Consider the following 57,174-nt stretch of genomic DNA (forward strand, 5'->3'; position numbering starts at 1 on the left):
AATGTTTGACTTGCTCATTTGCTTTTTTGATAGTGTGTGCTCACTTAAAATTTAACGTTGGCGCTTTGTTTTGTTCAGTTTTCAAAGAGCAATATCTTTCGAAACAGCTTATTTATAATAACATTTTCATTACTGTAAGTCAACAACTTTTTAAAACTTTTTTAAAGTTTGTAATCCGTTTGCAACTCGTTCGTAACGACAGATATAAATATAACACCATTACGTTAACTGCGCAATACCTTTTTTAAAGTTTTTTTGAGATAATGTTGTTTTTCTTTCAAACCCTAGAAGCCCTTCTATTAAAAGACATGAAATTATAATAAAAAAACAAAAACCGAATGGACATACCAGGATCATGAGCTTAAGCCCAATGATCCCGGCCATCCTAATTCGGCCTGCAAGCAGCATTCATTTTGCCTTATTAACGATGTCTCATCAACGGGAATAACAGGACGTCACGTATAGACGGTGAATTGGTCAATAGCATAACCAAGCGGTCAACACCAATTCCAAGTCCGCCAGTTGGCGGCATTCCATATTCCAACGCCTCCAAGAAATCTTCATCCATTTCATGGGCTTCATCATTGCCTTGCTCCCGTTCTTTCAATTGGGCTTCAAAGCGTTGACGTTGATCAATAGGATCATTTAGCTCAGTGAAGGCATTTGCATGCTCCCTACCCACAATGAATAACTCAAAACGATCCGTGAAACGGGAATCTTCCGGGTTTTTCTTTGCTAAAGGAGAGATTTCCACTGGATGGCCATAGATGAATGTAGGTTGAATCAACTTATCTTCTACCTTCTGTTCAAAGAATTCATTTACGATATGGCCAAACTCCATGGACTCCTTAACTTCAATCCCATTTTCTTTAGCAAGCTGCTGGGCTTCTTCTTTACTCATTTGAGTCCAGAAGTCCACACCAGTATATTCTTTTACAGCATCAACCATGTGAAGTCGTTTCCATTCCGGCTTTAACTCAATCTCATACTCCCCATACTGGATGGTAGTAGTCCCCAGAACTTCTTGAGCGATATGGGCAATCAGGTTTTCCGTTAAACTCATGATATCTTGGTAATCCGCATATGCCTCATATAATTCGATCAATGTGAATTCGGGATTGTGCCTTGTGGATACTCCTTCATTTCTGAAAACCCGGCCAATTTCATAAACTTTCTCCAATCCGCCGACGATCAAGCGTTTTAGATGAAGTTCGATGGCAATCCTTAAATTCAAAGGCATATCCAAGGCATTATGGTGAGTAAGGAAAGGGCGTGCTGCAGCTCCACCAGCAACAGAGTGCAGTAGAGGCGTTTCCACTTCAAGGTATCCATGATCGTCCAAATAGCGTCTCATGGCTTGTACAATACGACTGCGCATGATCAATGTATTTTTGCTTTCCTCATTGGTAATTAAATCGACATAACGCTTCCGGTAACGCTCTTCAACATCCTTCAGGCCATGAAATTTATCAGGCAACGGGCGAAGCGCTTTAGCAAGGAACACATATTCTTTAGCTTTAATGGAAAGTTCCCCGACTTTCGTTTTGAAAATAACGCCAGTTACCCCTACGATATCGCCAAGATCCGTTTGGTTGAAGATTTGGTATGAATCTTCTCCTATGTTATCTAAACGGACGTAGATTTGGATTTGGCCGCTAATATCCTGGATATGGGCAAATCCCGCTTTCCCTTTTCCACGCTTCGTCATGACACGGCCAGCGATCGTAACTTCAATTTCTTTTTCTTCAAGATCTTCTTTTTCTAATTCGCCATAAGCACTGATTATCTCCTCAGTGTTATGTGAGCGCTCGAATCTGCTCCCGAAAGGGTCTTGTCCATTATCCATCATGGCCTGCATTTTATCGCGCCTTACCTGCAGTTGGTCATTCAATTCTTCATGACTCACGAAAATCATCTCCATCTTTATTAATAAATGCAATTATATAATTAATCAGATATTCTTTTGCATACATATTTATTCTTACATAAAGTAAAGGAATTCAACAGCTTTTTATCTTAAAAACATGGTTTATGTACATATATAAAAACTGCCAGGATTACTGGCAGTTTAAGATAAGCGTATTATAGGAAAATAGGAAGGTAATGTCAAACATCAGACCATTTGGATATTTTGTTGCTTCGCTTCAATATCATCAACAAGTTCATATAGAAGACTGACGACATCTTCCCTTGTTTCACAATCATTAATCCCTTTTCGAGCCTTAGCATTCCCTTTAACACCTTTTAAATACCAAGAAGCATGCTTGCGCATTTCACGAACAGCGACATTTTCATTTTTCAACGCGATTAGACGATCCATATGAAGCACGCAAACGTCCATCTTTTCACGAACAGAAGGTTCATCCATCAGTTGGCCGGTTTCTAGATATTTTACAGTCCGGTAAATCATCCATGGGTTACCTAGAGCTGCACGGCCGATCATGACACCATCAACACCCGTTTCCTTCAGCATTCTTTCCGCATCCTGTGGAGTTTCGACATCACCGTTACCGATAAGGGGAATATTAATCGATTTCTTCACTTCACGGATGATGTCCCAGTTAGCTTTTCCTTCATACATTTGAACTCGTGTTCTGCCATGCATGGAAACAGCTTTACCACCTGCGCGTTCAACAGCCTGGGCATTTTGAATCGCAAAAACGTGCTCATCATCCCAGCCTATGCGCATTTTCACCGTTACCGGCTTTTCAACAGCATCAACCACAGCTGAAACCATCTCATAAATTTTGTTTGGATCGAGAAGCCACTTTGCACCCGCATCACATTTAGTGATTTTAGGGACAGGGCAGCCCATGTTGATATCAATGATGTCGGCATTTGTATTTTTATCTACAAATTGTGCAGCTTCGACCAAAGATTTCTTTTCTCCGCCAAAGATTTGCAAACTTAACGGCTTTTCTCTTTCATCTATATAAAGCATATTCATCGTTCTAGCATTTTGTAAAACGATTCCCTTGTCACTGACCATCTCCGCACAAACAAGGCCAGCACCAAATTCCTTGACGGTCAAGCGGAATGCCGAGTTACAGACTCCCGCCATCGGTGCTAGCACTACCGGATTCTTCATTTCTATATTGCCTATTTTTAACACGGTGTGCCTCCTATAACATTCTTTCATTTATCCTCAGGTGGCTGAAGCTCCTCAATGGAAACATGTAGAACTTCCGCCACTTCAAGTAAAAATGCTTCTGAAGGGATGCGGTTCCCTCGTTCGACTTCTCCCAACAAGGAAACGGAAACGCCTATTTCTCTCGCAAACCCTTCCTGGGTATAACCCTTTAACTTTCGAAAAGCGCGAATACGCCTTCCCCATTTTTCACCTTCCATAATCGAACTCCTTCTTTATCCGAAATCTGTTCAAGCAGGTCGCTCAAAGGTGCATGCATTTGTGGAAGGGATAGATCAGGGTCCACTTCCATTAAAGGCACGATAACAAAAGCCCTCTCGTGCATACGAGGGTGCGGGACTGATAGAATCTCTGTCTCAATATTTTCATGATTATATAACAAAATGTCAAGGTCTAACGTACGGGGACCCCACCTAATTTCCCTTTTTCTACCTAATTCTTGTTCAATTTCCATACAAGCGTGAAGTAATTTTTCGGGTTCCAAATCAGTTTTCACTTTAAGGACAGCATTTAAAAAACAGTCCTGATCTTCATATCCAATTGGGTCTGTTTCATATAAAGAAGAGCAAGCAACCAACTTGATATGCGGATTTTCAGACAATAATTGGAAAGCACTTTGGAATGTTTCAAGGCGATCACCTAAGTTCGACCCTATCGAAAGGTAAGCAATATTTACCACAATCAGCGACCCCTTACAATCTCTATAGCAACCGAATCATAGTGGCCTGCTATTGGAGGATCTGGTTTATAAACCTTCACGGTGCATGTCTCAATGGAAGAATATTTATTAAGTAGTTCAGAGGCAATTTTTTCAGCAACAGCTTCCACTAACTTAAAAGGTTCTCCCTCGACTACACTTTTACACACTTCATATAACTCACCATAGTTGATAGAGTCTTCAAGGCTGTCACTCTTCCCAGCCTTGGCTAGATCAGTCTGGACGATCAAATCCACTTTAAACCGCTGACCAAGCTTCGTTTCTTCCGGAAAAACTCCATGATACCCGTAAAACTCCATTTTATTCACATATATCTTATCCATTTCATTCACCTTTTCCTAATAGAGCATCCATCATCTTTGCAGTCCGTGCCATTTCCTTCACATCGTGTACACGAACCATTTGACAGCCTTGTTGAATGCCATGGCAGATCGTGGCAGCTGTTCCTTCCATCCGTTCATCAGGCGGCAGGTCCAGAACATGCCCAATCATCGACTTTCTTGATGTGGCTAGCAGTACGGGATAACCTAATGATACCAGCTTATCAAGATTCCTCATCATTTCCAAATTAAACTTTAAATCTTTCGCAAAGCCAATTCCCGGATCGAGAATGATGTTTTCATCCTTGACTCCCGCATCCTTTACCAACATGATGCTTTCGAATAAATCTTGAAGTACATCCCGAACAAAATGTCCATAACTCATATTATCCCTGTTATGCATCAAGATAATCGGCACCTTATATTCCGCAGCAACCTTTGACATCAAGGAATCGGCCTTACCTCCCCAAATGTCATTTAATATATGCGCTCCTGCTTTTACAGCCGCTTCGGCTACTCTAGATTTATATGTATCGACCGATATTGGTACCTCGATGTTACGGGATATGGCTTCAATAACCGGGGCGACTCTCTCTATTTCCTCTTCATCCGTTATCCTCTCATAGTTAGGACGGGTGGACTCTCCACCTACATCCAATATATCCGCTCCGTCGTTGACCATCCGTTCGGCATGCTTTAAAGCGGCATCTATCCGATTATATTTCCCGCCATCCGAAAAGGAGTCTGGCGTAACATTCAAAATACCCATAATTAAGGTTTTATTGCTGTAATCCAAATCAAATGAACCGCATTTTATTTTTGACGCTCCAGCTAATGACATCCAACGTTCTCCTTCACCTAAAGAAATCTATATATACGAGTTTACCCATTTACATAGGCATAGTGCAAGTTCCATGAAGATTTGGGACGCTTCTGCAGACTTTACTACAAAAAGAAAAGCAAAGCCCCTAAGGAAGGAACTTCGCTTCTAATTTTTAAAGACTCGTCTTACTCAAAGTTATATAATGGCGTACTTAAGTAGCGTTCACCATTACTTGGTATGATAGCAAGCACCTTTTTGCCTTTTCCAAGTTTGTCAGCCACTTTAATGGCAGCTGCAATTGCGCCACCAGAAGAAATTCCACCAAGGATTCCTTCCTCTTTTGCTGCACGGCGGGCATAATCAAACGATTCCTCTGTATTGACTTGAATGATTTCGTCATAGAGATTTGTATTCAGGATACTTGGGACGAAGCCTGCACCGATCCCTTGGATTTTATGAGGGCCTGGAGTCCCCCCCGATAATACCGGAGAGTCCGCTGGCTCCACTGCATAAATCTTAATGTCAGGGTATTTTTCTCGCAGGACTTCACCAGCACCTGTTATGGTTCCGCCAGTACCGATTCCGGCAACGAATGCATCCAGACCTTCGTCACCAAAGGCTTCAACGATTTCAGGTCCTGTAGTGTTCCGATGAACTTCAGGGTTGGCTACATTCTCGAATTGCTGTGGAATGAAGTAACCTTTTTCTTTAGAAAGCTCCGTCGCTTTTGCGATTGCACCCTTCATTCCTTCAGGTCCGGGAGTAAGGACTAATTCCGCGCCATAAGCACGAAGCAAGTTACGGCGTTCCAAGCTCATCGTTTCCGGCATAACCAGAATTGATTTATAGCCCTTAGCCGCAGCTACCATCGCAAGTCCTATTCCAGTATTTCCGCTTGTAGGTTCAATGATCGTATCACCTGGCTTAAGGGTACCATCTTTTTCTGCCGCTTCGATCATCGCAAGGGCGATACGGTCTTTTACACTACTGCCTGGGTTAAAATACTCAAGTTTCAGATAGATATCTGCACTGTTTTCATTTTGAAGCTTGTTTAACTTCACAATAGGTGTCTGTCCAATTAAATCGATTACAGAATTAGCTATACGTGCCATTTTCTCCACTCCTTATCTTTTCAAATACCGAGTATGTTTATTGGTTTTATAAATTTAAAGTTACCAGTTTTTATAGTTCATTGTCAATGATTATATACTATATTCTAAATTTTCTCACACAACCATCGACCTACTTTTGTTCTTTCGATCCATAAAACCATTCTACATCAAATTCGTCCCAGAAAATTTCCCCTGAGACCGGTGCCTGAATCTGTTCAAGAGCTATTTGGCGGTGAATCTTGTCCTTAACTTCTTCATATTCATACTGCTTGCCCTCTATTCTTTCATGCAGATAGATAACGGCCCAGCCATCTTCCGTTTGAATCGGTTCACTCCACTTTTTTACCTTCAATTTCTCGGCGGCGGTAATGTATTCCTTGGAGACTTGCTCGTTATCCTGCGATATGTAACCCATGTCTCCTCCTTGATTGGCAGTGAATTCATCAAGGGATTTTTCCATCGCTAAGACATCAAAGGAGACGCCTTTCTCCAGTTCATGAACGATTTGGTCCGCTTGCTTTTTTGTAGACGAGGTAATATGGGAAATATGGAAAGCAGTAGGGATTCTGTAGATATCCTTATTATTATCATAATGATTCCGCATTGCCCCTTCGGAGACCGAAACGTCCTTGGTGAGGAGCTTCTCGAGGAGGAGACTCGACTGAATTTCCTGCCTCAGTTGATCGTTACTTTTATTAAGGTTCTGACCGGCAGTCCCATACATCGTTTTCATCATTTTAAGTTCCCGATCAAGCTCTTCATTCGAAATTTTCACTTTGTATTTTTCAGCTGCCTGTTTCACGACCTCTTTATCGACCATTTCCTCAAGTACATCTTCCCCATATCTTTTTTCGAGCTCATTAATCCATGCGTCCCGGGAAATATCCTTAGATCCAACCTTTGCGGCCGTTTCTTCCCCGATGACGGATTTTGAAATGATTAGTGGTTTTATGACAAAGATAATGATAGTCAATAGGTTCAACAAGGCAAGGGCAGCAATAATCGCCCTAAGCTTTTGTTTTGGCAAACCCTTATCCCCCGTATATTATTTTTTGGTTTCCGCTTCTAGTTCCTCTAGTTCTTCCCTCGTGAATTGGTAGGTCTGATTACAAAAATGACAATGCGCCTCCGCTTGTCCCTCTGTCTCAATGATATCCCGAATCTCAGCTTGTCCTAGGCTGATCAATGCATTTGCAATTCTTTCCCTAGAACATTGACAGGAGAATTGGACATCCATTTTTTCTAGTATATTCACATTGCCCTCACCTAAAATTTCGGTTAGGATTTCCTCAGGAGTCATGCCGCTTTGAATCATCTTAGAAACAGGAGTTATTGTGCTTAGTCGATTTTCGATTTTTGAAATCGTATCTTCGGATGTACCCGGCATCAACTGGATGATGAAGCCACCCGCTGCAAGGATTGAATTATCCGGATTCACCAGGACCCCAACCCCTACAGATGAAGGCACCTGTTCGGAAGTTACAAAGTAGTAAGTGAAATCTTCACCTAATTCTCCCGATACAAGCGGTACCTGACCTGAAAAGTAATCACGAAGGCCGATATCTTTGACAACAGTCAACAATCCATCGGTACCCACCGCTTTCCTAACATCAAGCTTCCCTTGCTCATTCAAATCAAAGTGGGTTTGCGGGTGGGTGACATAGCCGCGGACTTCTCCCTTTGCATTGCTGTCGACCAAGATGGAACCAATCGGGCCACCGCCCTCGATTTTAATCGTCAGTTTTTCTTCACCTTTTAACATTCCGCCCATCATGACACCTGCCGTCATCGCCCGTCCAAGGGCAGCTGAGGCAGTAGGCCAAGTATAATGGCGCCGCTGAGCTTCTCCTACCGTGTCTGTCGTTGAAACAGCATATGCCCGAACCTGTCCTTCATAACCTAACGCCTTTATTAGATAATCCTTCATTTATTTTGCCCCTTTCATTCTTTCTGTTACTTCTTCACTTGCTCACGATTACGTTTATAAATCAACTGTAGCCCCTTCAAGGTCAAAAATGGCTCGACTACGTCAATCACAGTAGACTCATTTGCAATTAAGCCAGCCAATCCACCCGTCGCTATTACCGTCGGTTCTAGATTACTTTGCGCCTTAATTCGATTAACGATTCCTTCTACTTGTCCAACATACCCATACAAAATACCAGCCTGCATGGCGGACACCGTATTTTTTCCAATGATCCCTTCCGGCCGGCTGATTTCTATTCTCGGAAGTTTGGCTGCCTTTGAATAAAGTGCTTCAGTTGAAATATTTATACCCGGGGCAATGGCTCCGCCCATGTATTGTTTATCTTCATTTATATAGCAATATGTCGTTGCCGTGCCAAAGTCCACGATAATGAGAGGGCTTCCATATTCATGAATGCCTGCAACGGCATTAACGATTCTGTCCGCTCCCACCTCACGGGGGTTTTCGTATTTAATATTCAATCCGGTTTTTATTCCAGGTCCAACTATAAGCGGTTTAATTCCAAAGTATTTTTGGCACATGCGTTCAAGTGCAAACATAATTGGCGGAACTACCGAAGAAATGATGATTCCATCAAATTGATCAAACGAAAGACCTTCATGTTGCAGCAAAGACTTTATGACCATTCCATACTCATCTTCTGTCTTGTGACGGCTAGTCTCAATTCGCCAATGATATTTTAAAATATCTTCATCGTATACGCCTAATACGGTATTCGTATTCCCAACATCCAATACAAAAATCATCGTTTCATCACTCCGGTAAATTATTCTCCAACATCATACCACACTGTTATTTTACCACGCTATTAGTCGCACTTTTCGCAAGATTTCCCAGAAACTTCATCATTATTAATTCAAGAGTGAAGAAAAGGGTATTTCCGAGGCGGAAATACCCTTTTGAATTCAGTCAACTTAAGACTTTTTATTGTCATCTTCGTTCGGGAAGGAAAGCGGCTGATCTTGAGGCGCACCTTCTTTGATTGGAGGAGTATTCAATCCTTCCTCCGTTATTTCAAGGTCCTCAGGTCCTCTCTTATCCAATGGATCTAATAGGGCCTCTTTTTCTTCCTTCTTCGTATTGATGTTCACCTTGACGTTCTCATCAGTAGTTAAATTCCCATTAAGGGCTGTATAATCCCGTTCTGGCAATTTCCCATTATGGAATAAACCTTTGATTTGTTCGGCATCAAGCGTTTCCACTTCAAGCAAGGTTTTTGCAACCAAATCAAGTTTGTCACGATTTTCAGTAAGAATCGCCTTACATCTTTCGTAAGCTTCCTTGATGATACGTTGAATTTCAAGATCAATTTCATATGCTATTGCATCCGAATAGTTTTGATCATTGTTGAAATCGCGGCCTAGGAAGACCTGACCTTGTGAATTACCGAATTGAAGAGGTCCGAGTTTACTCATGCCATATTCCATAACCATGCTCCGAGCTATGCCCGTTGCGCGTTGGAAGTCGTTATGAGCACCGGTACTCACTTCCCCGAATGTAACCTCTTCGGCTACACGGCCACCCAATAGCCCTACGATTTTATCTTTAAGCTCAGGTTCCGTCATGAAGAAACGATCTTCTTTCGGCAGCATAACTGCATAACCGCCAGCTTGACCGCGAGGGACAATCGTAACTTTATGAACGACTTCGGCATCATCCAGAACCAATCCAATAATGGTATGGCCCGCTTCATGCCACGCTACGATATTTCTTTCCTTTTTGGAAATGACACGGGTTTTCTTGGCAGGTCCAGCGATAACGCGATCTGAAGCTTCATCCAGATCGGACATGTCGATCTTCTTCTTATCTTGACGGGCAGCTACAAGCGCCGCTTCATTCAGTAAGTTTTCAAGATCTGCACCAGAAAATCCTGGTGTACGCTGAGCGATCGCCTTCAAATCGACCGTTTCTGCTAATGGTTTATTACGTGCATGCACTTTCAGAACTTCTTCACGGCCTTTAACATCAGGGCGGCCAACGGTTATTTGACGGTCAAAACGTCCTGGACGCAATAATGCCGGATCCAATACATCAGCACGGTTAGTCGCGGCGATGATTATGATTCCTTCATTGCCACCGAAACCATCCATTTCAACCAATAGCTGGTTCAATGTCTGTTCACGTTCATCGTGACCGCCGCCAAGACCTGCGCCACGTTGACGTCCGACTGCATCAATTTCATCGATAAAGATGATGCATGGAGCATTCTTCTTAGCATTTTCAAACAAATCACGAACACGGGATGCACCGACACCCACAAACATTTCAACAAAATCAGAACCACTGATTGAGAAGAAAGGAGTTCCGGCTTCACCAGCTACTGCTCGTGCAAGTAAAGTTTTACCTGTACCAGGAGGTCCGACTAAAAGTACCCCTTTAGGAATACGGGCTCCAAGCTCGGCAAATTTGCGAGGATCTTTCAAGAATTCAACAACCTCAACAAGTTCCTGCTTTTCTTCGTCCGCTCCGGCAACATCATTGAAGCGTACTTTTTTCTTATCATCATTATACAATTTCGCCTTACTTTTCCCGAAGTTCATGACACGGCCACCACCGCCGCCCTGAGCTTGGTTAAGTAAAAAGAAGAAGAGGATAAAAATGATTACAAATGGAATGATGGAAGTGAAAAATGTCACCCAGCCACTTGTTTTTTCTGGAGGTTCAACAGTGATGATGTCCTTATCCAACTTGGTTACGGCATCATTGATTCTACTTTGAGAATATTCACTGAAAGGCACGTACGTCACAAAGAATTTGTTTTCCTCATAACCTTTGAGCTTTCCTGTGATTTCAAATACACTGCTTTCGGGCTGCATCGTGAGTGCAGTAACATCCCCATTCTCCAAATGCTTATAGAATTCATCTTGGGTCATTTTCTCCGTTGGTTCATTGTTATTATTAAAAATGCTTACAATCCCAATGATGACCAAAAAGATCAGTAAATAAAATATGGTATTACGGAAGATCCGATTCATCCCTTACCTCCTCCCACGGGTAAACAAACTATAGTAAATACTATCATACAAAATTAATGAATTACAATAATTTAACACCGCTGTTTTTATCTGGTCTTTTCTTTCAAACAGGTACGATTAATTCGAGTAAATTTCAGGCTTCAATATGCCAATATACGGGAGATTACGATACTTTTCCGCAAAATCAAGACCATATCCGACAACAAATGCATCCGGAACGATGAACCCGGCATAATCCGGAGTGATATCCGCTTTCCTGCCTGTTGGTTTATCCAATAAGGTAACGATTTTAATTGATTTTGCTTTCCGATAACGGAAAAGTTCCGCAAGATAGCTAAGAGTCAAACCGCTGTCGATAATATCTTCGATGATTAAAATATCCCGGCCTTCAACCGATGTATCAAGATCTTTGATGATTTTCACTTCACCGGAAGATACAGTGGAGTTACCATAGCTTGAAACATCCATAAAGTCCATTTCAAGATGTGTATCCACACGTTTCAGTAGATCTGACATAAATGGCATGGCGCCTTTCAGCACTCCGATGGCCAACGGGAACTTGCCTTGGTAATCAGCTTCAAGCTGCGCACCCAATTCCCTGATTTTTTTTTGAAGTTCTTCCTCTGTAATTAAAACCTTTTCAATGTCGTTTTGCATGGTCATTGTAATTAATTGCCCCCCAAGAAGAATTAAGCTTTTTTATATTCTAAGTAGATTAAAGATTTTTCATCAGAAATTATATCCGGTTCAATATTCGATTTCTTTAAACCAGGCAGCCAAATGGCCATTCCCGTTTGATCGATGATGACCGGCCACACATTTCTTTCTAGCATCGGGATTTTTTCATTAATAAAAATATCCTTTAACTTTTTAGTTCCACCCAATCCCTTGACGGCCATCCGTTCTCCTTCATTCCTGGTTCGGACTGTAAGAGGAAACTGAACAGCTGATTCGGGAAGAATAAAAGAATGATTTCCTCTGAGTACCGGAATTTCTTCTTTTATATAGTGCGCTTTAATCTTATATCCATTCGGAAGAATAGTCTCACCGGGAATTTGTAATTTAAGGGAATATTCAAGGCTTTTTTTTCGAAAAAATCTAAAAGTGCAAGTTTGATATGATTTTTCCGCAATAAGGCCCTCCGGAAGATGCAATTCTGCAGATGGTTGAGGATTCAAAAACAAAACTAAAAGCTGGTCAATATGTAATGCCGAAAGCGATGAAGGTCTCTCCAAATAAAGATAGTTTAATATTAGTTGAATCGCCCTTCTTTGTAAAGGTTTAGGCATCGCGAGAACCTTATCAATCTGAATAACCGCTTGATCTTTATCCTGTTGGATCCAAACCTCGGACATTTTGCTTGAAACCATGCTCAGGAAAAACTCTTCGTCTTCATAAAGCTCTTCACTGAATCGTTGAAAATGCTCATGAACCTTTCTATTTTCTTTCTTTAAAAATGGAAGGACTTCATGTCTAAAACGATTTCTTGCATAGACACCCGTTTCATTGCTCGGATCAAACCTTGGTTCAATAGCATGAAGGCCCGCATATTCGATTATTTGGCTTTTCGTGATTTCAAGAAAAGGCCTGATCAGATTCCCGGTATGGAACCGCCTCTTTATAGGAATACCCGCTCTTGCCTTACCTGTAGCCCCTCTTGTTAAACGCATGAGCATCGTTTCTATTTGATCATCGCCATGATGCCCCAGGACAAGCGTGGAGGCTTGATGCTTATCCATCATTTCTTCGTAGAAAGCAAAACGCGACTTTCTTGACGTGATTTGTGAACTTTCCCCCGTCTGCTCCATCCGGGCAGGGACATCGATCCTTTTCCCCTCGAATGCAATGCCCCAGCGTTCACATATATGCTCGACATATTTGTAATCCTCATAGGATTCTTCACCACGAAACATATGGTCAACACTGGCAACGATCATCTCGTAATGAAAAAGAGGCTGAATTTCCTTAAGGATATGGAGAAGCACCAATGAGTCCGGTCCTCCGGAAACACCTATTAGCAACTTCGAGTGTTCCTTAATCAATTCGTTTCTATAAATGGTGCTCAGAACTTTTTCCTTTAACATACAATCTTCCTTCTTTATGGACAGGCATTAGTTTTATACGATTCAATCATGAAATGGTTTCAAACATTTCATGGCATTCACCTAATAACTATATCATAACAACTGTTCATATATGTATAGAACATAGAGCATCGATATGATGGCAACCAGCAAAAAAGTTTCAAAAAAACCGCCACTTTTCTTTTTTGAATGGTTTTGGGACCTTCTTGCCTGTCTCGTTGCAGGTTGCATTGTATGCGGCTGGCCCATCGCTGCCTGGGTCGGGCCCTTTTTCTTTGAATGATTTTGCTTACTTAGAACCATGACCAAATCCTCCCGCATCTGGAGGGCTGAATCATACTGCCCATTAAGTGCTTTATCCAGCATCTTCTTATATGGATGCAATTCCTTTTTTTGCTTGATCAGGTCGTTAAGCTGTCTATACCCCTCCCCTTTCTTGTGGAAACGTCCAGGATAAGCAGAATTGATTATAATCATCGCCACAGCGAACAAGTCATATTGCGGATCGGCCTTTCTTGATCCAAGACCCCAGTACCCCCTGTCAAAGAACTCAGTGAATTCTTTAACAGATCGCCCGATTAAGGTGGTTCCGCCAACATCCACGCACCGTACCTTATAGGCCGGTGAAGTCACGATCAAATTCTCGGGTTTTAAATCCCCGAACACCCAGCCATTGGTATGCAAGGCAGATAAGCTTGTTAAAAGCTGAAGGATCAAGACTCCAATCCATGATGACCCTTTTTTATCGATGAAACGCAAAAAATCGTGTCCGTGGATATATTCCATGACATAAAAAGGGAGCTGCTTTCCTGTTTTCATGAAATCATCCGCTTCCAAAAAGGAAGGTCCAAGGGTAGACCCCTGGACCTTTGAAAAGGATTTTAGGATATTCATCTCCGAAATAATGGACGTTCCATTATCACTGAGCTTTAAAGCATAATGACGATTTCCGCTTTCAACCAAATAGACGATCCCGTTCGCACCACACCCCAATTCCTTAATGATTTTGTACTGATTTTTATTCCATTTTCCAGTGACCAAACTGCCAGGCAGGAGTTTACATTGATTCCTCAAAGTATTGTTCATCATCATGTGATAACAATCCCCTCAATGAACGTTTTTTATTGAAATATGTCAAAGCTTCACGAATGGCAGGACCTGTCGGAGTGAGTCCCCCTGTACTAAGCTTAGGAAAAGTTGCCGTCAAGGCTTCAAGGTTCGGGGTCCAATCCAGCAACTTTTCAACATCATTTCTTTTCCCAGGAAATACGAATACGGAAAAACGGCTGTCACCCATTCTTGCATTCATACTAAGGGAAAGATCTAATAAGGAATCTTTTACTGTTGGCAGTTTATGTTTCATGCTTGCACTTGTATCAACAAGAATCAGTACTTCGAGTTTGCTTGTTTCCCCAAGCTCATCGACCACCTCCATCACTTCTCCTCGTTTATCAGGCGGAAGATCCTCCATCGTTTTTGATTCTCCAAGTATTTGTTGAAGTTCACGATTGATAACTCCCTGTATAGTTTGAGTCATTGCTTTTTGGGTCACCATTTGGACGGTTTGGGACAACTGCTGAGCATAGACTATTTGACTTACGCCACCTCCAGAACCAGCAATTTTCTCGATTTCCTTAAGCCCCTTTTCATCTATCACATCATTTTCCATGACACCTATGACATTGATGGTTATGCCTTGCTCCCTTGCTAATTCAGCCATGGCAGACGGTTCCTCACCGTGATTCGAACATCCGTCGGTTATAAGCAAAATCTGTCTTAATGTTCCTGCTTTCATGTTTTGCTCTCCCTTCCTATCAATTTGTTACCATAATTGACTAAAAGAGGGGAAATTATACGCAAGATACATTGCAACAAGTCACATCATGGAGGGAAGTGATTGAAAAGAGATCAACCCTTTACCTTTTATCCGTCTTCCATTTCTCCACCTCATTTTGGTTTTAACTATTTTATTTATATAAACGGCCCCTACTGGGCCTTTTTACGTTTTGGGGAAACGGGAATGGATGCCCATTTCGGTGTATTATGCTTAATTTTCGATGTAACCACTGTCATGTCATCATCTATGATCCCTTTAGTTCGGATAACCTCTTCCAATATTAAATCTGAGATTTCCTGCGGATCGTCTGTTTCCATTTCCTTGATTTTTCGTTTAAGCCAGAACTCGATATTTTCGACATGTGAGGGGCCATCGAACACCCCATCGCTCATCATGATTAATATGTCCCCTGCCTTCAACTCTTCTGATACAACATCAACATCGAAATCCTGGATGATTCCCATAGGAAGGTTACTTGATTCAATTTTTATGATCCTATCCCCCCTTTTAATGAAACTCGGTATTGAACAGATTTTTAAAAACTTAGCCCTTGCGTCCTGAAGATCAATCATTGCCAAATCAAGAGTCGAAAATATTTCATCGGTCGTGCGTAGAGATAATACGGAGTTTACGGATTTAATGGCTATTTTTTCTTCTATTCCCGATTGTAAAAATTTTTGTAGCAGCTTTAATGTTTCTGTACTTTCAAAATGGGCCCTTTCCCCATTTCCCATTCCATCACTGATGGCTATCGCAAATTTGCCGCAGCCAATTTCCATGGTCGTATAACTATCTCCTGATACAAGCCCTCCCCCCTTGGCAGCATGAGCCACACCCGTTTCGACCGTGAATTTTTTTGCTGACCTAAATATCACCTCACATTGCCCGTTTGGATACGTTGCACACTCTTCTGAATGAACGACTATCGTTTCCCCTAAAATGTCAGAAAGCATGGGTGCAATCAACTTTTCACATTCCCCTCTGCCCTGGCAGTATGGGACACTCATCTCTATATCAACATTCCCTTGTTCTAGACTGTATATTTCAACATGCCCTATGTGCAGGCCAAAATCCTGGATGGCTTCCAAAATGGATTCTTCATGTACATGATGATTCTTCCTTTCCCTTTGAATTTCTTTCGCAAAATCATCCATTACCGCCGAAACGCCCCTCAGTTGATCCGCCACTAGTTTCCGACTTTCCTTCACCTGCCTTTTTAATTTTTGGTTAGCTTCGAAATAAGTAAGTTCCTGTGCTATCGCCCCAATGACCTGAGGCCCCCGGCTACAATATTTCCCCCATTCTTTTGAGGTTTTTTGGGGGAGCTGACCATTATTTTCACTTAATTGAAGCATAATTTCCTGCATGCCGTCATAGGTTGTATTAAAGTTCTTGGACCAGCATTGTTCCTTCTTAAAACAAAGCTGGCACGTCTTTTCCGTTACATTACTTAAGAAGTAGTCGAATTCCTTCTCATCTTCCTCCAATCTCCCCCTTTCATCCACTTGGGAAAAGCTATTTGAGAGCGCCTCAAATACATGTGAGAATTGCTCCACCCTTTGAGCGGTGACATCCCTCACTTTTCGGGCATACTGTTGCTGTTCATCAGAATTCTCGACTGTTCCCGGTATATGTTTCGCAATTTTGTTGATTATGGATGACGGTGTCAATATAAATAGGGCCACAGCTATAAGTGATTCATAAAGGGTCACCATGATATTATTGGTGCCTTCACCATATAAACCTATCAGTAATGTGGCAATCAAGAGGCCGCTAGCAACCCCTATCTTCCTTCCCTCCTTCAACAAACCTCCCAGGAGCCCTGAAAATGCGAGAAGGCTCATTTGATAAAGACTTGCAATACTTGCCAAGCTGAATATCAATCCAGTAACTACGCCTACAGTGGAGCCTATGGCGGCCCCTCCTGCCAGCCCGAAGAGGAGGACCAGGTATCGCGAGAATATATGGTCGAGTGACAAATCGTATATCATCCAGCCGATGGTTCCGGTCATCACCGAAGCAAGCAGGATGATGATGCTGACGATTTCCTCCGTCTTTAGTGATTGGGACTTGGTCCGAATGGTCAGCATCGGGATGGATTGTATGAAGATCAAGGTTAAAATCATTGCGAGTCCCGCTTCCACCCCTATCATCATCAAGTCGTACAGCTGAATCGTTCGAAATACCAGATATTGCTCGGCCAGGTTGACCAGGAATAGTGAAGCAAAGACGTACATCGACATTGTCTTGAATTGTCCTTCCACGGCGGGCTTCTTGATCTTATGAAATAACAGGAGCAGGAACGCCGATGCAAAGATGACTAAACTGTTGGAATAGTGAACGGTCAGCCCACCTGCTATCAATCCGAATAAAGCCAATGGAGCCCTATCACGTCTCATTAGAAAAACAGCTGCGAAAAACGGAAGTCCAAATGGTGCAAGCTGTGAAAGAATCAAAGCCCTTCCTAATAAAAAACCGATAATTGCTAAAGAGATGCCTTTTTTTATGAATATGTCTTCCGACTTCATTTGCAGTTGTTGGATCCAATTGATGGCCCCTTCCTTCGCTTCTTTTAATTGAACATCCCCAAGAGGTTCCATCATAGGTCTTTCTACTTTTTCCATTTCAACACCCCATTCGTATTAGTGGTTTTTATTATATAGAGGGCTTGTCTATTTTTTTGTCAGAATTTTATAAGCCGATAAGAAAAACGTTCGACGAAATTCTTCTTGAACAATCATTTGTATACAGGTTTTTGTACCATTTTTTCCAATACAGAAACGGGTGTTCTTTTTTTCTTTGAAGAAAAGCAAAGTTTTTAGGTTATTTTTGCGGAAAATAACACGAATAAATAATCAGGAAATGGAAACCGACAAACTTTATTTTTTTTGTTGACATTTTTTCTTCACGACTGTAAGATATAACTTGTGCTTCAGTAGCACTTACCATTATGGCGGCGTAGCTCAGCTGGCTAGAGCGTACGGTTCATACCCGTGAGGTCGGGGGTTCGATCCCCTCTGCCGCTATCTTTTTCTATGAAAATAACGGCCCGTTGGTCAAGCGGTTAAGACACCGCCCTTTCACGGCGGTAACACGGGTTCGAATCCCGTACGGGTCATCATATATCAAAAGAGCCTCTGCACACTTATTTCGGTAAGTGTACAGAGGCTCTTTTTGTATGTCATTGATAATTAAAAGAAGACAAGCCAGCAAGCTTGCCTTTATCTACACTATGAATAATTTCACAGGAAAAGTTGCTAAACTATTATTTTCAGCAGCAGTTTTATCCGCGTCTTCCTCCTCGACCTCCCCGTTTCGTTTCGGTGCTACGTTTAAGGGTCGTTAAGCGGTCTTCGCTATCTTTTAAGAATTTAGCCATTTTTTGCTCAAAGTTTTCTTTAGGTTGGAAACCATTACCTTTAGAGCGGAAGTCTTTGGAACGGCTGTCATTCCCTCTTCCTTGGCGCGGACGTGGTGTGTATGCAGGTTTTTGCTCAGCTTCAGGACGGTCTATCGCTTTTTTTATGGACAAGCCAATCTTGCCATCTTTGACGTTGATGACTTTCACCTCGACTGTATCGCCCACTTTTAAATGATCATTGATATCCTTGACATAGTTATCAGCCACTTCACTGATATGGACAAGACCGGTTGAACCTTGAGGTAGCTCTACAAATGCACCAAAATTAGTTATGCCTGTTACTTTACCTTGTAACTTGCTGCCTACTTCGATTGACATAAAAAAAATGTTCCTCCTTAGAAATGTTAAAAAAATCTCTTCACATTATATTATAACGAAAGTAAAAAAACAGTGTCAATATTAGTCACTATCTTCCTTCCCTTTTGGAAGGGTAAAAATGATCTCACCTTTTTCAGATAAGAAATAATCCCGTCTGGCTATTTTCGCTATATAGTCGTCGTCATTAAGCTTTACGATTTCTTCTTTAAGAAGGGTCTCGTCTTTTTTCAGTTCAGCTAACTTCCCCTTCAATTCTTGCTTTTGTTTAACTTTCTCATCCAATGCAACATTTTGCGTTATGAGGGTGGAAATGGCAAAAATCAAAAAGACAGCGGCGAAAATTGAGTAAAGGGTTAATCTACGCATTAGACCACGTTTCTTTTTTGCTACGGTTTGTACTTTTTTCTCTTGTTGAGCGACGTAGGGATTTTCCATTTTTGCCACTTTCCTTTTACGCAGGCTACTCATTTTTTATCGCTCCTCATTTCTTTTTATTTCTCCATCCATTTAGCGTTCTATATATAGAATTCTTTATTTTCAATAAAATCCCTTTTCCCTTATTATAAAACTTCCCGACGTTTTTCGTAACAAAAACCGGCAATAAATTCCACATATAAGTCAAAATCCATTTTAATGGTCTCCAGAATATATTCAAAATAAAGAGAAGTATTTTCCCCGTCCATTTTAATAATGCCAAAATGAACTTACCTATCCCGATGATGATGGCCAATACAGATATTAATACCCATTTTATCGGAAGAAATATCAGCATGTGAACCGAATTCGCTATAAATCTCGCCAATTTTATCACAAGTATTATCAAAAACTCTAATAAACGTTGATAGAAACCTTTGAAAAGTGCTTGATAAGCTGAAAAACCGCATAATAAGGCCAAAAATAAATAGAGGCGAAACTCTCCCTCGTTTACTAAAAACAAAACATAAAAAATAAGGAGACCCTGAATGATCCAGAAAAGGAAGTCATGGATGAATACAACCCACCTTTTCCTTTCTGAACGATTCAGGAACCGGCTATACGTATCCAGGGCAGCTCCAAAGCCACTGCCCATGCCTATCATCGCAAGCAACGTATAAAATTGGATCGTTAAGGTCATTTGAACAATTTGCCAAAGAAGCCTTTAGCTTTCTCCCCGGATTGCTCATCTAAATAAACAAGGTCGAAAATCTTTCCCTTAATGGAAACGATGCCTTTATCAACGTCTAAATTCTTCATTTGCAGGTTTTGGCCCCGTATGGATAAGAAACCCATTGACGTTTCGAGCAGGAATTCTTCATTATCGAAACTCTCAACTTGTTTGACACCGGTAATATCAAGTAAACGGCGGCCTTTCATCGTTACATCATGCTCTTGGGTCGTTCCCTTTGTGTATCCAGCATTCGGATCAATATATTGGCTCATTTTTTCATCCCTCACAGTACCACTGATTTTGTACAAGTGTATGTCCGTAAGAGTGGAATTAGAACCAAGCCTGTCCTTACTCCTCCGCTAGCTTTTCTTCCTTTACGATGGTATACATATCTGCAGCCGCTTCTTTTTTCGTCGTTTCTTGAATTTTATCGACACGTACCGTAACAAGCTTTTGACCGAACCTTACAGTCAACTCATCGCCATCTTTCACATTCGAGCTTGCTTTGGCCTGTTGTCCGTTAATCGTGATTCTCCCTTTATCCGCAACCTCCTTCGCAAGTGTGCGTCGCTTGATCAACCTTGAAACTTTTAGGAATTTATCCAATCTCATCGACATTCAAATCTCTCCTTTATTAAAGTCCTTTATCTTTTGCTTCATCCCAATATGAATCCAGTTCTTCCAATGTATAATCCTCAAATTTTTTGCCTGCCCTTTGAATGCACTCTTCTATATATGTAAAACGCTGGTGGAATTTCTGGTTTGCTTTGTAAACGGCTTCTTCCGCTTGTATGTCATGATAACGTGAAATGTTGACAAGCGCAAAAAAGAGGTCGCCCAGCTCTGATATTATTCTTTCGACATCCTTGTTCGGGCTAAATATTTCCTCTTCCAATTCCTGCACTTCTTCCTTGACCTTTTTCCAGGCTTCGGCTACCTCATCCCAGTCAAATCCAACCTTGGCAGCCCTTTTTTGATATTCTTCGGCCCGAAGTAAGTTTGGCAGCGATTTCTCAATACCATCCAGTATGGATTGCGGAGATTTTGTTTCGCTCCCTTTTTCACCTTCTTTGATTTTCTGCCAGTTCACTAATACATCTTCCTCGCCGTTCACTTCAACATCTCCGAATACATGAGGGTGGCGCCGAATCATTTTTGCCGTAATGCCTTCAATCACATCATCTATCGTGAACATGCCCTCATCTTCACCGATTTGTGCATGAAGCATCACCTGAAGCAGGACATCCCCAAGTTCACCAATCATGCCCTCATCGTCCTCTTCATCGATGGAATCAATCAGCTCATATGCCTCTTCTATTAGATATTTCTTCAAGCTTTCATGAGTTTGTTTCTTATCCCAAGGACATCCCCCAGGACCTCTAAGTTCTGCAATGACCTGCCGCAGCTTAGAAAACTCCCTATATCGTAAAGCTTCTTCGCTAACAGGAGGGACATAAACACTTGTCAAGTTACTTAACTCCATCTGACGGTCGAGTTCAAAGAGAGCGCATTTTGTCACTTTTTCCTGACTGCTTCCTGCCGCTGTAACGATATATACCTCGTAATCATCCGGCAGCTTTTCCATTAAGGTCAGCTTCACATTGGATGCACTGAATGCGTCATACACCTGTCCGATTATCATATGCTGGGAAATGTGCAAATCGTCTGGTGATAGAGCTGTTCCATCCAATAGCTGAAACCCTTCAATCGGATCGATTCCAACAGCCTGAAACAAGGGATCAAGGAAACTTTGCCCGCCTTCCAGCTTAATGGCTATTCCAAGAGACGGACCCTTTTCGAGCAAAAGCTGAACCGTTTTTTCCGCAACCATGGGATGCCCCGGAACTGCGTATAGTATGGAACGGTTTGAAGCCTCTTGTAATAATGTTCCGGCAATCTCTTCATATACGGCTTCAAATTGGTCGTGCTTTTCATATATCCCATCAAACGCCGTGAAATTGATTCCTTCCTTTTTCAAATCACCGATCACCGGATGATCGATCGTTCTGACGAAACATTGTTCGGTTTGTATCAATTTTTTATAAATCCCTAGTGGAAGCTGATCTAGATCCCCTGCACCTAGGCCTATTATCGTAATCTCATTCATGATTTCGCATACTCCTATTCGTTTTTATAAATCGTTTTAGCTTCGAACCGGCAGGTATAAGTGAAAGTTCTTCTTCGCCGAATAAGCCTGCACGAATGGCCGTCATCACAAAAATGGATGCACCGATCCCTACACCTATCAAAGCTTGGATCGTAGCTAACAACCGGCTCTCGCCCGAAAACGTCAATTCGAATAAACTATTGAATAAAACAACCGCCGTACCCATGTAAACCGTACTCTTCAAGATTATTAACACGTGCTTCTTTTCAATTAATGTCTTTCTAATATGTACTCTCAATACCACATAAAATAATACAGTCATGATCATAAACGCAATCACTGTTGCCGAGGCTGCCCCAGCGATCTTGTAATGGGGCACTAGAACAAGGTTCAAAGCCCACTTGCTGCCAACCCCCACAATCGTGATGATCACCGGCATGAACGAATGGCCTAGACTTTGAATCACTGCCGCTTCTGCCATTATGAGGGATGTGAATAAAATCGATAAAGAGAAAATCGCTAAAGTAATCGTCCCTTTGGAGTCCGTGAACAGCATATGGTTGACAGGCTTCATCGTCACCACCAGCCCAATCGCGGCAGCAAGTCCTATCGCCGCACTTACACGAAGCGCCAATTTGATCTTATTCAATAGTTCATGTTCACTTTTCCTCTGAACGAATCCGGATATTACAGGTACAAGCGCCAATGCAAAAGAATTAGCCACGACTGTACCCAGCTGAAGCAACGGTTGTCCTCGATCATATACCCCTTTCCATTCCTTGGCTTCCCTTTCCCCCATTCCCGTTTCCCTCAATAGGGAATACAGGTGCAGCGAATCGACAAACTGAAACAAGATAAGGATCAACCCTGTTATGCAAAAGGCCAACCCTTGGAAAATCAGGGCTTTGGAAATTTTGATGAAATTTACCGGTTTGATGCTCATTCGTAAAAAAAGCTTCCATTCTTCTCTTACACTGACGAAGGCAATAAGCAGGACCAGGCCAGTTATGCCGCCGGTTATCGAACCGAGGACCGCCCCCTTGCCGACCACATAATGAGAATAGCCTTGATATACGAATATTGTGGATAGAGCCAATATCGTCAACACACGGATGCATTGTTCAGCGACCTGCGAACTTGCCGTCGGCAGCATGTCGTTTATTCCTTGAAAATAGCCTCTTAACACAGATGAAATCGGCATTAATAAATAGGAATAGGCAACGATTCTCAGCAGATCGGCTAAATGCGGATCCTTCATCCATCCCGCAATCCAATCAGCTCCAAGGTAGAGTGCAGCAAACATCATGACCCCTATCGAACTTAAGACGATGAAAGAAGTCACTAAAATGTCCTTGACTGCAAAGTTATTTTTGGAAGACTCCCGTTCTGCAATAAGTTTGGATATGACTACCGGAAAGCCGAGTGTTGATAATGTAAAAGCAACGCCGTAGAAGGGATAAACCTGTTGATAGATATAAAACCCGATGTCACCCGCAATGTTCTGATATGGTATGCGATAGGCCGCGCTCAATACTTTTACGATAATCGCTGCAGCGCTCAAAATCAGCGCGCCCCGAAAAAGTTCATTTGATGTTTTATTAGGCTTTTCAGCCATCCTTTTTCCCCTTTTCACTCATATGTGGTAGTTATTATAGCATAATTCGACTGGTTATTTTTCAATTCCAGCCCATACTGTTAATTAGTTTCCATATTCACTTCGAAGTATATATTCTCCTCTCTATGTCTGCCCCATCTGGTCAGCCTTTTAGAAAGAACAAAAAGGACAGCGCGATTGCTGCCCTTTTCACCTTAAAAATTATAATGGCATGTCCAAGGTTATTGTTCCATTTGTCTAGCTAGGAAACTTGCTGCCGTTTCAACCGATTTCTGTTCCACTTCACCAATGGTGCTGTCTTTAGAGAAAATCAAGACGGCACCGATCGGGTCGCCACTCGCAATGATCGGAGCTGCAGTATAAGATTGGACCTCTTCATCATTGGAATCAACGAATGAAATTTGTCCATTTGGAGACTCGAGGACAGGATTTCTTTCTTCCATGATTTTTTCCACTAGTTCACTAACGCTTTTATTTAAGTATTCTTTTTTTGAGCCGCCTGCCACTGCAATGTAAGTATCTCTGTCACAAATCATAACTGGGTTTCCAAGGCTATCATAAAGTGCTTCTGCATATTCCCTTGCAAAATCGCCTAATTCACTGATAGGAGAGTATTTCTTTAAGATGACTTCCCCATCTCTATCCACAAATATCTCCAGTGGGTCTCCTTCACGAATACGGAGGGTCCTGCGAATTTCTTTCGGGATGACAACTCTTCCTAAATCATCAATTCGGCGAACGATACCAGTTGCTTTCATCTAATGTTGCCTCACTTTCATCTAATTGATTTGATAAATCCTCATTTTGTAGCAAAATCATCACCAGCTATTGTACTTAGTATTTTTCTAATGGTAAGTTCTATGCACTTTGAAAAAATTTTTCTTCTTGTTGCATTTTTTTACCATGGTACCTAAAAAAATTTCTTATCGAGGACAATTATTCAATTTTAGTTTTTAGTGGCTTGCGTCTCTTTTTTTACATACTGTAAACCCTTGGCCATCTCAAATAAGATATTAAGCCATTTGCTTTGTTCTACACCTTTTATGTGCAGGACCAGCTTCATTCGATTGCCGTCCATGCCGAAGCCCACCATTCGGCCATACTTCGATCCCAGCTCGAACACTTTTTGTCCATCCACATCGCTGCTGACCTTCTCCCTAAGGAGAATGCTGATTTCCTGCTTTAATTGTTTAATACTTTCAATTCCGGCCTTTTCAGCATATACCTTCATTTCGGCAATCATGAATAAATAGGAAACTTCTTCTGGATATTCTCCGAAACGATCGATCATTTCATCCTGTAATTCTTCCACTTCTTCAAGCGAAGCAATCCCTCTGAACCTTTTATACATTTCTATTTTCTGATGTCCATCCATTATGTAGGCATCAGGGATATAAGCATCCACTTCAACATCAATTTCCAGGGTGTTCTTTTCTTCGGCTGGCTGGTCATTACGTTTCGCATCTACAGCTTCTTTCAACATTTGTGAATACAGATCAAAACCAACTGAGTCGATGAAGCCATGTTGTTGAGCCCCTAGAATGTTTCCAGCTCCCCTGATGGATAAATCACGCATCGCGATTTTGAACCCTGAACCCAATTCTGTAAATTCCTTGATGGATTGAAGACGTTTTTCTGCCACTTCCGTCAACACTTTATCTTTCCTATAAGTGAAGAATGCATATGCCACCCGGTTGGATCGCCCTACACGGCCACGCAGCTGATAGAGCTGTGAAAGTCCCATTCTATCCGCTTCATTCACTATGAGCGTGTTGACATTCGGGATATCAACACCCGTCTCTATAATGGTCGTACTCACCAAAACATCATATTCGCCTTCTAAAAAGCTGAACATGACGGCTTCCAGTTCTTGCTCTGTCATTTGCCCATGAGCAAAGGTGACACGGGCATCGGGCACCAGCATGGAAATTTCTTCTGCTTTTCTTGCTATATCCTCTACCCGATTGTAAAGGAAATAAACCTGACCGCCCCTGGCCAATTCCCGTTCTATGGCTTCCGTTACCAACGAGCCATTATACTCCATGACATAAGTTTGGATCGGGAACCGGTTCTCAGGCGGTGTTTCGATTACAGACAGATCCCTCACGCCCAACATGGACATATGAAGGGTCCTCGGAATCGGCGTCGCGGTCAAAGTCAGTACGTCCACATTCGTTTTTAACCGTTTGATTTTTTCCTTATGTGTAACGCCAAAGCGCTGTTCTTCATCAATGATGAGCAATCCCAAATCACGGTACACGATGTCTTTGGATAAAATCCTATGCGTGCCAACGACAATATCCACCGTGCCGGCCTTCAATCCTTTAATCGTCTCGTTTTGTTGTTTTTTAGTCCGGAAACGGCTCATATGACCGATCGAAATGGGATAATCCTGAAAACGCTCCCTTAATGTTTCATAATGCTGCTGGGCGAGGATTGTGGTCGGAACAAGAAATGCAACCTGCTTGCCATCCATTATGGCTTTAAACGCCGCCCGGATCGCCACCTCTGTCTTCCCATATCCAACATCGCCGCATAATAAACGATCCATCGGCCGTTCACGTTCCATATCCTTTTTGATTTCGACTATGGAACGTAATTGATCTTCCGTTTCGTTATAAGCGAATGATGTTTCGAATTCTCTCTGCATATCACCATCAGGTGAAAAGGCATAGCCCTTTGCCGCTTCCCTTTCTGCGTATAACTTGATTAAATCATCGGCAATGTTCTCAACGGATGATTGAACCTTGCTTTTGACACGTTTCCATTCCGTTCCGCCTAGCTTATAAAGCTTCGGTTCTTTTCCTTCAGAACCGACATATTTTTGGACAAGGTCAATTTGGTCGACAGGAACATACAATTTGTCATCCGCTTGATAACGAATATTCAGGTAATCTTTATGGACCCCATTTATCGTAAGGGTTTCAATGCCCAAGTATTTACCGATACCGTGGTTAACATGAACGACATAATCACCGATCTTCAGTTCGGAATAACTCTTGATTCGCTCCGCGTTCGATAGTTTTTGTCTCCGTATTGATTTCTTTGACTTCTTATTAAACAATTCCGTTTCCGTAATGATACTGAACTTTTGCATAGGTAATTCAAAGCCGCTATTCAGGCTGCCGCGTAAAATCTGTACTTTACCTGGAAGAATGCTGTCCGCATTAAACAGTTCTGCTGCCTCTATATCATAATCGGCTAAAACCGAATGCAGCTTTTTTACTCGTTCTTCATCCTGTCCAAGTATGACGACTGTATATTTCCCTTTCTTCCAACGTTCCAGTTCAGCTTTGAACACATTCATCTGTCCATGGAAATTTTGCATTTGTTTACTGGCAAAATTCAGGATATTCTGAGGATTCGTATGCGGTACATGCCGTAAAAACAACGAAAGGTATACAAACGGCCTGCTGGATTTCATTATTAATTCCTGCATGGGATGAGCCAATTTGATGTCATGGATAATTTGTCCCTGACTTAAAAGATCCGTGTACCACCCAGCCTCTTCCTTTTCCAAAGAATCATTGATTTCCTGGATTCTACTGATTTCATCCAAGAAAACCAAACCATTCACCGGTAAATAATCTATTAAACTAGCTGGATCTTCATACGCTAAACTTAAGTATTTAAAGATTTTGTCGGGTATATTCCCCATTTTTAGCTGTTCTAGTTCATAACTGATCGTTTGGACCAGCTGTTCTTTGGTTTTCTCATCTTTAAGTTTCTTCAAGCTTTTACTTAATCCGCTCTCGAGCCTTGTTATGATTCTTTCGATATGCTCCGTCTCTAGCAAAGCCTCACTGACGGGGCCAATCGTCACTTTCTTGAGTTTCTCGATGGATCGCTGATCTTCGCTTGAAAAGGTCCTTATTGAATCTATTTCGGTATCGAATAATTCAATTCGTATTGGATTGGGTTCGGTGATCGGATAAATATCGATTATCCCGCCCCTGATACTGAATTCACCTGGGGAAGCAACCATTTCAGAGCGGTTATACCCCATGGCAATGAATTTATTAAGCGTTGGTTCAAGCTCGATGTCTTCCCCTAATTTAAAGATAAGCTGATGCCTCTTCCAAATATCCTTCGGAGGAAGCACACGACGCACCCCGGGAATCGGCGCGATGACAATCCCTTTCTTTCCCTCCGCCCAAAAGTTCAATGCCTCTACACGTTGGGCCCTTAATTCCGGGCTGGCAACACTCAAATCAGCCGCAATCAATTCATTGGCTGGATATATATATAATTCTTCCTCGGGAATGAAACTGGATAAGTCCTCATGGAATTTTTGTGCTTGCAACAAATTATGGGTTACTAATAAAATAGGCCTATTCGTCTTTTCATATACGGAAGCCAGCAATAGTGATCTCGAGGATCCTGTAAGACCAGAGACGATTTGCTCCTTAAGTCCTTCATCGATTCCGGCTATTAACGAATGAACATCATCTTGTTTGGAGAACAAGTTCTGCAATCCATTCATTTTCTTTCCCCCCTCTCTTTAACGTGCGAAAAACCAACCATTTATAATCCTTTTATTTGAACTTGGCCATTTTTCACCAAGCATTCTATTTAATAACGGCATTTTTATGCGCCTTGGTATTCCAGACAAACGGAAAAATGCTTTGGATTTTGTCCAAAGCCCTCTCCCGCTAATGAATAATATAATCGTTTTCATATAAATCAGGGTTTCTTTGCAGCGATTCATGGCAATCTTCACATATCGCCCTTACATGCATATCCCCTTCAGAATCATAAACGATCATCTCTTGTCGCTCTTCATCGGTAAGTTGATTAAAACCTAACTGCTCCGTACTCAGTGAGTGTGCCTCGATTGAGCCCAGCTTAGTTCCGCAATGTCGGCATCGATAATGGAGAGCCATTTGGTAACCCCCTATTTAAGTAATAGTGTTAGTATGTACAAAAGTAGAGGGGTTTTATTCAGCGAAACAGGAAGATATTATTCTTTACTTATATCTACTCTCTGCTTATTGGTTATATTCGTTCATGACCTGTAAAAACGGCTTTTCCATCCAAGCTTCACAAGAAGCTGCGCTTTTTTCGATCGTTGCCCCGACATGATCCCATTCTTCAGGCGAAAAACGCCCCAATACATAATCAGATACCGGAATGCGGCCAATCGGGCGGCCAATGCCTACCCTGATTCGATTGAATTCTTGCGTACCCAAATGGGCAATTGAAGATTTTATGCCATTATGACCGCCTGCACTACCTTTTTGACGAAGACGAAGCTTCCCTGGAGGCAAATCAAGATCATCATATATAATGACCACATCCGCGATATCCACCTTAAAGAAATGCATGACAGCCGAAATGGATTCTCCTGACAAATTCATGTAGGTTAAAGGTTTAAGCAATAAAACTTTTTCACCCTTCACCATTCCTGTACCATATATCCCCTTATGTTTTGCTTGATCAAGCGGAATCGACCATCTTTTGGATAACTCATCTATTACTTCAAATCCGACGTTATGCCGGGTTTTTTCATACTGTTTACCTGGGTTCCCTAACCCTACAATAATTTTCATGATTCACACTCCGTCATTACGGTTATTTAGGGAGTTACGCTGGGACGAAGTTTTTCCCAAGGTCATTGACCTTAGAAAAATAGTACCCTAATTTCAAGCTGGCCTGCAAGCGACAGGAGAACTAATTAGGAAAAATCCTAATTAAAGGAATCCATTGTGAAAAAAAATGGTCCGGTTTAAATTGCTGCATCCAGAGATTGAAAAGACGTAACCCGTTAAGAGCTACGCCTATTATATCACGATTCACTTGTTTAATCCTGGCATCATGACTCTGGTGATGCCTTGGTTTCCCTGCCTTCTTCATTTTCAGGGATACCGCCATCTTGCTGTTCACCTGTACTTATTTCCTCTTCCTGACGAGGAGCCAAAACGGATGCAACAACTTCTTCACCATCATTGTCGATTGTAACTTGCTTATTCGTTTGGATATCGGATATGTAGATTGTATCCCCTACCTGGAGTTCGGTAACATCAACATCGATGGAGTCAGGAATGTCATTAGGTTTAGCCGAAACCGTGACTTCATGAAGTGACTGCTGAAGGACACCGCCGTCCTTCACGCCTTTACAAACACCGACAAGATTAATGCGAACTTGCGCTTGTAATTGAGCGGACATATCTACAATTAAAAAGTCTGCATGATAAATGGAGTTTTTTATTGGATCCTTTTGATAGTCAGAGAGCATGACTTTATAACTTGCACCTTCCAATTCCAAAGAAATGATTCCATTGCGGCCTATTTCCTTGATTGTCTTTTGAAGCTCGATATTATTGACTGAAATGGCCGTACTGTCATTTTTATTGCCATATACTATCGCAGGGATTTCGCCGTTTTCCCTTAAATTCCTTAAATTAGAGTGTTTTGAATCCGTACGTTCTTTTGCAGCTAATATATTACTCATACATCCTCCGCCTTCCTAAATATGAATTACAAGTTCCTCTATATTTAACAATTCCCTAAATGGCGAAGCATTAAACATGAAACCTATAATCCGAAGGAAGCGAGAAGGGGATAAACATATGGGAAACATAGGTATTCGCCAGAAAATCTTTTTTCTCTAATTCAAGCGTGAATCGCCTTTTTTTCCATTTCCCCCTCAACCTGCATCACTCTGTCAAGGATTTGCGCTGCTAGTGATGAATATTGAATACTATCCTTTTTCCGTGGTCTCGGCAGATTGATTTCCTTATTCATGACGACCTTGCCTTCTTCGATTAATATGACACGGTCGGCTAGCATGACGGCTTCTTCAACATCATGTGTAACAAGCAGGGCAGTAAAGTCCCTTTTCCTCCATAGATCTTCAATCAGCCTTTGCATGCCAATTCTCGTCAAAGCATCCAATGCTCCTAAAGGCTCATCCAAGAGAAGAATGTCAGGTTGGTTCACCAGTGCCCTTGCTAATGCAACCCTTTGCTTTTGCCCCCCGGATAAAACGGACGGCCAATCACTTGCCCGGTCTGCAAGGCCAACTTGCTCCAGTAATTCCATGGCATTCGGCTTCCAATCCCCCTTCAAGCCTACACCAATATTTTCAAGTATTTTTTTCCAAGGATAGAGCCTTCCATCCTGAAACATCGTCCGTGAAGATTTATTCAACCCTTTCAATGGTTTTCCATTCACCAGTATCTGCCCGCCCGTCGGCCTTTCCAGTCCTGCCACAAGACGAAGCAAAGTGCTCTTTCCACATCCACTCTTACCGACAATGGCTACGAATTCCCCTTTTTTAAATGTGAGGTCCATCCCCTTTAATACTTCAAAATCCCCGAAATCCTTTCTTACACCCTGCAACTCCAATGAATTTTCATTTTTCATAGTAATGACCACCTCATTGGTATGATGGATGCCACTTCAAGCATCTTTTTTCGATTATTTTCGCCGCAACGTCCGATATTTTTCCCAATAAGGCATATAAGAGAATACTAAGAACAACAATATCCATCCTCATGAACTCCCGGGCATTCATAGCCATATATCCAATTCCGGAATTAGCGGATATTGTTTCTGCGACAATTAATGTGACCCACATGATTCCAAGAGAGAAGCGGATACCCACTAAAATGGATGGAAAGGCGGCAGGGAGAATAACATTCCAGAATAAAGAAAAGCCGCTTAATCCATAAACCCTCGCTGCTTCGATCAATCCCTTATCCACCGACTTCACTCCATGAAATGTATTTAGATAGATAGGAAAAAGAACCCCTAAAGCGACAAGAAAGATTTTCGCTTCTTCTTCGATGCCAAACCATAGAATCACCAGCGGTATTAAAGCTAAATGCGGAATGTTACGCAACATCTGAAGCGAGGTATCGAATAAGGTTTCCGCAATGGATGATAATCCATTTAATAAACCTAGTACAAAACCAATGATCCCACCTATTAAAAAGCCAATGAAGGCACGCTGGGCACTGATGCCGATATAATCTATAAGCTCACCTGTCCCCAATAAAGCGACACCTACTTGAAACACTTCAGTCGGGGCAGGCAATATCCGATCCGACAAAATCCCCCACAAAGACAGCAGCTGCCAAGTTACCAAAAGGAGAATGGGTACAAGCCAGGATATGAGTTGGAACCTATTGAACTTTTTGCTTAATTTTTTCTGCATATTCATTTTCACTTCCTTTTGTTGGGTAGTGGTCATTGGCCAGTATTTCCCCAAACGGGCTCGTAGCTTTTGAAACGGGACTTCCCAGCTGTTCAACAGGGAGTAAAGGGAATAATAATTCTGCAACTCTGTATGCTTCTTCAAGATGAGGGTATCCAGATAATACAAAGGATTCTATTCCAATCTCTTCATATTCCTTCATCCTGGCAGCAACATTTTCTGCACTCCCTACTAGTGCCGTACCGGCGCCTCCGCGCACCAGACCTACACCTGCCCAAAGATTAGGACTGATTTCAAGCGAATCCCTGTTTCCGTTATGGAGTTGCGACATCCGCTTTTGGCCCACTGAATCAAACCTTTCAAATATTTTTTGTGAATTTTCAATTATTTCGTCATCCACATATTTAATGAGTTCATCCGCTGCCTGCCAAGCTTCTTCTTCCGTTTCCCTTACAATGACATGCATCCTTATGCCAAACCTGACCTCACGTCCATATTCCGCTGCCTTTTTACGTACCTTTTCAATTTTTTCAGCCACTTGCACCGGCGGCTCACCCCAAGTCAAGTACACATCAATATGCTTTCCTGATATATCGATGGCCGGGTCGGATGAACCTCCGAAATAGAGCGGTGGGTACGGTTTTTGCACAGGTGGCAACAGGATATCCCCGCCTTCGACCTTTAGGTGCTCCCCTTCAAAGTCCACTTTGTCCCCGGACATCTCCTTTCTCCAGATATCGAGAAATTCATCTGTTTGCCCATATCGTTCCTTATGATTCAGAAATACGCCATCACCTGCCAGTTCGACCGGGTCCCCTCCAGTTACCACATTGATCAAGAGACGTCCATTCGACAGCCTGTCGAAGCTCGAAGCCATCCTGGCAGCCAAGGTTGGCGACATTAAACCCGGTCGTACCGCAACTAGAAATTTCATTCTTTCCGTTGCTGAAATCAATGAAGATCCCACTACCCATGCATCCTCACAAGACCGTCCCGTCGGAAGCAAAGCCCCTTCAAAACCCAAATGATCAACTGCCTGTGCTATTTGTTTTAAATAAGGAAGCGTGATTGGCCTCCCTCCCTTTGTTGATCCTAAATAGCGACTTTCCCCGTGTGATGGCAAAAACCAAAATACTTTCATTTTATTTCCCCCTTAATTTTTTTTAACATCTGCAGATGCATCCAGAACATTAATCTTGCTTGGGATTAATTTTAGATTGTAGAACGTATCGGCAATCTTTTGTTGATCATCCAAAACGCCATTGGAAATCTCCTCAAGACCGTATTCTTTTCTTTTTAATGTTTTTTCCAATGCCTCCACACGCATTCCAATTTCCGGAGATAGAAACTCAGCTACGTCCCTTGGGTTTTCTTCAATCCATTTATCAACTTTTATCAGTTCTTCTTTGATAATCTCCAAAGCCTCTTCGTTCCCGGCAAATGAATCAGTTGCCAAAAAGAATTCACGATTCGCCACCAATCCTTCTCCATCCTGAATCGTTTTCGTTTCAAGTTCCAGTTCCGCCGCTGATAAAAACGGATCCCATATTACCCAGGCATCGATTTGGTTTCCTTCAAATGCGGCCCTCGCATCAGCCGGCGGCAAGTAGACAGGCTGAATGTCATCAAGGGTAAGACCGGCTTCATCTAACGCTTTGACCAATAGGTAATGAACATTGGAACCTTTATTCAAGCCAACCTTCTTACCTTTTAAATCTTTCACATTTTTAATGGGCGAATCCTTTTGTACGACTATGGCCTCTCCCGATGGGTTTGCCGGCTGATTGGCAATATAGACAAGCGGAGCATTGGCCGCTTGTGCAAATATCGGCGGTGCCTCCCCTGTGTGCCCGAAATCAATGCTGCCGACATTCAAGGCTTCAAGCAGTTGAGGTCCGGCAGGGAATTCAGTCCAATCGACTGTATAACCCACTTCCTTTAAATGTTTTTCCAGCTCCCCTTTTGATTTTAAAATATTTAATGTCCCGAATTTTTGATAACCGATTCGGATGGTCTTATCCGATTCTTTTGCATCAGCACTTGTGGAACTGTTCTTTTCCTGCCCGCATGCGCTCACAATCAGCATGAAGATGCTGATGATGGACAGCAGCCATATCTTTCGTTTTTTCTCCATATTCTGCACACCCTTCTTAAACTATTTATATAAAGATAAAAGGCTCCTTTTCTTCACCAATGGGACAATAGGGCAAAAAGATGCCTAATGTTCAATGGTAAGTGAAAAGGAGCCTTCGGTAGTCCGATCGGCGTTAACCATTATGCAATTACATTCGTACAGGTTTTCATTCCATGACTATGATTTGAATTTGTATAGCTATTTTATTATTACTATTCATATCTGTCAACTAAGAATTTAATGTTTTTTGAAAATTCCAAACCAAAATACGGCGAGCCCGAAGGCCCGCCGTGTTTTGGTTAATTTTTTATTAATCGAATAATGTGCTGACTGATTGTTCCTCATGCACGCGAATAATTGCCTCTGCAATCAAAGGTGCTACAGAAAGTCCAGTGATTTTATCGATTTTCTTATCTTCAGATAGGGCAATCGAGTTAGTCACGACCAATTCCTTGATCGTTGAATTTTGAATCCTTTCGATGGCAGGGCCTGAAAGGACTGGGTGTGTACAACAAGCATACACTGCTTTAGCACCATTCTCCACAAGGGCATTGGCCGCTAGTGTAATAGTCCCGGCAGTATCGATGATGTCATCAATCAGTATTGCTGTCTTCCCTTCAATATTACCAATGATGTTCATGACTTCAGCCACGTTCGGTCTTGGACGGCGCTTATCGATAATCGCAATCGGTGCTTTTAGGCGATCGGCCATTTTACGGGCACGTGTTACACCACCATGATCTGGGGAAACGATGACGATATCACTTAAATCTTTTTCCTTGAAGAAATCAGCTAGAATCGGAACGGCAACAAGGTGATCGATCAGAATATCGAAGAAACCTTGAATTTGTGGTGCATGAAGATCTAATGTGATAACACGGTGGGCACCAGCCGTTTCTAAAAGATTTGCAACAAGTTTAGCTGTAATTGGTTCACGCGCACGCGCTTTACGATCTTGTCGGGCATAACCGTAATACGGCATGACAATATTGATCGTTTTAGCTGAAGCACGTTTAAGAGCATCGATCATAATTAAAAGTTCCATTAAATTTTCATTGACTGGTTGGCTTGTTGATTGGATTACGTAAACGTCACAACCACGAATACTTTCTTCAATATTAATCTGAACTTCTCCGTCACTGAAACTTGTTACGCTACATTTTCCAAGTTCAACACCGATTGCAGCAGCAATTTCCTGAGCTAAATCGAAGTTTGAATTTAAAGAGAATACTTTTAAATTAGGATCTAAATACTGATTTGACATGATGACCTCCGTCGGTTATTTATTAAATTTCAAATTCTTTACATAATCTTCTTTGTTAACTTGACGAGCCCGGGCAACGGATAGGGCTTCCTGCGGTACATCCTGCGTGATGGTTGACCCAGCAGCTACATATGCCCCTTCTCCTACCGTCACAGGTGCAACCAGATTAGAATTGCAGCCTATGAAGACATTGTCTTCAATCTTCGTCAAATGTTTATTTTTCCCGTCGTAATTCACGGTAATAGATCCGCAGCCTATATTAACATTCTCCCCAACCTCTGCATCTCCAATATAACTCAAGTGAGAGGCCTTGCTTCCTTCGCCAAAAACGGTCTTTTTAATTTCGACAAAATTACCGATCTTAACGGAATCCTTAATATCTGATTGAGGTCTGACATGTGCGAATGGACCGATTTTAACAAAACTTCCAATGTTGCTTTCGTGTACAACCGATTGGAGGACTTCCGTTCCATCACCAATTTCACAATTACTGATCTCCGTATTCGGGCCGATCAAGCAATCCTGCCCGATAATACTTTTTCCTTTAATGAATGACCCAGGGTTAATGACTGTATCCTGGCCGATTTGCACGTCCGCTTCAATGTACGTAGCTAGAGGATCGATGAGCGTTACACCATTCCTCATATGCGTTTCATTGATGCGTTTCCGCAAAATTTGCTCCGCCTGCGATAAAGCAACCCGGTCATTTACACCCAACGTCTCCTCGAAATCACTGGATTGGAAGGCCGTCACCACTTCGCCTTCCTCCTTTAAGATTTCAATGACATCCGGTAGGTAATATTCTCCCTGGACATTTTCATTTGAAACTTTTTTCAGCGCGCTAAATAATGCTTGGTTATCGAAGCAATATGTACCGGTATTTATTTCCTTAACATATCTTTCTTCATCAGTCGCATCCTTATGCTCGACGATTTTTTCTACAAGACCGCCTTCACCGCGAAGGACCCTTCCATAACCAGCAGGGTTATCTGCATATGCTGTTAAGATTGTTGCTTTCGCCTGACTTTGCTCATGCAATGCTATAAGCTCTTTCATCGTTTCCGCTTTAATCAGAGGCGTATCACCGCAAATAACAAGGGTCGTTCCACTTTTTACGGATAAAGCGCTTTCCGCTTGCATTACAGCATGTGCCGTACCTAATTGCTGTTCTTGTAAGGCATACTTGCATGAATCACCAAGTTGTTCTTGTACTTTTTCAGCACCATGGCCGATGACTGTTACAATATCTTCTATTTGAAGTTGATTGACTTGATCGATAACATGTTGTACCATTGGTTTCCCGCAAACAGGGTGCAAAACCTTATAAAGCTTAGATTTCATCCTAGTACCTTGCCCAGCGGCCAATATTATTGCATAGCGATTACTCATAACAGGCCTCCATTTTCACCTTTTTATCCACTAAAAATATTATCTCAAATAGTGATTCTTTTCAAGGTAACAATTAAAAGTACATATAATTGTCAACCAATTAGGTAAAAAAAGTTCGATTTCCGATAGCCTACTGAAGTTATTAATGAACCTTTTAGCATTATTTTAATTCATGGCCGATGTCATTTTCATTAATGGCATCGTACAGAAACCACGTCTCTACCCCTGTATGCCACCAGCAAGCCCCCTTTATCCCAAAACCTTGCCATGATCGCGCTAGACCTATGTACAAGCCATCTGGAAGTACCGCACCGTTTGTTCACTTCCATTCCAAAATCAGATTATCGATTCAATTCAGCTTTTGCTCATTAAATGGATCAAATCCCGCTTACAGGAATTTCAATTTCAGCATGAACAAAAAGGTTTAAAAATAATAAGGATGGGTACTTAAATTTTGAAGACATCACCTTAATTTTACATTTTTTATAATTAAAGCAAATTCATGCATGATAAGCGAATAGGTTCTAATCTTATCCGTTTATGAATACATAAAAAAGAGCACTACTTATGAAGTAGGCTCTAGATGCACGAATTATAAATTTAAAGTTTAAAAGTAAAGTTATTTTAAGAAGCACCTGCTCCAGCTTCCTCTAATTCAGTTTCAAGTTCTCCCAATCGATGATATTCTGTCAAGACAGCTTCTTGAATTTTCCCGCGTGTCGAGGAATTGATTGGATGAGCGATATCCCGGAATTCTCCATCTGGAGTTCGTTTACTTGGCATTGCTACAAATAAACCATTGTTTCCGTCGATCACACGAATATCATGAACCACAAATTCATTATCCAGTGTAATTGATGCGATAGCTCTCATACGACCATCCGTATTCACACGGCGTAATCTTACGTCAGTTACTTCCATTTAAGCTCACCATCCCTTTTTGTTGTTGTTAAAACTTAAAGTACATATTCAACAAAAAAACGTGAACTCCTTCTATTATCTGTAATTTTTTTAGAAAATTCAGCCTAGTTTTCAAAAACAATAAAAATCACGCTATATTACAGGAAAATACCCATTACGAATTTCCTAAAAAAATAAAAAAACGCCCGTTTATTTAACGAGCGCTACCACTTCTATTTCCACTAGTGCATCTTTAGGAAGGCGAGCAACCTCTACACAAGAGCGGGCAGGTTTGTGAGCAGAAAAATATTCTCCGTATATTTCATTAATCGAACCGAAATCATCCATGCTTTTAATGAATACTGTAGCTTTAATGACAGTTTCCAGTGAAGCCCCAGCTTCTTTCAATACAGCTTGGAGATTCTTGAAGACCTGGTGTGTTTGTTCCTTTACATCCCCAGTCACCATCTCACCAGAAGCAGTAAGTGGGATCTGTCCTGAACTGAAAAATAACTTATCCACGATCACGCCTTGTGAATATGGTCCAATCGCTGCCGGTGCTTCATCAGTATGTATCGTTTTCATTAAATGATTCCCCCTATTCCTTTTTCGTAAAATAATTCCCACGGCTTACATTGATCTTCTTGTCTCTTTCGACCACCTGCGTCAACTTGATTAGGGAAACATAGTCCTCGACAAGGCATTCCTCCGTATGTTCGGATTCGACCAGCACCGCTATTCCGGCAACTGTTGCCTTGAATTCATCCAATAGACTGACCATACCGTTAATGGTACCCCCAGCCTTCATGAAATCGTCTACAATTAATACATTCGAACCCTCAACCAAGCTTCTCTTAGAGAGTACCATAGTCTGAATCCTCTTTGAAGAGCCTGAAACATAATTGATGCTCACTGTAGAACCTTCCGTTACTTTATTATTCCTTCTTACTATGACAACTGGAACATTCAAATAATTTGCCACGGCGTATGCTAATGATATCCCTTTGGTTGCCATTGTCATGATGACTGAGACATTTTTATTGGCATACATTGAAGCGATTATCCTTCCAACCTTGTTCACGGTTTGCGGATGTCCTAATATATCTGTCATATATAGATAACCGCCAGGAAGTAACCTTTCGGGACTGGCGATCGTATCGCATAATCCGTCAATGAAGGCATTTGCTTCTTCTTCCTTGATGGAAACAATATATTTCACCCCACCTGCCGCGCCTGGAACGGTTGTTAAAGATCCTATCCCCCGTTGTTCAAAGGTATCTTTGATGATTGTCAAATCTTCACTGATCGAGGACTTTGCCGAACTATATCTTTCAGCAAAATAAGTCAGCGAAACAAGTTCCCCTGGATGTTCTAATAAATAATTGGTCATATCGACTAGCCTCTCGCTGCGACGAAATTTCATTGAGACACCCCCTTTGTGAATTCCGAATATTATATAGCAACTATACCACTAATGTACGTTTCTATTCAAGATTGTTTCGATCACCCAGTAAACGGACCGCATAGACTTGATCACAAAATCCGCGAAGTCCATTATAAATTCTCTGCATGCGCGAATCATGTTCCACCAAACCAAAAACGGTCGGACCGCTTCCGCTCATCAAAACCGAATCCGCTCCAAATGTTTTCATTTGATCTTTAATGTTCGCAACCTCTGGGTATAGCTGCAATGTCACTTGTTCCAGGACATTACCCAATCCTTCACATACATCGTGATAATTGTTTTCCATAATAGCCGAAATCATTCCAGGTACATCCGGATGCTCCATTTTTGAAGTTTGAAGCCTTTTGTATATATCTGCTGTCGATACGCCGATCGTCGGTTTGGCCAAGATGACCCAGCATTTTGGCGGTGCGGGAAGATGCGTGATTTTTTCCCCGCGCCCCCTGGCCAAAGCCGTTCCTCCATATACACAAAATGAAACATCAGAGCCAATTTCAGCCCCTATTTCCGCAAGTTCATCCATGGAAAGACCAAGCTTCCACAGTCTATTTAAGCCTCTCAAGGTAGCTGCGGCATCACTGCTTCCACCAGCAAGTCCTGCAGCTACAGGTATATTTTTCTCTATAGTTATGGAAACACCTTTATTGATCCCAAAACGTTCCTTTAGAATAAATGCAGCTTGATAAGCTAAATTCCGATGATCATCCGGAACAAATCGATTATGGGATAGAATTTGAATATGGTTTCCCGTTATTTCCTTTAGTTCAATTCTATCGGCAAGGTCGACTGTCGTCATGATCATTTCCACCTCATGATACCCATCAGGCCGTTTGAAAAGCACATCCAAAGCCAAATTTATTTTAGCCGGGGCTTTTTCCATAAGCTTCAATATGTCCACCTACTTTAACGTTCTTAAAAGTTCTTGTCCTATTCTATCATATTTGTTTATATTCTAAAGGTTTTTTCATCGTAATTTCAATGTAATGAAGCTAAGATCGGCCCTTAGAGGTGAATAGACACATGTAGGCACATCGGAGAGCAGCAGCTTGCTGCATCCCTAAAGACTTGCTACATATCCATATAGCATTCACCGATACATAAAAAACCAGACTCCTTAACTACAATGTAAGCAAAAATGAATCGAGCTATACATTGTATAGAGAGTCCGGCTTCTTTGAACATGACGGCATGATGCAATTAAGTGTTTTAACTTACTCTTTGTTCACCAATTGACGTTGTGCTTTTTCGATAGCAAGTTTTACCATGTTCCCTGCGTCCCTGGCCCGGATTCCTCCCCAGCCTTCTTTCTGGACAACATCGTAAAATCCAAGTTCTTTAGCCAATTCCTCTTTAAGATCATTTGACATAATCCCTTTTTTCCTGCTCAAGCGAAGCAACCCCTTTCACATGCCGTCACATGCCTAGTGTTTGCATCATACGCTATTTCATTACATCCTTTTTAAGCCTTTATTGGAGCCCACAGGTATTCTATACAAAACAAAAAGCAGCAAACCAAGTTGTTCGCTGCCCCGTCTAAGTTACATCTCTTGTTGTTTGTTTAAAAATGTTAGTTCTACGGTTTCCGTTAAAACATCCGCATAGCTGTAAGATACTCTTTCAAACGCATTTTCATCTTGGTCGAGCTCAATTACAAAAACAGCCGGATAAGTTTCCGCCAAAGTTCCGAATCGTTCTACAGTCTTTCTTCTTCCACCGTTTGCTTTTAAGAGCAATCTTTTACCTAGGTTTGAATCAAGTGCAGTTTTAATATCAGCTAGAGTTTTTGGCATTTTCGGTCCACCTCACTAAGTTAAGTATATCACAATTCACAAATATACGCAAACAAAATAATAAATTATATCAGCACTTAAAAATGTAGTCAATATATTTTTATCTGAAATTCGGCAAAATCGCGAACAATTTTATTATATCCTGGGAAATGAAAAATTATGTAAACGAACTATTCCATTATCTATTAAGCCGAATTTTCGTAATTGAATCATCACCTACTAATATCACTCCACAAAAAACTAGTTTTTCTGTGACCATATCCGAATTCTTACCCACCCACAAAAAGCAAGCTGCATTCTTTCAAAATGCAGCTCGTTCATTCTTCCTGAAATGGCTTGAAAGGCAACCCGGTCCGTAACACCCCTTTTGTCTCAATTCCCCCCAACCCCTTCTCTCCGGTTAATGTATTCCTAAGGACATCCCATACATGAATATGATCGGAAAAAGGCGTAAAGCTTATCTTTCCGACGATATATACCGGATCAAGAGCATGTATATTAACACGTGAAGGAGAACTTGCAAAATTTGCCCCCGCTTGGATCAGCGATTCAAAATGCGACTGACAAGCCCCGGCAAAAATAATCAGCTGGTCTAAATGAGAAACCCTTCTTCGCGCTTCTCTAACCGTCTGTACAAAATCCTTTGAGTGACGGTAGGCATTAATATCGGATATCGGTCCTTTTGATTTTGAATAGGCATCATGACCGGTGACGACGAGAATGTCCGGCCGATAATGGTCCAGCAACCCCCCGATTCTTTGGGGCATTTCCTTTTCATTGCAATAGATGCCATTGACCGGAATACTGAATTTCTGATATAGATCCATGCATTTCCTTAAGTACGATGCATCGCCATCAACATGGAGGACCCTCCCTGGTATCTGAAAGTATTCACCACTGTACCGATAGCCGTTACTGGATTGATAGCCATTTTTTTGTTGTTGGAGCTCTAGATCTTGTGTTAATAAGCGGTAAGATTGTTCTTGAAGAACCTCATTCGACCTTTGTCGATCATTTCTTTCATTATCATTAATGATCATTAAATCTTGAAAAGGTGCATCTGCAATCAGTCGGATATCTTCCCCATAAAGAACAGCTTGACGCCTTCCGTCAATATCACGGATATCGATTACCCGGAACAATACGTCGCATTTATAAGAAACCCGACCAACAATATCGTTTATTTGAATATTCATGGCCCCACCCCATGAGAAGACTTATTTTCAGCCCGCCCTAGTTTATTTTCATTCTTAAGTTATGCGAACCATTCTTGAATGGTGAAAGGTGGCGATTGATTACATTTTCGGATACGTTCCCTCATGCTTGGCCAATTTCAAAATAAAAAAAGCCGGAAACTGGGATTGACCCCATTCCGACTTGAATCTTTACCATTTCCTTTTATTTAAAATTCGGCAATAATGCATCACTTAGGCGGCCAAATTCTTTTATGCTAAGCGTTTCCCCCCGCCTGGATGGATCCACTTCCGCGGCTTCGAGTGCGGCAAGTATAAGTTCTTTTTTCGATTTGCCATCTGGCAGCTGACTGGTTAAGTTATTTAAAATCGTTTTTCGACGCTGTGCAAAGCTCGCACGGGTCACAGTGAATAAGAAATCCTCATCCAGGACCTCGACGATCGGCTTCACCCGCTTTGTAAGGCGTATTACAGCTGAATCCACATTAGGCTGAGGCATGAATACCGTTTTGGGTACTATCATCACGGTTTCGGCTTCGGTATAATATTGAATGGCAATGGATAAAGAACCGTATTCCTTTGTCCCGGGTTTTGCGGAAATTCGATCAGCCACTTCCTTTTGCAGCATGCATACGATGCCTCTAATCGGCAGGTCTTCGGACAATAGCTTTAAAATGATGGGCGTCGTGACATAGTATGGCAGATTTGCAACAACCATCAGGTCCGAAAAGCCAGCAAATTCCTCCTCGATGACCTTCTTGACATCAGCCTTGAGAACATCCCCGTGAATGATGTTTACATTGCTATAAGGAGACAGCGTATCCGATAAGATGGGCAGAAGACGCTGATCAATCTCAAAGGCCGCAACTTTTTTGCTGCTTTTCGCCAGTTGTTCCGTCAAAGCCCCGATTCCCGGCCCAATTTCGATGGCGCCGCTTTCCTCAGTCAAATCGGCATGTTCGACAATACGTTTCAAGATATTCGTATCGATTAAAAAGTTCTGGCCTAAGCTCTTTTTAAAGGAGAATCCATATTTCTTTAATATTTCTTTCGTTCTGACAGGGGTTGCAATATCCTTATTCATTTTTTTCCTCCTGAATTATCTGTACCATCGCTTTTTCAAAAGCCTCAGTTGATATTTGGAACATCTTTAATCTCTTATATAACTGTTTACCATTGGTAAACCCGATTTTCAAAATAGATCCAAGTTTTTCCCTTCGTTCCTTGGCACCGGATCCCCCGATTAAACCTGCATCTATTAATTCCTGCTGTGAAATCTCTTCTGAAGCCTCTTCATCCATTAATTGGGCTTCCTTTAAAGCGTTACGAATTGCCTCAGGAGAAGCATGTTCCACACCAATTCCTCTACCTGACTTAGGAAGGGCTTCCTCCTTCGATAAAAAGGCGTGTTTACAGCCTTTTACTTGTTCTGAAATTATATTCCTGATTTTTTGACCAGGAAAATCAGGGTCTGTGAAAATGATGGCTCCACGTGTCTTTTGTGCAAGCCTCACCTGCTCGATGCAAGACTCGTTCACCGCAGAACCGTTCGTTTCTATTGTATCAGCATTAACAGCCCTTTTTATTGCTACCGTATCGTCTTTTCCTTCTACAACAATAATTTCTTTAATCTTTTTCATGGTTTCCTCCATACAGAAAAGCGCAAGCGCTTTGATTAGCTCTTGGATAAACGCAACCGGTCCCCCGTAAGAATTTCCGGATAGAAGATCACACACATATATTGAAATCTTATGGAATGATGAGACGTCTATCTTATTAAAACAGTTTTACATAGGGTTTTTCAACAAGTGGAAAATAAAACGCAAAAAACAGGAGACGAATTCATCTCCTGCGAGAGAAACCTTATTAGTCCAATACGCGAACCTTTACCCTCTTTACACCCCAACGATAGGCATCATTTTTTGAGGAAAAGAAGACGTCAATCCTATTTCCCTTTATTGCCCCGCCTTTGTCAGCAGCTACTGCATAGCCATAGCCATCCACATATACTTTCGAGCCCAAAGGAATTACGTTTGGATCGACAGCGATGATTTTCGCACCCGGATTACTCTTTAGGTCCACCCCTGTGGAAGTGACACCGGAACAGCCCTTACAACTGGCCGTATAAGCTGTTGATGATACGTATATTTCTTTTCCACTTGGAGAACTTACGTTAGTTACTCCCCGTGATGCCTGGGCAACCGTCGTTCGAGTTCCGACCGTTACAACTTTATCCTGCTTTTCATTAACTACTTTTTCTGAAAGTAATTCTCTTTTAACCTCTTTGCCATTTTCTTTAATAACCTCATATTTCTTGGAAATGAGTCCGTCTTTTCCTTCTTTGACAATTTTCTCTTTCCCTTTTGATAAAGAGTCATCTTTTTTAGTTATGACAGCAAAGTCAACTGGTTCTTCCACTACATCGGTGACTTTTTCAATTCGAACTACGTTTACCGTATTCTCAGCTTCAACTTTTTCGGTTAATTCTGGCTTAACTCGATCCAAATCATTGAGTTTTACTCCTTGTTGCTTTAAAAAGTCAGCGACAGTAGTCGAAGTTGACCATACATGCTTTTCGTCTCCACCCACCACTAATTTCAGTGAAAAGGCTTTGTCTATGGCAACTTCCATATTCGCTTTCAGCTTCGTACTTTTCGAAGGGGTGATCTTATCCTGTTCCTTCACACTTAGGTTTTGGTCTTTTAAAAGTTCGTCTACCGTATCGGCCGTGGACCAAACATCCTTCCTCTTACCATCCTGTACCATGACGATTTTTTGTGCTGGCTTCCAAACCACCTCTAAATCATCATCAACCTTGGCGGTTCTAGATGGGTGGACATAATCTGCAGCTTTAACGGTAATCTCTAAATCTTCCAACATATCATTTACAGTAGCCGCGTGTGTCCGCACTACCTCTTTTTTTCCGTCTAGCATGATTGTTACTGTATCCTTTGTTCCTTGATATATCAATATTCCCAATGCTGTAGAAACAAGAATAGCACTGCAAATGGCAATTGCCATTCTCTTCTTCCCAAAAGGTTTGGGAATAAGGTTTTTCATAGTTTTTAATAGAATGAAAAACTCCTCCTTCCTCCCGGTGATTATATAGACTTAGTTATCAAGCTGTCAACCCATTCACTTCTCATTAAGGAAATTACTACCTATTATGCATATTTCATGTTGAAAAGGAAAGGGCGACTTCTCGACATAATAAGCCTATAGTTGGAGTGAAATTTGTAGAAACCTTAAAAAAATTCAATTTTAGCTAGAGAACACCGGGAGATATTGTAAAAAAAAATGTCAGTTAATGCCGAATAATTTCTTGGCATTTTCTGTTGTTGCCTGGGAAACTTCCTCTAATGTAAGTTGTTTGATTTCTGCAATTTGTTCAGCAACAAGCTTCACATACGAGGGTTCATTACGCTTCCCTCTATAAGGATGCGGGGCCAAGTATGGACAATCGGTCTCTATCAGTAAACGGTCTAAAGGTACGGCTGCTGCCACTTCCTTTGGCTTTTTTGCATTCTTGAAAGTCACAGGGCCACCCAATGAAATATAGAAATTCATATTGATGCATTCCAAAGCCGTTTCCGCACTTCCGCTGAAGCAATGCATGATGCCACCAACCCTTGATGCCTCTTCTTCCTTGAGTATGTTCACGATATCCGCGGTCGCTTCCCGATTATGGATGATAATGGGCAGCCCCACCTTTTTTGCCAATCGGATTTGCTTCCTGAACACCTCCATTTGAACATCTTTCGGTGATTTATCCCAATGATAGTCCAGGCCCATCTCACCAATGGCCACAACCTTTGGATGATTGGATAATTCCTCTATCCACTGTAAATCCTCTTCTGTCATATCTATAGCATCCACAGGATGCCATCCGATTGCGGCATACATGAAATCATAAGCTTCTATCAATTCCATTGCCCTCATAATAGTAGGCCGGTCAAAACCAACGACTACCATATTATTGACTCCTGCTTCCTTAGCTCTGTCTATTACGTCTTCGAGATCCTCGTTGAATTGTTCCGCATTAACATGTACGTGTGTGTCAAATAACATTATTTTTCTTCCTTTCTAGCACTATTTTATTAAAAAATGAAAGTTTTATGTTTCACATTTAGGTAACAAAAAGATTACAAAGGAGCCTATATGCCCAACAAATAAATGCAGAACCAAAAACTACCCCTGTATTCAATTACTTTTTCCAAAAGCATAAAGAAAAAAACATAAAAATGTTTCATATGAAACACCTTTATGTTTTCATCAGATTATTTCACCTTTGAACCATTAGGAATCGATGAATCTATTGTAGCGACTGAAAGCACACCATCCTGGCTTCCCGCCAAAATCATTCCTTGAGAGAGCTCGCCACGCAGTTTAACAGGTTTCAAATTAGTTACGCATATCACTTTTTTGCCTACTAAATCTTCAGGTTTATAGTGCTGTGCAATGCCTGATACGACTTGGCGTTTCTCATAACCCAAATCAAGCTGAAGTTTAAGAAGCTTATCCGCCTTCTTTACTGGCTCAACTTCCATGACCTGAGCAACACGAAGCTCCACTTTAGTAAAGTCATCTATCGTGATTTCATCAACTTCGGGAATCGTCTCTTCCACTTTTTCCTCGGCCTTTGGGGCGCCACCCTGCATTTGATCTTTAATATATAAAACTTCCTCTTCCATATCCAGACGAGGGAAGATCGGCTCTCCCTTAGAAACTTTTGTTTCGGCAGGAATTTGACCGAACTCCGCTAAACTGTCCCAGGACTTCAACACATCATCTTTGATGCTAAGCTGAGCAAAGATCTTTTCAGGTGTTTGCGTCAAGAACGGTTTCAAAAGGATTGCCGTCCTGCGCAATGATTCCGCCAAATGAACCATGACACTGGCAAGGTCTTCTTTCCTTGATTCATCTTTAGCAAGAGTCCACGGCTGGGTCTCATCAATGAATTTATTAGTTCTGCTCACGAGTTGCCAAATAGATGTTAGTGCAACTGAAAATTCCATGTTTTCCATTGCTTCCTCATACTTGCCTACCGTATCTTGGTTCATTTCAAGCAAAGCCTTTTCGAATTCGCCATTGGATCCTTCGTAATTTGGAATCACACCATCAAAATACTTATTGACCATTGCAACTGTTCGATTTAATAAATTCCCTAAATCATTTGCCAGATCAAAATTGATCCGTTCCACAAACCCTTCCGGTGTAAATACTCCATCTGAACCAAATGGCACTTCACGCAATAAGTAGTAGCGTAAAGAATCCAAACCGTAACGATCAATCAATGTAACGGGATCCACTACATTCCCTTTCGATTTGGACATTTTACCATCTTTCATGAGAAGCCATCCGTGGGCAAAGACTTTCTTTGGAAGCGGCACGTCAAGAGCCATTAACATGATCGGCCAATAGATCGTATGGAAACGAACGATTTCCTTTCCGACCAGATGTACATCAGCAGGCCAATAATTCAAGTATTTAGAATCATTATCCGTTCCATACCCTAATGCTGTTATATAATTGGTCAATGCATCAATCCATACATAAATAACATGCTTTGGATCTCCCGGCACCTTGATGCCCCAGTCGAAAGTAGTACGTGAAACGGCCAGATCTTCCAATCCAGGTTTGATGAAGTTATTGATCATTTCGTTTTTGCGGGATTCCGGTTGAATGAAATCCGGGTTTTCCTCATAAAACTTCAGTAACCGATCCGCATATTTACTCATCTTAAAGAAATAAGATTCCTCTTTCACCTTTTCAACAGGCCTGCCGCAATCAGGACAGTTTCCATTGCTTTCTTCCACCTGACGTTCCGTGAAGAAAGATTCACAAGGTGTACAATATAATCCTTCATATTGGTCCAAATAAATATCACCCTGGTCCAATAGCCTTTTGAAAATCTTGGCTACGACCTCTTTATGGCGATCTTCCGTCGTCCTGATGAAATCATCATATGAAATATCAAGCTTATTCCAGAGCTCTTTAATCCCTGATACGATATTATCTACATATTGCTGTGGAGTGACTCCTTCCTCAGCCGCTTTACGCTGGATTTTTTGACCATGTTCATCCGTTCCCGTTAAATACATGACATCGAAGCCACGCATCCTTTTATAACGAGCCATGGCATCACCTGCCACTGTCGTATACGCGTGCCCTATATGTAAATTACCACTCGGATAATATATGGGTGTCGTGATATAGAATGTCTTTAATTTATCTTGCACTTCGTTCCCTCCTCATCATTTGAAAAGCCGGCTATGGGACTGGCCCAAGCCATATGAATATATTTTAAGCTATTATCTCTATTTTAACGCTATATACAATTCTGCGCGACTTTAATCACCAATCTAATCATCCTATTAATCGAATAAAAAATACAAGTAAATCTCATTTTAACAAGAAGGATGATGTAAGTGAACTTCCTTATGACAGCATTACCTCTTACCTCAACAAAATATACCTAAATTTCTTTTTTTGTGCAACAACTCACATATTCATAAACTTTTCGAAAATTATCCTTAATTCAGAACTTTTGTTTTGAAACTAAATTATATTTAATCATATAATAGTGAAGTATGTTTTTATATGCATACTTTGTCGAAATGTGGTGAAGTGAGTAGTTCTTTGTTTTCTGCTATTTCCTCACTTTTAAAGATATAACCGATTTTTTCTCTTTAAATGCCTTTTTGTTACACGAGAAGGGCCATGTTATTTCTTACAAAAAAATGAAAATAAATCATTGACGAATTTGGGAATGGCTGGTATTATAAATTTATAAAAAAATTTGTCGAATATTGGCGAAAAAAATAGAAATAGGGTACTAGATTGTAACTGAGAGGAGAAATTTATAAATGAAATCTACAGGTATTGTTCGTAAAGTTGATGAGTTAGGCCGGGTGGTTATTCCAATCGAACTTCGTCGTACATTGGGTATCGCTGAGAAAGACGCTCTTGAAATCTATGTTGATGATGAGCGCATCATCTTGAAAAAATACAAACCAAACATGACTTGCCAAGTTACAGGTGAAGTTTCCGATAACAATCTTACACTTGCTAATGGTAAATTGATCCTTAGTCGTGAAGGTGCTGAATTACTTATTCAAGAAATTCAACAAAACTTCACTGCTTCTAAATAAATGTTTTATAAAAAAACTTCCGGTCTTCGGAAGTTTTTTTTATGTTTATTATTATGGTATATCAATGTGATACGCTTGATATACATCACGTTTTTGCATATTTCGATCTTTTGCGACCTGCTTGATTGCATCCTTTGAAGTGAACTGCTTGGTTTCTATATAATGATTAACATGACCGACGATGTCAAGGGCCATCCACCAAGCTTCTTCTGATTCATCTTCCGACCATTGCCCACCTTCAATTATTAAACAGAACTCACCGCGAATTTCGGATTCCATCGCCCATGACAATGCTTCACTCACAGTCCCTCGGATGAACTCTTCAAATTTCTTGGTTAATTCCCGGCATAATACTATACGGCGGTCACCTAAAATTTCATGCATATGTTTCAATGTTTCTTTCAATCGATGTGGCGATTCATAAACGATCCAAGTCGATTCCATTTTTTTTAATTTTTCCAGCTCCTGCTTTTTTTCTTTTGCTCCCCTTTGCAGAAAGCCATAAAAGTAAAAAGGCTGAGGAATCAGTCCTGATGCGATCAATGCAGTTAATGCAGCATTGGCCCCTGGCAACGGGATGACTTTAAACTGTTCGGCAATGGCATCTTTGACCAGCTCATATCCCGGGTCGGATATCGTCGGCAAGCCTGCATCACTCACCAATGCGATAACCTCTCCAGACCGAAGCCTCTCCAGCATTTGCTTCCCGCTATATTCCTTATTATGTTCATGGTAACTGACGATTGGTGTCGAAATTTCAAAGTAGTTGCATAATTTCTTCGTATTTCGCGTGTCCTCAGCAGCAATGACATCCGCTTCCTTCAAGATTCTTAAAGCCCGGAAACTCATATCCTCAAGGTTCCCTATCGGTGTAGGAACCAGATATAGAGCTGGCTCCAATCCTTCTTTTTCAAAACTCTTTTGCTGCCACATATCATATATCCTCCTTTGCCATCCACTTTTGCTTTTGTTTTCTTGTTAATTGCTTAAACTTATACTCAGCCTGCATGGCCAATGTCCGTGTTTCGAATATTTCATGATAAATCAGTTCAACCGGGGTCCTGCCTCGTGTATACTTTGCACCCTTGCCAGTATTATGAGCATCGATCCTGCGGTGCAAATCATTCGTATACCCGGCATAATAGCTGCCGTCCCTGCATTTCAAAACATAAAAATAATGCTTATTCCTCTCCATATAGAATCCTTCTGATTTCCGGATTATACTCATTTTGATCATTATATACAACAAGCGGAGGAAGAATCTTCAAATCAGGGTTGCCGTCCTTTATCCCTTCTATAAGAATCGTATTCGCTTCTTTTGAACTCTTAGGATAAACGAATTGCAGGCGCTTCGGTTCAATTCTGTACATCCTCATGAAATGCAGGATATCCATCAGACGGCCCGGTCTATGAACGAATGCAGCTTTCCCGCCTTGACGCAGCAACTGGCTTGTCACACGCATGACGTCCTCAAGATTACACATTATTTCATGTCGGGCAATTGCAAAGTGCTCATTTTTGTTAATTTCCTCGATGGATGGCGTCGGGAAATAGGGTGGGTTGCAAGTAACGACATCATACTTGCTATAGCCTATCTGTTTTGGAATTTCCTTTATATCCCCATGTATCATCTCGATTTGGGAGGATACGCCATTATAGTCCATGCTCCTCTTGGCCATGTCGTATAACCGCTCTTGTATTTCAACACCTGTAATTGTCCCTTTCGTTCTAGTACTCAGAAGCAACGGTATGACCCCATTACCTGAGCAAAGATCTACGATTTTCCCTTTTTGGATCGGTACATTTACAAACCTTGATAATAAAACGGCATCTAATGAAAAAGAGAACACTGATGGGCTCTGGATGATCCTTAAATTCTCAGCCAATAGATAATCCAGGCGCTCATCGCCTTTAAGTTCCACCATTACTGTTACCCTCCTAATCATGTATCGAAAAAGCATGTTTAGGGACCATGCTTCTACATTACTATCGTACAAAAAAGGGGTCTGACTCATAGTATGCGTCAGACCCCGAATCACTATATATTGTAAACGGTCTATCTATCACGTAAAAGAAACATCTTTTATATTATTCCTTTATCACTTCTTGTTTAAAAAAGATAAACAGAACAGGCAATCCCCTTCTTTTCGTAAACTGCCAAAGTGCAGATTGCAAATATGAAAGCCTTCTTGATAGATACGGGCTAAATTATCATAGCCTTCCCCGATATCCATAACCTTGTCCGTACTTGCGGTACGGTTTTTCACTTTTTGTTTGACCTTTACTGCAGCAGGCGCACTTTCGACTTCCACAAGGCCCAAACGATGGCGCAAATGCTCTTTCTCCAGCTTGAGCGACTGATTTTCCTCAAGGATTTCAGCTAAGTTCTGCTTCAATTCTCCAAGCTGCTTATATAATTGGCCTATCTGGGTTTCCATATTGGTCACCGACTCAAAAATATCTTTCTTATCCACGCTCTCCCACCACCTTAATAATCTGTGGCTTGAATAGAAACGGCTCCCTCTTTTAGAATCTCATCTAGAGTATACTCTAATACTCTTTCTTGCTCGATTAGTTCAATCTGAAGTACGCGTTCTAGAATATTAAGCCCCACTACCTTGCCTTTGCCACCAGGCGTATTAATCATTTCACCTAAATCAGGAAGCATTTCCTTCGCACTTTCATACTCATCATTTTCATATTTCAGACAGCACATCAATCGACCGCATAAACCTGAGATTTTTGTAGGGTTCAATGATAAATTCTGATCCTTGGCCATTTTGATGGAAACCGGTTCAAAATCACCAAGAAATGTGGAGCAGCAAAGCATTCTGCCACAAGGTCCGATGCCACCAAGCATCTTTGCCTCATCCCTTACCCCAATTTGACGCAGTTCTATGCGAGTTCTGAATATGGCAGCTAAATCTTTGACTAAATCACGGAAATCCACGCGACCATCCGCTGTAAAATAAAATACGACTTTATTTCTGTCGAAAGTATATGACACATCAACCAGCTTCATATCCAGTTTATGCTCCACAACCTTTTGACAACATATAGAATAAGCCTCTTCTGCAGCCGCCTTGTTTTCGTCTACAATCAGCTTATCTTTTGCATCAGCGACCCGAAGTACTTTTTTCAATGGCAGGACAACATCGTTTTCATCTACTTGTTTTCGGGCTGTAACGACTTTACCGAATTCAACACCGCGGACAGTCTCCACTATTACAAAATCGTCCTTAGGAATAGCGAATTCACCCGGATCGAAGTAGTATATTTTGCCCGCCTTTTTAAAACGGACACCTACAACATCATACAAATCATGATCCCTCCTGCAAATTCAGCACAAGCTGTTCCATCAACAGCTGTGGATTCGTGTTGGACATCAGCTTCCTTTTTGCTTCCAAAATGCAACCCATATGTTCAGCTAGGCGTCTTGGGGAAAGATGAAGAGCGTGAGTTTCAAATTCCTTCAGTTTATTTTGGAACACAACGAAGTCCTTTTTGTCCAACTGAATGTATAATAAATCCTTATATATAAGAAGTAACAAATCAAGACCTCTGTCAACCTGTTCTCTTTCTTTAAAGTGTGTGGACCAATCCGTCTGAAGGTACAGCAAGGCCTTCAAGGAATTAAGTTTTAACACTTCATATAATTTTACCACTATTTTTTGAGCTTGTACAAACCATTCATCATGACTAAGCCCGATTCCAGCTTCCACATTCTGTGTTATGTGTGCAATAACCGAAGCCAGCTGTGGTTCTACATCCTGTTCCACCAGCTTCCGTTTCACATTCTCAGGAGATAATGGCTTGAACGAAATCACTTGGCACCTTGATAATATAGTCGGCAGAATCCTCTGAAGCTGTTCGGTCATCAATATTGCTACAGTATCAGCCGATGGTTCTTCTAAAAATTTCAATAGACTGTTGGCTGCCCCCACCGACATTTTGTCTGCATCGGCAATCATATAAACCTTCCGATCTGCCTCTACGCTTTTTTTCGAAAATTCTTCCTGAAGCCCCTTAATTTGTTCTTTCTTAATTGAGAGACCGTCCCTTTCTATCAAATGGACATCCGGATGATTCCCACTTGAAATCCGTTTGCAATTCCGACAAAGTTCGCATGGCTCATAACCTGCAGTCGGGGCTTCACATAGTAAGCTTTTAGCAAAGGCATTGCTAATGTCTTGCTTGCCTGTCCCTTTTTCCCCTTCAAATAAATATGCATGAGCCACCCTTTTCTTCGTTATGCTATTTTGCAGCATCGTCATTACCTGCGGCTGAATTCGACTCATGTCCTGCCATGTTTTATCCAAAACCATCAACTCACTTAAGTATATAAATTAATCAGAAGACCTTTAATCTCGCCTATCATTTCCAATATTTCAAGCGAGCTTCTCTCTTTATTAAGAATTTCCTCACTTAACTCAACCAATCTTACATCTATCGTTTCCACGGTTTTCAACGGCCTGCTCTGTCCATATTCGTTCCAGCTCGTGGATTGCTTCAGTTCCAGTCCATATTCAACCGCTTCCTTAACAAACCGTTTCACCAATGCTTTATATTTTGCCAATTCCCTAAAAGTGCGTGACCTCACTAAACGCTGACCCGCCCCTTCAATATCGCCTAACAAATGGTTCAATGTTTGGATTTGCATCTTTTGATCCTGTGTCTGGACCATTTGTTTAAATTTCCCATTTTCAATTTGAAACTTTTTGGCATCCTGGCGCGTTTTATCCAGCTTTATAGGGATTTCGTGGTTGATTTTCATAATGAACCTCCCTGAAACTAACCGTTAAAATTGTAAAAAGTTTTCAACCGGCAGAACAAAAATGGTCGCACCGCCTACTTGAATCTCCACTGGGTAAGGTACATAGGATTCGGCATTCCCGCCCATCGGTGAAACCGGTGATACTAATTGGGATCGTGACTGACAATTCTGTTTAATGATCTGGATGGCTTTGTCAACACGTTCATCCTCTGTGCCAATCATAAAAGTCGTATTGCCTGATTTTAAAAACCCGCCAGTGCTGGCTAGTTTGGTCGTTCCGAAATTATTTTCTACTAATTCATTCAGCAGGCGATGACTATCCTTGTCTTGAACGACAGCAATGATCATTTTCATTCTCATCATCCTCCGGTTACTCTGAATTTTTACTAACTCCATTATAGCAACTAGTCCTTGTCTGGAATAGTATTGGTTGAATAATATGGAAACCTGTTTATTTAGTTTCCCGTTTCGCTAAAAATTTCAGCAAACTGGCTTTCGTTTCCTCAAAAACTTCATCTATTGTCCGGCCTGCGTCCACGATAATGAAACGGTCTTTCCACCTTTTTATAATGAACTGATACCCCTCACAAACTTTTTTATGGAAGTCGAGCGCTTCAAGATCCAGGCGGTTCACTTCACGTTCCCCATTGGACTGGATACGTCTCAATCCCTCTTCTGGGTCTATATCAAAAAAGAACGTGGCATCTGGCATCATATCTCCAATTGCGAATTTATTGATATTATAAACTTCCTCTATATCCAATCCTCTTGCATGACCCTGATAGGCTAACGAGCTATCTATGAATCGGTCACAGAGGATAATTCCCCCTCGTTCCAACTCAGGCATGACCACTTCCACTAAATGCTGACGCCTTGCTGCTGCATATAATAGAGCCTCTGTTCTAGAATCCATGGCTGTATTGTCTTTATTAAGGATCACTTCCCTGATTTGCTCCGAAATGGGGACACCCCCCGGCTCACGCGTTAATAGGACTTGATAGCCTTCTTGTTGCAGGACCTTGCCAAGCATTTGGGTAATTGTTGTTTTCCCGGCACCCTCAGGCCCTTCCATTGTTATAAAAATACCACGTTTCATCGATGTACCTCCAAGGTTCTTTGTTTGTAGTATATCATTTTAATGCCTGCTTTCATAAACGATCAACTCCCCGTTTGAAAGGGAGGAACCACCATGAAACCTTGATCCCAGTTCCAGCAGTCTCCTCAGATTGTATATATGCTCAGGGGTAATCATTTCCCCGGACATAATTAAAGGGATTCCCGGCGGATAGGGAATGACCATCTCGGCAGATATCTCACCTACTGCTTCCCGTATTGGGACGGGTTCTGATTTACTATGCTTCATGACGGAGTATGGCATTTCAAGTTCTGTCAATGACCTTCCATCAGGCAATGGGACTCCAAGATCTGATTCCTTGTTTCCAGTTTTGTTCTCAGTGGCACTTTTTATAGTTTGAACGATTTCATGAAATGGAAATTCAGTACCCATTTTTAATAAGGGTAAAATCATTAATAAATTATGAGGATCGGCCAATTCCGTAAAAATGCCTTCGGCTTCAAATAACTGCTGTAATTCAAACCCGCTTAACCCATTTGTTGATTGAATGACCACTTTCAATGGGTCTGCCAAGGTGCCTAGTGGCGCCTCCATCACTCTTACCGTTTGCAGGGCACCTAATTCCCTTCTGAAGTCTGATATCTTTTCAATAAGGGATATTTTATCTTCTGATGTAAAATTGGCTAAGAAGGCCCTGGCCAAGTCAAGCGATCCCATAATTGGATAAGATGGGCTGCTCGACTGAAGCATTTGTAAATAGAATGAAACTTGATCGACATCAACTAATGATGAATTCACATGAAGAAATGACCCCATCGTCATGGCCGGCAGTGTTTTATGCGCTGAATGGACAACGGCATCCGCCCCTGCCAAAATTGCCGGCTTAGGAAATGGACTTCCTAACTGAAAATGAGCGCCATGTGCCTCGTCCACCAGCACAGGAACCCCCTTTTGATGTGCGAGTCGCACCATTTCCGTCAAGTCTTCACCAAGCCCATAATAATTAGGGTGGGTAACAATGACGGCTTTGACATCTGGATGTACACTCAAGGCTTCTTCCATTAATTTTGATCCCACACCGCCAGCAATGCCCCACTTCTCATAATAAGCTGGTTGTACAAAGATCGGCTTTACATTCGCTAACATCAATCCATGTAAAATTGATTTATGGCAGTTTCTTTGGACAAGGACCTTATCACCTTCCCGGCAGGTCGCAAGGATCATGGCAATGTTTCCTACGGTGGACCCATTAACCAAAAAATAACTCCGCTTCGCCCCATATAGGTCAGAGAGTAGCTGCTCTGACTGTAAAATGGCACCCTCTGGAGCATGGAGGTCATCTAAACCGCTTATTTCCGTGGCATCTATACCCAGAAGGGAATTGTATAAGGCTTGGCCCTTTTTATTAAACACCCACCCATTTTTATGCCCTGGGACATGCAGGGATATTGGGCTTTTTTTATGAAAAGCACTCATTGCATCGAACAACGGTGTCTGTGATTGATTCATTTTCCTCTTCCCTCATATCATAGTATTTTTTCATTTTATCAAATAAGTTCAATTTTATCTCATATTGCGCCGGCTGAAAGCCCAATTATGCGTTTCCACACATGTCTGTTTGGAGGGAACATACAGAAACATGGGAGCATGTTGCCAAGCATTCTTCTAAAGTACCAAAAAAAGAATCAGAGATTAAAGAAACACATCATTTCTTTTTCTCTGACTCTTTAACTTTCCACATACTATTGTTTCATGATAATATTTCAGGATTAGTGATTTTTCTTAATTGCTTTAGGTAATATTGGTACTTGGGATCGTTCGTATCCGTCCTGATCATATCCCTTTCGCATTCCTCACAAATAAAAGTCGTATATAGATGTATACCCATCCCTTTTATTTGTTCACAAACCGCGCACGTTTCCCCTGCCGTTGTTTTGGTTGTTGTTGTCCCCAACATCTCCACCTCCATACCTGCATTCTCCCCAAAAACCATTGTTCGCATACATTAATTTAAATAGTTTAAGAGAACCGGGGATGCTTTTAACAATGTATGATGAAGGATTTCAATACGTGTATGTCTTTATAAAAGTTTCCTTAATTGATAATTCCTTTATATCCAATGATATTTCTTTGCATTATGCAAAAAAAGACCAGCCGAATAGCTGATCTTTTTAAATGGCTTGGCGGCGTCCTACTCTCACAGGGGGAAACCCCCAACTACCATCGGCGCTGAAGAGCTTAACTGCCGTGTTCGGAATGGGAACGGGTG

59 protein-coding genes, 2 tRNA genes and 1 rRNA gene are annotated in these 57,174 nt (G+C 41.5%); 4 read left to right on the plus strand and 58 right to left on the minus strand.

Annotated features, from left to right (window positions below):
* Nucleotides 1-248: hypothetical protein (locus ACQKNS_RS25995; protein WP_427646096.1), on the plus strand; the 248-nt coding region annotated here is incomplete at its 5' end.
* A gap of 173 nt (nt 249-421) precedes the next feature.
* Here ACQKNS_RS25995 and lysS read toward each other — a convergent pair.
* From lysS to spoIIE, 16 genes are all read right to left on the minus strand, one after another.
* A complete protein-coding gene (gene lysS / locus ACQKNS_RS26000) occupies nt 422-1,921 on the minus strand; it encodes a lysine--tRNA ligase (protein WP_427646097.1) in 1,500 nt (499 codons plus the stop codon).
* Nucleotides 1,922-2,113: 192 nt separating this feature from the next.
* Complete coding sequence (dusB, locus tag ACQKNS_RS26005; RefSeq protein WP_427646098.1) at nt 2,114-3,112, minus strand: tRNA dihydrouridine synthase DusB; 999 nt, start codon at nt 3,110-3,112, stop codon at nt 2,114-2,116.
* Nucleotides 3,113-3,135: 23 nt separating this feature from the next.
* On the minus strand, nt 3,136-3,348 hold the full coding sequence (locus ACQKNS_RS26010) for a helix-turn-helix domain-containing protein (RefSeq protein ID WP_098372679.1): 213 nt from the start codon (nt 3,346-3,348) through the stop codon (nt 3,136-3,138).
* Nucleotides 3,300-3,827, minus strand: coding sequence for a 2-amino-4-hydroxy-6-hydroxymethyldihydropteridine diphosphokinase (folK, locus tag ACQKNS_RS26015; RefSeq protein WP_427646099.1), 528 nt, complete (start codon nt 3,825-3,827; stop codon nt 3,300-3,302). The genes ACQKNS_RS26010 and folK overlap by 49 nt, the downstream gene beginning before the upstream one ends.
* A 2-nt stretch (nt 3,828-3,829) precedes the next feature.
* Nucleotides 3,830-4,189 (minus strand): dihydroneopterin aldolase, encoded by a 360-nt coding sequence (folB, locus tag ACQKNS_RS26020; protein WP_427646100.1) that lies wholly within the window; start codon nt 4,187-4,189, stop codon nt 3,830-3,832.
* Between the two features lies 1 nt (nt 4,190).
* A complete protein-coding gene (gene folP, locus ACQKNS_RS26025; RefSeq protein WP_427646101.1) occupies nt 4,191-5,027 on the minus strand; it encodes a dihydropteroate synthase in 837 nt (278 codons plus the stop codon).
* A gap of 167 nt (nt 5,028-5,194) precedes the next feature.
* Nucleotides 5,195-6,121 carry a cysteine synthase A gene (cysK, locus tag ACQKNS_RS26030; RefSeq protein WP_427646102.1) on the minus strand — a complete coding sequence of 309 codons (927 nt, stop codon included), beginning with the start codon at nt 6,119-6,121 and terminating at the stop codon, nt 5,195-5,197.
* Between the two features lie 130 nt (nt 6,122-6,251).
* Nucleotides 6,252-7,148, minus strand: coding sequence for a peptidyl-prolyl cis-trans isomerase (locus ACQKNS_RS26035; protein WP_427646103.1), 897 nt, complete (start codon nt 7,146-7,148; stop codon nt 6,252-6,254).
* A gap of 18 nt (nt 7,149-7,166) precedes the next feature.
* Nucleotides 7,167-8,048 carry an Hsp33 family molecular chaperone HslO gene (hslO, locus tag ACQKNS_RS26040; RefSeq protein ID WP_427646104.1) on the minus strand — a complete coding sequence of 294 codons (882 nt, stop codon included), beginning with the start codon at nt 8,046-8,048 and terminating at the stop codon, nt 7,167-7,169.
* Between the two features lie 26 nt (nt 8,049-8,074).
* Nucleotides 8,075-8,854 (minus strand): type III pantothenate kinase, encoded by a 780-nt coding sequence (locus ACQKNS_RS26045; RefSeq protein ID WP_427646105.1) that lies wholly within the window; start codon nt 8,852-8,854, stop codon nt 8,075-8,077.
* Nucleotides 8,855-9,022: 168 nt separating this feature from the next.
* Complete coding sequence (gene ftsH, locus ACQKNS_RS26050) at nt 9,023-11,083, minus strand: ATP-dependent zinc metalloprotease FtsH (protein WP_427646106.1); 2,061 nt, start codon at nt 11,081-11,083, stop codon at nt 9,023-9,025.
* A gap of 117 nt (nt 11,084-11,200) precedes the next feature.
* On the minus strand, nt 11,201-11,740 hold the full coding sequence (hpt, locus tag ACQKNS_RS26055; RefSeq protein ID WP_137018539.1) for a hypoxanthine phosphoribosyltransferase: 540 nt from the start codon (nt 11,738-11,740) through the stop codon (nt 11,201-11,203).
* Between the two features lie 32 nt (nt 11,741-11,772).
* Entirely contained in the window at nt 11,773-13,167 is a 1,395-nt protein-coding gene (gene tilS / locus ACQKNS_RS26060) for a tRNA lysidine(34) synthetase TilS (protein WP_427646107.1), read from the minus strand.
* Between the two features lie 93 nt (nt 13,168-13,260).
* Nucleotides 13,261-14,259, minus strand: coding sequence for a protein kinase domain-containing protein (locus tag ACQKNS_RS26065; protein ID WP_427646108.1), 999 nt, complete (start codon nt 14,257-14,259; stop codon nt 13,261-13,263).
* Complete coding sequence (locus tag ACQKNS_RS26070) at nt 14,225-14,962, minus strand: VWA domain-containing protein (protein ID WP_427646109.1); 738 nt, start codon at nt 14,960-14,962, stop codon at nt 14,225-14,227. Before ACQKNS_RS26070 ends, ACQKNS_RS26065 begins: the two co-directional genes overlap by 35 nt.
* A 191-nt stretch (nt 14,963-15,153) precedes the next feature.
* Complete coding sequence (gene spoIIE / locus ACQKNS_RS26075) at nt 15,154-17,628, minus strand: stage II sporulation protein E (protein WP_144529801.1); 2,475 nt, start codon at nt 17,626-17,628, stop codon at nt 15,154-15,156.
* A gap of 328 nt (nt 17,629-17,956) precedes the next feature.
* On the opposite strand from spoIIE, the gene ACQKNS_RS26080 reads away from it, so the two are divergent.
* Nucleotides 17,957-18,030 (plus strand) — tRNA-Met (locus ACQKNS_RS26080).
* Between the two features lie 20 nt (nt 18,031-18,050).
* Nucleotides 18,051-18,122: transfer RNA gene (locus ACQKNS_RS26085), tRNA-Glu, on the plus strand.
* Nucleotides 18,123-18,287: 165 nt separating this feature from the next.
* Here ACQKNS_RS26085 and ACQKNS_RS26090 read toward each other — a convergent pair.
* The 30 genes from ACQKNS_RS26090 to metG form a co-directional block, all read right to left on the minus strand.
* Nucleotides 18,288-18,743 (minus strand): S1 domain-containing RNA-binding protein, encoded by a 456-nt coding sequence (locus ACQKNS_RS26090; protein WP_101225920.1) that lies wholly within the window; start codon nt 18,741-18,743, stop codon nt 18,288-18,290.
* A gap of 81 nt (nt 18,744-18,824) precedes the next feature.
* Complete coding sequence (locus ACQKNS_RS26095; RefSeq protein WP_427646110.1) at nt 18,825-19,211, minus strand: FtsB family cell division protein; 387 nt, start codon at nt 19,209-19,211, stop codon at nt 18,825-18,827.
* A 13-nt stretch (nt 19,212-19,224) separates the two neighbouring features.
* Nucleotides 19,225-19,857: a spore cortex biosynthesis protein YabQ gene (yabQ, locus tag ACQKNS_RS26100; protein WP_427646111.1), complete on the minus strand. Its 633-nt coding sequence runs from the start codon at nt 19,855-19,857 to the stop codon at nt 19,225-19,227.
* A complete protein-coding gene (gene yabP, locus ACQKNS_RS26105) occupies nt 19,854-20,162 on the minus strand; it encodes a sporulation protein YabP (RefSeq protein ID WP_034316308.1) in 309 nt (102 codons plus the stop codon). Before yabP ends, yabQ begins: the two co-directional genes overlap by 4 nt.
* A 76-nt stretch (nt 20,163-20,238) precedes the next feature.
* Entirely contained in the window at nt 20,239-20,502 is a 264-nt protein-coding gene (locus tag ACQKNS_RS26110) for an RNA-binding S4 domain-containing protein (RefSeq protein WP_034316386.1), read from the minus strand.
* Between the two features lie 22 nt (nt 20,503-20,524).
* Nucleotides 20,525-21,997: a nucleoside triphosphate pyrophosphohydrolase gene (gene mazG, locus ACQKNS_RS26115; protein ID WP_427646112.1), complete on the minus strand. Its 1,473-nt coding sequence runs from the start codon at nt 21,995-21,997 to the stop codon at nt 20,525-20,527.
* Nucleotides 21,990-23,612 (minus strand): putative polysaccharide biosynthesis protein, encoded by a 1,623-nt coding sequence (locus tag ACQKNS_RS26120; protein WP_427646113.1) that lies wholly within the window; start codon nt 23,610-23,612, stop codon nt 21,990-21,992. The genes mazG and ACQKNS_RS26120 overlap by 8 nt, the downstream gene beginning before the upstream one ends.
* 221 nt (nt 23,613-23,833) lie before the next feature.
* A complete protein-coding gene (gene spoVT / locus ACQKNS_RS26125) occupies nt 23,834-24,370 on the minus strand; it encodes a stage V sporulation protein T (protein WP_063235918.1) in 537 nt (178 codons plus the stop codon).
* A 188-nt stretch (nt 24,371-24,558) separates the two neighbouring features.
* Nucleotides 24,559-28,095, minus strand: a complete 3,537-nt coding sequence (gene mfd, locus ACQKNS_RS26130; protein WP_427646114.1) for a transcription-repair coupling factor — start codon at nt 28,093-28,095, stop codon at nt 24,559-24,561.
* 169 nt (nt 28,096-28,264) lie between these two features.
* A complete protein-coding gene (locus tag ACQKNS_RS26135) occupies nt 28,265-28,495 on the minus strand; it encodes an anti-sigma-F factor Fin family protein (protein WP_034316319.1) in 231 nt (76 codons plus the stop codon).
* 105 nt (nt 28,496-28,600) lie between these two features.
* Nucleotides 28,601-29,161 (minus strand): aminoacyl-tRNA hydrolase, encoded by a 561-nt coding sequence (pth, locus tag ACQKNS_RS26140; RefSeq protein WP_427646115.1) that lies wholly within the window; start codon nt 29,159-29,161, stop codon nt 28,601-28,603.
* A gap of 263 nt (nt 29,162-29,424) precedes the next feature.
* Nucleotides 29,425-30,063 carry a 50S ribosomal protein L25/general stress protein Ctc gene (locus ACQKNS_RS26145; RefSeq protein WP_427646116.1) on the minus strand — a complete coding sequence of 213 codons (639 nt, stop codon included), beginning with the start codon at nt 30,061-30,063 and terminating at the stop codon, nt 29,425-29,427.
* Between the two features lie 161 nt (nt 30,064-30,224).
* Entirely contained in the window at nt 30,225-30,977 is a 753-nt protein-coding gene (locus tag ACQKNS_RS26150) for an ATP-binding cassette domain-containing protein (protein ID WP_427646117.1), read from the minus strand.
* Nucleotides 30,978-30,990: 13 nt separating this feature from the next.
* On the minus strand, nt 30,991-31,776 hold the full coding sequence (ssuC, locus tag ACQKNS_RS26155; protein WP_427646118.1) for an aliphatic sulfonate ABC transporter permease SsuC: 786 nt from the start codon (nt 31,774-31,776) through the stop codon (nt 30,991-30,993).
* Nucleotides 31,739-32,911, minus strand: a complete 1,173-nt coding sequence (ssuD, locus tag ACQKNS_RS26160; protein ID WP_427646119.1) for an FMNH2-dependent alkanesulfonate monooxygenase — start codon at nt 32,909-32,911, stop codon at nt 31,739-31,741. Before ssuD ends, ssuC begins: the two co-directional genes overlap by 38 nt.
* Before the next feature lie 12 nt (nt 32,912-32,923).
* Nucleotides 32,924-33,904 (minus strand): sulfonate ABC transporter substrate-binding protein, encoded by a 981-nt coding sequence (locus ACQKNS_RS26165; RefSeq protein ID WP_427646120.1) that lies wholly within the window; start codon nt 33,902-33,904, stop codon nt 32,924-32,926.
* Nucleotides 33,905-34,214: 310 nt separating this feature from the next.
* Nucleotides 34,215-35,168 (minus strand): ribose-phosphate diphosphokinase, encoded by a 954-nt coding sequence (locus ACQKNS_RS26170; RefSeq protein ID WP_057276495.1) that lies wholly within the window; start codon nt 35,166-35,168, stop codon nt 34,215-34,217.
* 15 nt (nt 35,169-35,183) lie between these two features.
* Nucleotides 35,184-36,557, minus strand: a complete 1,374-nt coding sequence (gene glmU, locus ACQKNS_RS26175; protein ID WP_427646121.1) for a bifunctional UDP-N-acetylglucosamine diphosphorylase/glucosamine-1-phosphate N-acetyltransferase GlmU — start codon at nt 36,555-36,557, stop codon at nt 35,184-35,186.
* 624 nt (nt 36,558-37,181) lie between these two features.
* Nucleotides 37,182-37,478, minus strand: coding sequence for a septation regulator SpoVG (gene spoVG / locus ACQKNS_RS26180; protein ID WP_034316332.1), 297 nt, complete (start codon nt 37,476-37,478; stop codon nt 37,182-37,184).
* 189 nt (nt 37,479-37,667) lie between these two features.
* On the minus strand, nt 37,668-38,042 hold the full coding sequence (locus tag ACQKNS_RS26185) for a RidA family protein (protein WP_053537019.1): 375 nt from the start codon (nt 38,040-38,042) through the stop codon (nt 37,668-37,670).
* A gap of 13 nt (nt 38,043-38,055) precedes the next feature.
* Nucleotides 38,056-38,880: a pur operon repressor gene (gene purR / locus ACQKNS_RS26190; protein ID WP_427646122.1), complete on the minus strand. Its 825-nt coding sequence runs from the start codon at nt 38,878-38,880 to the stop codon at nt 38,056-38,058.
* A 61-nt stretch (nt 38,881-38,941) separates the two neighbouring features.
* Nucleotides 38,942-39,811 carry a 4-(cytidine 5'-diphospho)-2-C-methyl-D-erythritol kinase gene (gene ispE / locus ACQKNS_RS26195; protein ID WP_034316338.1) on the minus strand — a complete coding sequence of 290 codons (870 nt, stop codon included), beginning with the start codon at nt 39,809-39,811 and terminating at the stop codon, nt 38,942-38,944.
* Between the two features lie 322 nt (nt 39,812-40,133).
* Nucleotides 40,134-40,310 carry a small, acid-soluble spore protein, alpha/beta type gene (locus ACQKNS_RS26200; protein WP_034316340.1) on the minus strand — a complete coding sequence of 59 codons (177 nt, stop codon included), beginning with the start codon at nt 40,308-40,310 and terminating at the stop codon, nt 40,134-40,136.
* Between the two features lie 150 nt (nt 40,311-40,460).
* Nucleotides 40,461-40,712, minus strand: a complete 252-nt coding sequence (veg, locus tag ACQKNS_RS26205; RefSeq protein ID WP_034316343.1) for a biofilm formation stimulator Veg — start codon at nt 40,710-40,712, stop codon at nt 40,461-40,463.
* 317 nt (nt 40,713-41,029) lie between these two features.
* The gene (gene yabG, locus ACQKNS_RS26210; RefSeq protein ID WP_230301919.1) at nt 41,030-41,908 is read right to left on the minus strand and encodes a sporulation peptidase YabG; all 879 of its coding nucleotides are present in this window, start codon (nt 41,906-41,908) and stop codon (nt 41,030-41,032) included.
* A 202-nt stretch (nt 41,909-42,110) separates the two neighbouring features.
* The gene (gene rsmA, locus ACQKNS_RS26215) at nt 42,111-42,989 is read right to left on the minus strand and encodes a 16S rRNA (adenine(1518)-N(6)/adenine(1519)-N(6))-dimethyltransferase RsmA (protein WP_427646123.1); all 879 of its coding nucleotides are present in this window, start codon (nt 42,987-42,989) and stop codon (nt 42,111-42,113) included.
* Complete coding sequence (rnmV, locus tag ACQKNS_RS26220; protein WP_427646124.1) at nt 42,982-43,545, minus strand: ribonuclease M5; 564 nt, start codon at nt 43,543-43,545, stop codon at nt 42,982-42,984. The genes rsmA and rnmV overlap by 8 nt, the downstream gene beginning before the upstream one ends.
* Nucleotides 43,546-43,771: 226 nt before the next feature.
* Entirely contained in the window at nt 43,772-44,926 is a 1,155-nt protein-coding gene (locus tag ACQKNS_RS26225; RefSeq protein ID WP_427646125.1) for a ubiquitin-like domain-containing protein, read from the minus strand.
* A 279-nt stretch (nt 44,927-45,205) separates the two neighbouring features.
* On the minus strand, nt 45,206-45,973 hold the full coding sequence (locus tag ACQKNS_RS26230) for a TatD family hydrolase (protein ID WP_427646126.1): 768 nt from the start codon (nt 45,971-45,973) through the stop codon (nt 45,206-45,208).
* Between the two features lie 209 nt (nt 45,974-46,182).
* Nucleotides 46,183-48,144 (minus strand): methionine--tRNA ligase, encoded by a 1,962-nt coding sequence (gene metG, locus ACQKNS_RS26235; RefSeq protein ID WP_427646127.1) that lies wholly within the window; start codon nt 48,142-48,144, stop codon nt 46,183-46,185.
* Nucleotides 48,145-48,771: 627 nt separating this feature from the next.
* On the opposite strand from metG, the gene ACQKNS_RS26240 reads away from it, so the two are divergent.
* Nucleotides 48,772-49,056: an AbrB/MazE/SpoVT family DNA-binding domain-containing protein gene (locus ACQKNS_RS26240; protein WP_048689982.1), complete on the plus strand. Its 285-nt coding sequence runs from the start codon at nt 48,772-48,774 to the stop codon at nt 49,054-49,056.
* Nucleotides 49,057-49,107: 51 nt separating this feature from the next.
* Here the strand turns inward: ACQKNS_RS26240 and rsmI are convergent, their stop codons facing one another.
* The 12 genes from rsmI to rrf all read right to left on the minus strand — a co-directional run.
* On the minus strand, nt 49,108-49,989 hold the full coding sequence (gene rsmI, locus ACQKNS_RS26245; RefSeq protein ID WP_427646128.1) for a 16S rRNA (cytidine(1402)-2'-O)-methyltransferase: 882 nt from the start codon (nt 49,987-49,989) through the stop codon (nt 49,108-49,110).
* A gap of 1 nt (nt 49,990) precedes the next feature.
* On the minus strand, nt 49,991-50,251 hold the full coding sequence (locus tag ACQKNS_RS26250; RefSeq protein WP_427646129.1) for a GIY-YIG nuclease family protein: 261 nt from the start codon (nt 50,249-50,251) through the stop codon (nt 49,991-49,993).
* The gene (locus ACQKNS_RS26255; protein ID WP_427646130.1) at nt 50,238-50,981 is read right to left on the minus strand and encodes a tRNA1(Val) (adenine(37)-N6)-methyltransferase; all 744 of its coding nucleotides are present in this window, start codon (nt 50,979-50,981) and stop codon (nt 50,238-50,240) included. The genes ACQKNS_RS26250 and ACQKNS_RS26255 overlap by 14 nt, the downstream gene beginning before the upstream one ends.
* A 174-nt stretch (nt 50,982-51,155) precedes the next feature.
* Nucleotides 51,156-51,494, minus strand: coding sequence for a DNA replication initiation control protein YabA (yabA, locus tag ACQKNS_RS26260; RefSeq protein ID WP_370662572.1), 339 nt, complete (start codon nt 51,492-51,494; stop codon nt 51,156-51,158).
* A 50-nt stretch (nt 51,495-51,544) separates the two neighbouring features.
* On the minus strand, nt 51,545-52,375 hold the full coding sequence (locus ACQKNS_RS26265; RefSeq protein WP_061440314.1) for a PSP1 domain-containing protein: 831 nt from the start codon (nt 52,373-52,375) through the stop codon (nt 51,545-51,547).
* 1 nt (nt 52,376) lies between these two features.
* Complete coding sequence (gene holB, locus ACQKNS_RS26270) at nt 52,377-53,381, minus strand: DNA polymerase III subunit delta' (protein WP_427646131.1); 1,005 nt, start codon at nt 53,379-53,381, stop codon at nt 52,377-52,379.
* An 8-nt stretch (nt 53,382-53,389) separates the two neighbouring features.
* Nucleotides 53,390-53,830 carry a YaaR family protein gene (locus tag ACQKNS_RS26275; RefSeq protein WP_427646132.1) on the minus strand — a complete coding sequence of 147 codons (441 nt, stop codon included), beginning with the start codon at nt 53,828-53,830 and terminating at the stop codon, nt 53,390-53,392.
* Nucleotides 53,831-53,854: 24 nt separating this feature from the next.
* On the minus strand, nt 53,855-54,184 hold the full coding sequence (locus tag ACQKNS_RS26280) for a cyclic-di-AMP receptor (RefSeq protein WP_063235895.1): 330 nt from the start codon (nt 54,182-54,184) through the stop codon (nt 53,855-53,857).
* A 97-nt stretch (nt 54,185-54,281) separates the two neighbouring features.
* Nucleotides 54,282-54,926 (minus strand): dTMP kinase, encoded by a 645-nt coding sequence (tmk, locus tag ACQKNS_RS26285; RefSeq protein ID WP_427646133.1) that lies wholly within the window; start codon nt 54,924-54,926, stop codon nt 54,282-54,284.
* A 39-nt stretch (nt 54,927-54,965) separates the two neighbouring features.
* Entirely contained in the window at nt 54,966-56,414 is a 1,449-nt protein-coding gene (locus ACQKNS_RS26290) for an aminotransferase class I/II-fold pyridoxal phosphate-dependent enzyme (protein WP_427646134.1), read from the minus strand.
* Between the two features lie 241 nt (nt 56,415-56,655).
* Nucleotides 56,656-56,874, minus strand: coding sequence for a sigma factor G inhibitor Gin (locus tag ACQKNS_RS26295; protein WP_141993387.1), 219 nt, complete (start codon nt 56,872-56,874; stop codon nt 56,656-56,658).
* A 209-nt stretch (nt 56,875-57,083) separates the two neighbouring features.
* A 5S ribosomal RNA gene (rrf, locus tag ACQKNS_RS26300) occupies nt 57,084-57,174 on the minus strand; the annotation flags it as partial.

The organism is Peribacillus sp. NPDC094092 (assembly GCF_050279365.1).
Classification (GTDB): Bacteria; Bacillota; Bacilli; order Bacillales; family DSM-1321; genus Peribacillus.

Bases quoted from the DNA above. Each gene is read 5' to 3' on its own strand.
- hslO (WP_427646104.1), bottom strand. From the start codon at position 8,048: ATGAAGGATTATCTAATAAAGGCGTTAGGTTATGAAGGACAGGTTCGG.
- mazG (WP_427646112.1), bottom strand. From the start codon at position 21,997: ATGAATGAGATTACGATAATAGGCCTAGGTGCAGGGGATCTAGATCAG.
- cysK (WP_427646102.1), bottom strand. From the start codon at position 6,121: ATGGCACGTATAGCTAATTCTGTAATCGATTTAATTGGACAGACACCT.
- yabP (WP_034316308.1), bottom strand. From the start codon at position 20,162: ATGAGCCAATATATTGATCCGAATGCTGGATACACAAAGGGAACGACC.
- hpt (WP_137018539.1), bottom strand. From the start codon at position 11,740: ATGCAAAACGACATTGAAAAGGTTTTAATTACAGAGGAAGAACTTCAA.
- holB (WP_427646131.1), bottom strand. From the start codon at position 53,381: ATGGTTTTGGATAAAACATGGCAGGACATGAGTCGAATTCAGCCGCAG.
- yabA (WP_370662572.1), bottom strand. From the start codon at position 51,494: ATGGAAACCCAGATAGGCCAATTATATAAGCAGCTTGGAGAATTGAAG.
- ACQKNS_RS26170 (WP_057276495.1), bottom strand. From the start codon at position 35,168: ATGTCAAATCAGTATTTAGATCCTAATTTAAAAGTATTCTCTTTAAAT.
- rnmV (WP_427646124.1), bottom strand. From the start codon at position 43,545: ATGAAAAAGATTAAAGAAATTATTGTTGTAGAAGGAAAAGACGATACG.
- ssuD (WP_427646119.1), bottom strand. From the start codon at position 32,911: ATGAAAGTATTTTGGTTTTTGCCATCACACGGGGAAAGTCGCTATTTA.
- ACQKNS_RS26185 (WP_053537019.1), bottom strand. From the start codon at position 38,042: ATGAAAACGATACATACTGATGAAGCACCGGCAGCGATTGGACCATAT.
- ACQKNS_RS26095 (WP_427646110.1), bottom strand. From the start codon at position 19,211: ATGAGTAGCCTGCGTAAAAGGAAAGTGGCAAAAATGGAAAATCCCTAC.
- ACQKNS_RS26135 (WP_034316319.1), bottom strand. From the start codon at position 28,495: ATGGCTCTCCATTATCGATGCCGACATTGCGGAACTAAGCTGGGCTCA.
- ACQKNS_RS26045 (WP_427646105.1), bottom strand. From the start codon at position 8,854: ATGATTTTTGTATTGGATGTTGGGAATACGAATACCGTATTAGGCGTA.
- rsmA (WP_427646123.1), bottom strand. From the start codon at position 42,989: ATGAATAAGGATATTGCAACCCCTGTCAGAACGAAAGAAATATTAAAG.
- ACQKNS_RS26255 (WP_427646130.1), bottom strand. From the start codon at position 50,981: ATGGTGGAACTTAAAGGCGATGAGCGCCTGGATTATCTATTGGCTGAG.
- lysS (WP_427646097.1), bottom strand. From the start codon at position 1,921: ATGGAGATGATTTTCGTGAGTCATGAAGAATTGAATGACCAACTGCAG.
- spoVG (WP_034316332.1), bottom strand. From the start codon at position 37,478: ATGGAAGTAACTGACGTAAGATTACGCCGTGTGAATACGGATGGTCGT.
- ACQKNS_RS26120 (WP_427646113.1), bottom strand. From the start codon at position 23,612: ATGGCTGAAAAGCCTAATAAAACATCAAATGAACTTTTTCGGGGCGCG.
- tilS (WP_427646107.1), bottom strand. From the start codon at position 13,167: ATGTTAAAGGAAAAAGTTCTGAGCACCATTTATAGAAACGAATTGATT.
- ACQKNS_RS26110 (WP_034316386.1), bottom strand. From the start codon at position 20,502: ATGAGATTGGATAAATTCCTAAAAGTTTCAAGGTTGATCAAGCGACGC.
- folB (WP_427646100.1), bottom strand. From the start codon at position 4,189: ATGGATAAGATATATGTGAATAAAATGGAGTTTTACGGGTATCATGGA.
- mfd (WP_427646114.1), bottom strand. From the start codon at position 28,095: ATGAATGGATTGCAGAACTTGTTCTCCAAACAAGATGATGTTCATTCG.
- yabG (WP_230301919.1), bottom strand. From the start codon at position 41,908: ATGAATATTCAAATAAACGATATTGTTGGTCGGGTTTCTTATAAATGC.
- ACQKNS_RS26010 (WP_098372679.1), bottom strand. From the start codon at position 3,348: ATGGAAGGTGAAAAATGGGGAAGGCGTATTCGCGCTTTTCGAAAGTTA.
- veg (WP_034316343.1), bottom strand. From the start codon at position 40,712: ATGCCAAAAACTCTAGCTGATATTAAAACTGCACTTGATTCAAACCTA.
- ACQKNS_RS26065 (WP_427646108.1), bottom strand. From the start codon at position 14,259: ATGATGATGAACAATACTTTGAGGAATCAATGTAAACTCCTGCCTGGC.
- tmk (WP_427646133.1), bottom strand. From the start codon at position 54,926: ATGAAACGTGGTATTTTTATAACAATGGAAGGGCCTGAGGGTGCCGGG.
- ACQKNS_RS26290 (WP_427646134.1), bottom strand. From the start codon at position 56,414: ATGAATCAATCACAGACACCGTTGTTCGATGCAATGAGTGCTTTTCAT.
- ssuC (WP_427646118.1), bottom strand. From the start codon at position 31,776: ATGAATATGCAGAAAAAATTAAGCAAAAAGTTCAATAGGTTCCAACTC.
- yabQ (WP_427646111.1), bottom strand. From the start codon at position 19,857: ATGACCTTAACGATCCAATTTTATACGTTGCTTGCGATGATAGGCATG.
- ACQKNS_RS26225 (WP_427646125.1), bottom strand. From the start codon at position 44,926: ATGGCAATTGCCATTTGCAGTGCTATTCTTGTTTCTACAGCATTGGGA.
- ACQKNS_RS26230 (WP_427646126.1), bottom strand. From the start codon at position 45,973: ATGTTATTTGACACACACGTACATGTTAATGCGGAACAATTCAACGAG.
- folP (WP_427646101.1), bottom strand. From the start codon at position 5,027: ATGTCATTAGCTGGAGCGTCAAAAATAAAATGCGGTTCATTTGATTTG.
- ACQKNS_RS26250 (WP_427646129.1), bottom strand. From the start codon at position 50,251: ATGGAGAGGAATAAGCATTATTTTTATGTTTTGAAATGCAGGGACGGC.
- ACQKNS_RS26090 (WP_101225920.1), bottom strand. From the start codon at position 18,743: ATGTCAATCGAAGTAGGCAGCAAGTTACAAGGTAAAGTAACAGGCATA.
- ACQKNS_RS26165 (WP_427646120.1), bottom strand. From the start codon at position 33,904: ATGGAGAAAAAACGAAAGATATGGCTGCTGTCCATCATCAGCATCTTC.
- ACQKNS_RS26145 (WP_427646116.1), bottom strand. From the start codon at position 30,063: ATGAGTAATATATTAGCTGCAAAAGAACGTACGGATTCAAAACACTCT.
- ACQKNS_RS26275 (WP_427646132.1), bottom strand. From the start codon at position 53,830: ATGAAAATCAACCACGAAATCCCTATAAAGCTGGATAAAACGCGCCAG.
- ACQKNS_RS26280 (WP_063235895.1), bottom strand. From the start codon at position 54,184: ATGAAAATGATCATTGCTGTCGTTCAAGACAAGGATAGTCATCGCCTG.
- ACQKNS_RS26070 (WP_427646109.1), bottom strand. From the start codon at position 14,962: ATGAAAGCAGGAACATTAAGACAGATTTTGCTTATAACCGACGGATGT.
- pth (WP_427646115.1), bottom strand. From the start codon at position 29,161: ATGAAAATTATTGTAGGGTTAGGGAACCCAGGTAAACAGTATGAAAAA.
- spoVT (WP_063235918.1), bottom strand. From the start codon at position 24,370: ATGAAAGCAACTGGTATCGTTCGCCGAATTGATGATTTAGGAAGAGTT.
- rsmI (WP_427646128.1), bottom strand. From the start codon at position 49,989: ATGTGGCAGCAAAAGAGTTTTGAAAAAGAAGGATTGGAGCCAGCTCTA.
- ACQKNS_RS26150 (WP_427646117.1), bottom strand. From the start codon at position 30,977: ATGAAAAATGAAAATTCATTGGAGTTGCAGGGTGTAAGAAAGGATTTC.
- ftsH (WP_427646106.1), bottom strand. From the start codon at position 11,083: ATGAATCGGATCTTCCGTAATACCATATTTTATTTACTGATCTTTTTG.
- spoIIE (WP_144529801.1), bottom strand. From the start codon at position 17,628: ATGGAAAAAGTAGAAAGACCTATGATGGAACCTCTTGGGGATGTTCAA.
- ACQKNS_RS26240 (WP_048689982.1), top strand. From the start codon at position 48,772: ATGAAATCTACAGGTATTGTTCGTAAAGTTGATGAGTTAGGCCGGGTG.
- ACQKNS_RS26295 (WP_141993387.1), bottom strand. From the start codon at position 56,874: ATGGAGGTGGAGATGTTGGGGACAACAACAACCAAAACAACGGCAGGG.
- glmU (WP_427646121.1), bottom strand. From the start codon at position 36,557: ATGAGTAATCGCTATGCAATAATATTGGCCGCTGGGCAAGGTACTAGG.
- purR (WP_427646122.1), bottom strand. From the start codon at position 38,880: ATGAAATTTCGTCGCAGCGAGAGGCTAGTCGATATGACCAATTATTTA.